Origin of the sequence: Plantactinospora endophytica (assembly GCF_016862915.1) — a bacterium.
In the GTDB taxonomy this organism is placed as follows: Bacteria; Actinomycetota; Actinomycetes; order Mycobacteriales; family Micromonosporaceae; genus Plantactinospora; species Plantactinospora endophytica.
Genome location: NZ_BONW01000041.1, coordinates 170,557 through 226,384, shown reverse-complemented (window position 1 = coordinate 226,384; position 55,828 = coordinate 170,557). Strand labels below are relative to the sequence as shown.

Here is a 55,828-nt window from a genome sequence, read left to right as displayed (position 1 = left end):
TGGTGATCCCCTCCAGCACGTCCGCCGAGCCGGACTGCAACGCCGCGTACGCCGTCTGGTCCGAGCCGATGGTCTTGAAGGTGAGCTTGTCCAGGTACGGCGCCTGGGTGTCGTAGTACTTCTCGTTGCGCTTGAGCACGAGTTCCTGGTTGGCCACGTTGCTAACCACCGCGAACGGCCCGGCGCCGACCGGCTTCTGCCCGAACGCGTCCACGCCCATCGACGCCAACGCGGCCGGCGACGGTACCCAGTTCGGCGCCTCGTTCAGGAACGACGCGATGACCAGCGGGAACGGCCGGGAGAACGTGAGTACGACCTTGCTGTCGCCGTCCGTCTCCACCGACTTCACCGGCTTGAACAACTGCACGCAGCGGCAGGCGTTCTTCGGGTCGAGCGAACGGTCGAGGTTGGCCTTCACGGCGGCGGCGTTGAACGGCGTACCGTCGGAGAAGCTGACCCCCTCGCGGAGGGTGATGGTCACCGAGAGCTGGTCCTCGGCGAAGGTGTAGCCGGTGGCCAGGGACGGTTCGATCTTGTTGTTCGGCCCCTGCGTGAAGAGCTGGCCGAAGATGGCGTTCCGGTACTCGTGGTTGGCGACACCGGAGGCGACCGGGTCCAGGGTCGGCCACCGGGCGAGACCGCCCTCCGAGACCAGCACGGTCAGCTCGCCGCCGCGCACCGCCGCTCCGGTCGCGGCGGCGCCGGGCGCACCGCCCGAGCCGCAGGCGGCCGAGGCCAGCGCCAACGCGGCGACCAGCGCGACGACGACACCTTTCCTTCGCCTATTCATGGTGGTTCCTCATTCTCTGGGTGGTACAGGCGGTGGATCTGTCGAGCCCGTCGGGGCCCCGCCGGCAGCCGCTCCGCCTCGCCTGCTGTCGAGGAAGGAGCGCACAGAGTCGCGATGTGCATCGGTGGTGTAACAGATGGCCTGCGCCTGGCTGCCGAGGCTGGCGATCTGGTCGAGCGAGGATTCGAAGCTGCGGTTGATGATCGACTTGGCCAGCATCAGGGCGGGCCGGGAACGGCCGGTGAACCGGGCCGCATAGTCGACGGCGTGCCCGAGCGCGGCGCCCGGGGCGGAGAGCTGGTCGACCAGGCCGATCTCCAGCGCCTCGGCGGCGTCCACCCTACGGCCGGAGAGCAGCAGTTCCTTGGCCCGCTGCGGGCCGACCCGGCGGGGCAGGTGGTACATGCTGCCGCCGTCCGGGATCAGGCCGCGGAGCACGAAGCTGGCCACGAACGACGCGGCCGAGTCGGCGACGATGAAGTCGCAGGCCAGCGCGAGGTCCATGCCGAGTCCGGCGGCCGGCCCGTTCACCGCTGCGATGGTCACCTGGTCCAACCGGTGCAGGCCGGCGGTCAACGCGTACGTGCCGTGCTGGCGCTGCCAGCCCCGGATCGCCACCTCGCCGGGCGGGGCGGCCAGCCGCTGCTCCATGGCCCGGATGTCGCCACCGGCGCAGAACGCCGTACCGGCGCCGGTCAGGATCACCACCCGGACCTCGGGCTCCTCGCCGACCCGGGCCAGCGCCCCGATCAGCGCGGCCCGGGTGGCGTCGTCGATCGCGTTGCGTACCGCCGGGCGGTTGAGGGTGACCGTGGCGACCGGTCCGTCCACCGCCACCAGTACCGGCTCGGGGGTCTGCGGCTCAGCCATGGACGGCTCGATCCACGCCGCCGGTCAGCGCCACGACCTCGCCGGTCATCGCCACCGACAGCGGCGAGGCGAGGAAGGCGACGAACGCGGCGATCTCCTCGGCGGTGACCAGCCGACCCAGTGCGGTACGCCCGGCCACGTGCGCCAGGTGTTCCGCCAGGGTCACCCCGCGCCGCTTGGCCACCTCCGCCATCCGGGACTCCAGCGTCTCGGTGACGGTGGTGAACGGGTGTACGGCGTTGACCGTGATGCCGTCCCGGCCGAGTTCCAGGGCGAGCGACCGGGTCAGGTGCACGATCGCCGCGTTGCGGGCGCCGGCCGAGATGGCGCCGCCCTCCCGGGCCTTGTGCCCGGCGATGTTGATGATCCGGCCGAAGCCCCGGGCCCGCATTCCCGGTACCACCGCCCGGCAGCAGCGCATCGTGCCGAGGAACTTCTCCTCGAACGAGGTGAGGATCAGTTCGTCGCTGACGTGGTCGAAGTCCTCGGCCTGGTTGCCGCTGACCACCGCGCCGTTGTTGACCAGGATGTCGACTCCGCCGAACTCCTCGGTGACCTGCCGGACCATCGACTCGACCGCGTCGGCGTCCCGCAGTTCGGCCTGTACCGGCAGGGTCCGGCCGGGACCGGACAGCTCGGCGGTGACGGCGCGGGCCCGGTCGAGACTGCGGCTGGAGACGGCGCAGTGCACGCCCTCGGCCACCAGGGCGCGGGCGATCGCCTTGCCGATGCCCGCGCTGCCGCCGGTGACGAGAGCTGTCTTGCCTGCCAGGCCCAGATCCATGAGTTCGGTCTTCTTTCCTGTTCCATCGGACCGCCGCCGCGCAGCGGGCGGGCCGGTCGGCCAAGCCTTCTAGCTGCGGAAACGTTGCGGGCGGTACCGGGTCATAGGATGGCTTCGGGGAGAGGATCTTTCCCTCTCGGTGGCTCGTACATTACGAACGGATTTCTCGTGGCGCTAGATCTGCTCGTCTAGTTCTGTATTGCAGAACGATTGCGAATGCTGCTGGTGCCTCGGGGCGGTGCTGAGTGGGTCAGTGGAAGAACGCGCCGCCGTCGACCACGACGGTCTGGCCGGTGACGAAGCTCGACATCGGCCCGGCCAGGAACCGCACGGCCCCGACCACGTCCCGGGGGCGCTGCTCGCGGGCCAGTACCCGCTTGCCCGGCGCCGCCCGGCGCAGCTCGGCCAGGTCGGCGCCGCCGTCCAGGATGCCGTCGCTCACCGTGAAACCGGGCGCCACGGCGTTGACCAGGATGTTGTCGTCGCCCAGCTCCCGGGCGGTGGCCCGGGTCATCGCGATCACCGCACCCTTGCTGGCGACGTAGTGCAGCAGGTGCGCGACACCCTTGAACGCGGTGGTGGAGGCGATGTTGACGATCCGCCCGCCGCCCCGGTCCCGCATCGGCCCGACCACGGCCCGGATGCAGAGGTACGACCCGAGCACGTTGACATCCATCACCCGCTGCCACTCGGCGACGTCGATCTCCTCCAACGGCCCCGGCCGGAGCGTGGTGAAGATCCCGGCGTTGTTGACCAGGATGTCGATCCCGCCGTACGCCCGCAGCACCTCGGCGGCCAACTCCCGGGTCGCCGCCTCGGACGAGACGTCGACCGGTAACCCGAGCGCGTCGATCCCGACCGCCCGCAGCTCGACGGCGGTCTCCGCCGCGCCGGCCCGGTCGGCGACCACCACCTTCGCCCCGGCACTGCCGAGGTCCTCGGCGATCGCCCGGCCGATCCCGATCGCCCCGCCGGTCACGATCGCCACCTGACCGGTCAGCTCGGTCGCCCCGGGCAGCAGGTTCGCCGGCCGGTCCCGGGCGGTGCTCATCGGTCCAGCCCGGCCAGGTTGACGTACTTCAGCTCCAGCCACTCGTCGAGGCCGTACTTCGAGCCCTCCCGGCCGATGCCGGACTGCTTGATCCCGCCGAACGGTGCCTGTTCACCGGAGACCCGACCGGTGTTGACCGCGATCATGCCGGTCTCGATCGCCTCCGCCGTACGCCAGATCTGCCCGAGGTTGTGTCCGTAGAGATAGGCGACCAGCCCGTACTCGGAGTCGTTGGCCAGCGCGATCGCCTCCTCCTCCGTACCGAAGCTGCGGATCGCCGCCACCGGGCCGAAGGTCTCCTCCCGCCAGGCCAGCGACTCGTCGGAGAGCCCGTCCACCACGGTCGGCTGGAAGAAGGTGCCGCCCAGTTCGTGCGGGCGCCCGCCGGTGAGCACCCGACCGCCCCGGTCCACCAGGTCGGCGACGTGCCGCTGCACCTTGTCCAGCCCCGGTCCGTCGATCAGCGGGCCCATCTCCACGCCCTCGGTGAAGCCGGTGCCGACCCGCACCGCCTCGGTACGCCGCAGCAGCGCCTCGGTGAACCGCTCCCGGATCCCCTCCTGCACCAGGATCCGGTTCGCCGCCGTGCAGATCTGCCCGGCGTTGCGGTACTTGGCGGAGAAGATCCCCTCGACCGCCAGCTCCGGGTCGGCGTCGTCGAAGACCACGAACGCGGCGTTGCCGCCGAGTTCCAGGGAGACCTTCTTGATCCCGTCCGCGCACTGCCGCATCAGCAGCCGGCCCACCTCGGTCGAGCCGGTGAAGCTGAGCTTGCGGACCACCGGGTTGCCGGTCAGCTCGCGGCCGATCTCCGGGGCATCCTGCGCGGAGCCGGTGACGATGTTCAGTACCCCCGGCGGCACTCCGGCCCGCCGGCCCAGCTCGGCCAGGGCCAGCGCGGTCAGCGGGGTCTGCTCGGCCGGTTTCAGCACCAGCGCGCAGCCGGCGGCCAGCGCCGGGGCCGCCTTCCGGGTGATCATCGCGGCCGGCAGGTTCCACGGGGTGATCCCGGCGACCACCCCGACCGACTGCTTCCAGACCAGGATCCGCTCGGTCGGCGAGTGCGACGGGATCACGTCGCCGTAGACCCGCCGTCCCTCCTCGGCGAACCAGTCCAGGAACGCGGCGCTGTAGAGCACCTCGCCGCGCGCCTCCGGGAACGGTTTGCCCTGCTCGGCGGTGAGCACCGTGGCGAGGTCGTCCACATGCGACCGGATCAGCTCGGCCCAGCGGCGCAGGATGCCGGACCGGTCGATCGCGGTACGCCGCCGCCAGCCCGGCAGGGCCCGCCGGGCCGCGTCGACCGCCCGGGCCGTCTCGGTCCGACCGAACCGGGGTACCTCGGCCAGCAGCTCGCCGGTGCCCGGGTCGTGCACCGGGAACCGGGCGCCGTTCTCCGCTCCGACCCATTCGCCGTCGACGAACGCGTCGGAGCGCAGCAGGCTCCGGTCCGAGATCCTGGAGGTGATCACATTTCCGATTGCCGTGCTCAACGTTCCTCCCGCCGGATGTGCATCGGCGTCACCGCGGACGTCGAGTCCGTGTCCCGGCCAGGTCGGCCGGGGCTGGGGCGACGGCGGCGAGCCCACGGGCCACCCCCGTCGAGCTGGTGTACCAGGCCAGGCCGAGCCCTTCGAGGATGCGTACGCAGGACTCGGCCGGGTGGGTGTAGGTGTAGACGACCAGCGGCGGCAGGTCCCGCCGGAGCAGGTCGGCCAGTGCCTCCCGGTCCTGCTCCAGCCGTCCCGAGGACGCCAGCGAGGTGGCCAGTACCACCGCGTCGACCTCGCCGGAGCCGGCCAGCGCCTCGATCGCCGGTGCGAACGAGCCGGTGGCGATGAACTGCGCGGTCAGGTCGACCGGGTTCACCGGGGAGCCGTACTCCGGCATGAAGCCGGCGAGCCGTCGTTGCAGCTCGGGCGAGAGTTCCGGTACCTCCAGCCCGGCGTCCCGGCAGGCGTCGGCCAGCCACACCCCGGCACCGCCGGAGGTGGCCAGGATGCCGACCCGGCGCCCGCCCAGCGTCGGCACCTTGTCCAACGCCTGGAGTACGTCGATCAGCTCCCGCTCGCCGCCGGCCTGCGTGATGCCCTCGGTGGCGCAGAGCGCGGTCAGCCCGTCCAGGCTGGTCGCGTCGTGCCGGGTGTGCGCCAGGCTGCCCCGGGCACCCGCGTCGGAACGCCCGAGCCGGGCCACCAGCAGCCGTTTGCCGAGCTGCCGGGCCTGCCGGGCCAGCGCGGCGAGCCGGTCCGGCTCGGCCACCCCCTCCAGCACCAGCACCGCCAGCTCGGTGTCCGTCTCGACCAGCAGTCGGTCGGCCAGTTCCAGCACGTCGAGGTCGCCCTCGTTGCCGGTGCTGATCAGGTAGTTGAAGCCGATCCCGGCCCGGGAACCCCACTGCGCCACCGCGAAGCCGAGCCCGCCGCTGTGCGACAGCACCGCCACCTTGCCGGGCAGCACCACCTGGCCGGTACGGGCCGCGTCGAGCACCGGGCTGAACGTCAGCGGTGCCGAGGCCGGCAGGCTGGCCAGGCCCTCGCAGTTCGGGCCGAGGATCCGCATCGAGGTGGTCGGCACGATCGCGGCGATCTCGTCCCGCAGTTCGGCGCCGTGTCCGGTGCCCTCGCCGAAGCCGGAGCTGAGCACGATGGCCACCCGTACCCCGGCGGCGGCGCAGTCGCGCAGCACCGCCGGGACCAGTTTGGCCTTCACCATCACCATCGCCACCTCGACCTGCTCGGGCAGCTCCCGCACCGACGGGTACGCCGGTCGGCCCTGCACGGTGGCGCGGGTGGGGTTGACCGGATAGACCCGGCCGGCGTAGCCGGCGGCGGCGAGCAGACCGAGCGGCCGGCCACCCAGACTCACCGGATTGTCCGAGGCGCCGACGATGGCCAGGCTCTCCGGATGCAGCAGTACGTCCAGCAGCGACCGTTCCCCGACCGGTGTCGTCGCCGGCTCGTCGAGTTCCGACTCGACCACGCGATCGACGCCGGTCATCGGGGCTCGCCTCCGGCGGTCACGCTGGTCCGCAGTTCGCCGAGGCCACTGATGCCGGCCACCAGTTCGTCGCCGGGCCGGATCGGGCCGACGCCCGGCGGTGCCCCGGTGAAGATCAGATCGCCGGGTCGCAGCGTCATCACCCGGGAGGCGTACGCGACGATCTCCGGCACCGGAACCAGCAGGTCGGCGGTGCTCACCCGCTGCCGCTGCTCGCCGTTCACCAGTAGCTCGATCTCGAACTCGTCCGGCGGGCCGGCCTCGTCGGCGGTGGTCAACCACGGCCCGAGCGGACTGAACGTGTCGTAGCTCTTCCGCCGCGACCGGTCCCCCGGGCTGCGTACGGTGATGTCCAGCCCGATGCTGTAGCCGACGACGTGCTCCAGCGCCCGGTCGACGGGGATGTCCCGACCACCCCGGCCGAGCACCACCACCAACTCCGACTCGTGGTGCACCTCGTGCCCGGCGGCCAGGATCTCGGCCGGCAGCACGATCGGCTCTCCGGGGCCGGCCAGCGACGAGGGCGCCTTGAGGAAGACGTCGAAGGACATCATCCACTCCTCGACCTTGCCGAGGGTCCGCTCCTGCACCGCGTGCATCTCGTGCACGTGCTCGGCGTAGTTGCTGGCCGCAGCGATGATCTTGGAGGGGTTCAGCGCCGGGGCGCGCAGTCGTACCGCGTCCAGCGGGACGACCGGGCCGGCGGCGACCGCCTCGGCCAGCCGGTCGGCCAGCTCGGCGTGGTCCCGGCAGAGCCGGCGCCAACCGCCGGCCGTCTCCGGGTCGGGGTCGTGCGGCCACGGCAGCGCGGCGGTCAGGTCGACCACACCGCCGTCCCGGACGGCGCCGATCCGGTGGTCGTCGAAGAGACAGAGCTTCATCGGTGCCGGCCTTCCGTTCGTGACTGCCTGGCTCGCAGAACCGGCCTGTTCCGCAGACTCACCGGGCCTCCCCGACGGGGACGGTGGTGGGGACGGCCTGGTCGTCGCCCGCGACGGCGCGGGCGGTGAAGGTGCCGGTGACCGGCTGCGGGTCGTCGAGCGCGCGTTCCCGGTAGATGCCGAGCGCACGCAGTACCGGCGCGTCGGTGAGCCGGAACAGGTCGGTCGGGGTGGCGGCGTGGTGCTCGACCGGTACCCAGGACGGCACCACGAACATGTCGCCGGGCGCCCAGTCGAAGCGCTGGCCGCCGATCACGCTGTGTCCCTCGCCCCGGAAGACCACCCAGATCGCGTTGCCGGTCTGCTGCCGGGGCTCGGTCGCCCGGCCGGCCGGTACGCGGTGCATGCTGCAACTCAGCGTCGGCAGCACACTCGCCCCCGACTCCGGGTTGGTGAACTCGATGCTGACCGGCGCCTGGTCGGCCTCGGCGGCCAGCCTGGTCAGCTCGGCATCGGTGTCGGTCCAGCGGTAGACCAGCAGCCGCGACGACCGGGGGTCCAGCTCGTCGGTGACCGCGCCGGTCCGGAACCGCCCGGGATGCGCGGCGTGCGCGGCCTCGGAGACGTTGCGGTCGGCCGGCTGCGGCTGGGCGAACTCCGGGTACTCCTCGAAGAACACCCCGTCGAGCGCCTCGATCATCGGCAGGTCGAGCCCGTCGAACCAGACCATCGACTCGGTACCGCCGTTGGTGTGGTCGTGCCAGTGCATGCTCGGGGTCAGGATCAGGTCGCCGGGGTGCATGTCGCAGGCGTCGCCGTCGACGGTGGTCCAGACTCCGCTGCCGGCCAGTACGAACCGGATGGCGCCGGGCGAGTGCCGGTGCGCCGGGGCGGTCTCGCGCGGGCCCAGGCACTGGATCGCGCCCCAGAGCGTGCCGACGGCGTACGGCCGGCCGCCGAGGCCCGGGTTGCCGAGGCTGAGCACCCGGCGTTCGCCGCCGCGTTCGACGGGTACCAGGTCGATCGCCCGTTCGCCGAGGGCCCGGAGCTGTGCGCCGTTCCAGAGCCACGGCACCGCCTTGGGGCGGGGCGTCTCGGTCAGCAGCTCGCCGGTGATGTTCCACAGTGGATGCAGGTCGAGCGCGGCGAGGTCGCGGTAGAGCCGCGCCAGCTCCTCGTCGGTGGCGTCCTGCACGCCAGCGGAGTTGTCAGAGATCATGGTGGATCCCTCGTCCCCTTCCCCAGGGATGTCCCGGACGGCACCGGAGTCGGTGTGGTCGGTGTACGTCATGCGGCGCCGGCCGGTTCCGAGGTGTCGGTGGGCTCCGGGGCGCGGGCGATGCCGAACCGTCGTACGCTCTCCAGCAGCGACGCCCGGCGGACCCAGCTCCGGTGCCGGTCCGGATCGGCGACGATGGCCCGCAGCTCGTCCTGGTTGGCCTGCCGGCGGGCCGGGTCGGTCTCCTTCAGCCGCTCGGTGTTGCGGTGCGTGTCCGCCTGCACGTAGTCGAGCGCGACCCGACGGCGCACCGTCGCGAACGCGGTCAGCTCGGCATCGGCGTCCGCGCCGGCCCTGATCCGGACGATCCGGCGGACCACGTCCATCGCGTCGTGGATCCCGCTGTTCAGGCCGACCCCGCCGACCGGGCTGTTGATGTGCGCGGCGTCTCCGACGATCACCACGTTGCCCAGCCGGAACGTCGAGGCGACCCGCTGGTGCACGTTGTAGATCTGCCGGTCGACGATCGGATAGCCGTCGGCCCGGGGCGCGATCTTCTGGAGCTGCGCCTGGAGGGTGGCCGGGTCGAGTGCGACCTCGCGCGGCTGGTCGACCGGCACCGGATAGACCGCCCGCCAGGATTCCCTGGTGTGCAACAGGAACAGCCACTCGCGCGGGTCGGCCACGTAGTTGACGTCGGCCAGGCCGGGGATCATCTCCCGCAGGTCGGTCGAGGTGCTGACGATGAGGAACCGCTCGGGATAGGTGTGCCCCTCGAAGCCGATGCCGAGGGTCTGCCGGACGGTGCTGTTCGCGCCGTCGGCGCCGATCAGGTGCGACCCGTGGAGTTCGGTCTCGCCGTCGTCGGTCCGGACGGTCACCGCCACTCCGTCGCCGGTCTCGCGTACGCCGAGCACCCGGGCGCCGAAGACGAGCCGGGCCAGCGGGGTCGACTCCGCCGACCGCAGCCGCTCGACCAGCATCCGGACCAGGTGCTGCTGGTTGAGCTGCAACCGGTACGGGTAGGCGGTCTCGTCCCGGAGCAGCCCGAAGTCGAACTCGGCGACCAGGCCCGCGTCCCGGTCCCGGTGCTGGAACCGGGGCACCACCAGGCCCTCGGCGATCATCCGGTCGACGATGCCGAGTTCACCGAGGAGTTCCAGGGTCGGCGGATGGAAGGTCGACGCCCGCCAGTCGGTCTTCGGCTCGGGTTCGGCCTCGACCAGCACGACCGGCACACCGTGGCGTACCAACTCCGCGGCGGCGGTCACGCCGACCGGGCCGGCCCCGACGACGAGCACCGGCGCCGTGGCGTCGGTCGGAATCGTCATGGACATGTGTGTCATCGTAGCCACGATTCTTATTACCGGAAGAGATGGAGTAGAGATTCTGCAAACCGGAACACTTGCCCAGCGCGGTCACCGAGCGACCGACCACTGTGCTCGGTCGGCCGGCCAACCGGCACCGCCCGGCCGACCCACGGTCGACCGGGAGGGGCGCAGGTGTACGGCTCAGGTGGCGGCGTACCGGTCACGCAGTCGGTAGATGTCCAGGGTCAGTTCGCCCTGCCGGATCCGGTCGAGATAGCGCCGCTCGTCGGCCTGACGCTGCCGGGCTGCGGCGAGTACCGCGTCGACCCGCTCGGCCGGCAGCACCAGTACGCCGTCGGGGTCGGCCAGCACCAGGTCGCCGTCGCGCACCGGAACCCCGCCGAGCAGGATCGGCGCGCCGACCGTACCCGGATCGTCCTTGACCGTGCCGCGCACCGCGACCGACGTGCTGAACGTCGGAAAGTCCAGGGCGGCCAGCGCGGCGGTGTCCCGGACCCCGCCGTCGATCACCAGTCCGCGGATGCCGCGCTGCTGGGCGGCGACGGTGAGCACCTCGCCCCAGTAGCCGCACGGCTCGCCCTGCGCGGCCACCACCAGCACCTGACCCGGCCGGGCCGCCTCGACGGCGATGTGCAGCGGCAGGTTGTCGGCCGGCGCCGTCCGCACCGGCAGCGCCGGACCGGCCACCCGGGCGCCGGGCCAGGCCGGCCGCAGGGTGTACGGCAGGAAGCACTCCTGCCGCGACGCCTCGTAGACCGTGGCGGTGCCGAGGTCCAGCAGCTCCGCCGCCACCGCGGCGCTCGACGGTGCGCCCGGTGCCGTCATCACTCCTCCACCCGGCGTTGTAGCTGGTGGTAGCCGTGTCGGCGGCGGGCCTCGGCCAGGCTGGTCCCGACCAGGATCTCGGCCACGATCGCCTCCTCGCTGGTGTGGATCCGTTCGGCCAGCGCGAGCACCTCGTCCTCGACGTCCGGCGGTACCGCCAGCACCCCGTCCGCGTCGCCGAGCAGCAGTTGCCCGGCCGCGACCTGCACCCCGCCGACGGTGACCGGTCGGCCCACGTCGGAGACCTCGACCCGGTCCTTGCCGGTCCGCATGAACCGACCCCGGGAGTAGAGCGGATAGCCGACGCCGAGCGCCCGGGCGACGTCCCGGCAGACCCCGTCGATGACGGTGCCGGCCACCCCCCGGTCGTGCGCCATGGCGGTGAGGATGTCGCCCCAGACGGTGCAGTCGGTACGCCCGCCGTTGTCGAGCACCACCACCTGCCCGGCCGGTACGTCGTCGAGGTAGTCGCCGACGCTGCCGGCCGGATGACCGGCGGTGACGTACCGGACCGTGAAGGCCCGCCCGCACAGCCGTACGCCGTCGGTGAGTGGCGCGATGCCGAGCAGGCTGCCGGGGCGGCCCAACCGGTCGAGCGCGTCGGAGACCGTCGCGGTCGAGTACGCCGCCAGCGGGTGGTTCATGCCCCGACCCCGCTCCGTCGCCCGGTGCCCGGTACGGCCACCCGCCCGAACCGACCCGTCGCCGACGGCACGTGTCGACCCCTCCCGAACGCCGAGATGCCCGCGACGGCCACCCGTCCGGACCGATCCGTCCCGCTCATCGTCACTCCTCCACCGAGGGGAACTTGCTGTCGTGCATCACCTGGTCGACCGGCTGGCCGGCCCGTACCGCCTCGGCCATGCCCTCCTCGCGCCGCACGATCCGCTCGGCCAGCGCGACCACCCGCTCCGCCTCGGCGGCGGGAACGAAGACCACCCCGTTGCGGTCGGCGAGGACCCAGTCCCCGCTGTGCACGGAGACGCCGGCCACCTCGATCCGCTCGTCCATGCCGAGCTGCACGATCCGGCCCCGGGCGCTGACCGGCACCACCGCCCGGCCGAAGACCGGGAAGTCGAGTTGCTCGCTCTCGGCGATGTCCCGGCACGCCCCGTCGATCACCACGCCGCCGATCCCGCGCCCGGTGGCGGCCAGCGCCAGGATGCCGCCCCAGCAGGAGACGTCGAGCCGGCCCTCGTTGGCGATCACGAGTACCTGGCCGGGGCCGGAGGAGTCGACCGCCGCCGCCGCGATGTGCGCGGCCGGCTGCCCGTCCCGGCGGGGTCCGGCGCGTACGGTCCGGACCGTACCCAGCACCGCCTCCCGGACCGGCCAGAGTGGACGGATCCCGGTCGTCGCGCCGGCCAGCCCCAGGGTGTCCAGCGCGTCGGAGAGCGCACAACTGTCCAGCCGGGCGATCCGGTCCCGCAACGCGGTGTCGTCCGGCCCGGTCATGCCGCACTCGCCGGGGTGGCGGGTTCCCAGGCCACGAAGCCCATCGCGTTGCCGGTGCCCGCCTCGGAGCGGTAGCAGGGCTGGTAGTCGACCAACCGGGGGACCAGCCCGCTGCCCCGCATCGCACCGGCCACCACGATCCAGTTGCGCAGTTCGGAGGTACCGGAGCGGAGCAGCGACGCGGACAGTCCGGCGAGGTGTTCGCCGTCGTCCCGGAGCAGCGCGTCGAGGAAGGCCCGGTCCAGCTCCTCGTCCACGACGAAGTGGCTCAGCCCACCGGAGGCGGCCAGCCCGACCCGGAGGTCACCGGGGAACGAGGCGATGGCCCGGCCCAGCGCCAGGCCGAACTGCCAGCACCGGGCCGCGCTCGGCGGGTTCGGCTCCCAGAACGTGTTGACGAAGAGCGGTACGAACGGGATGTCGCCGGAGCCGCCGAGGATGTTCTGGTAGACGAAACCCCAGCCGTGCGGGATGCCGTGGTCGCCGTACTTGCCGGCCGGCAGTTCCTTCGACGCGCTCGGGTCGAAGCCCTGCTCGCTGGTCGAGCGGATCAGGTGTACGGCCAGCTCGGGGTGGCACTGCCGGACGGTGCTCTCGGTCGGCACGTTCGCCACCTCGGCAATGGCCAGTCCGGGCGGCATCTCGGCCAGGTGCTCCGGCTTGAACGGCTCGTGCCGCATCGTGGCGCCGTAGTAGAAGGCGAACCGCGGCAACAGTTCGTCGGTGAAGGTCTCCTTGTGGTCGCTGCTCACCACCACCAGCACGTCCGGCGCGGCGGTGCGTACCACGTCGCCGAGCGCGTCGATCGCCTCCCGGCAGCGCTGATGCCGCTGCCGGCGTTCCTCCGGGGTGTTCTCGGCGGTGAAGTCCTCGCGCAGCTCGGCGAGCTGGTCGAAGGTGTAGTCCTCGCCCCGGAACGCCAGCGCCGGGTTGCGCCGGTCGGCGGCGGCCCGCTGCCCCCACTGGTCCGGCGGGGTGTTCAGCAGCGGCCCGTGCGAGGTGCCGATTCCCACCACGATCTCTGCCATGGCTGCTCCTCTCCCCCGCGCCCGTCCCGGCCACCGCCGGAACGGCTCGCGGGCGCTGGTCTCGATCCGCTACAGCCGGAACAGCTCGCGGGCGTTGGTCTCGAAGAGCTGGGTACGCTGCTTGTCGTCCAGCCACTCGATGTCGTTGATCAGCAGGTGGATGTCGTCGATCCAGCGCCCGGTCTCCGGGTCACGCATCGAGCCGGTGCCCGGCTTCTCGGTGCCGAACAGGCAGCGGTCCACCCCGACGGCCTTCAACAGCAGCTCGATCGAGTCGCGGGTGTAGAGGCAGGTGTCGTACCAGAGTTTGCGCAGGTTGTCCTCGAAGCGCTGGCCCTTGCGCAGCGCACCCGGGGCGAACCGACCCCGCTGGTACGGGATCGCCCCGCCGCCGTGCGAGACGATGATCTTCAGGTCGGGAAAGTCGGTGAAGACGCTGGACTGCAACAGGCCGATAACGGCGAGCGTCTCCTCCTGGATGAAGTGCAGCGAGTAGCTCTCCCGGGCCGGGGCGCGGCAGCCGGCCGAGTGGATCAGCGCCGGTACGTCGAGTTCGCAGAGCGCCTCCCAGACCGGGTACCAGAACCGGTCGCCGAGTCCGGGCGGCTGGCGCGTCCCCTCGTACGGGTCGGGGTTGAGCATCGCGCCGACGAAGCCGAGTTCCTGGACGCAGCGGCGCAGCTCGCGGGTCCAGGTGGCCGGGTCGGTCTCCATGCTCTGCGGCAGTCCGGCGACGCCTCGGAACAGCCCGGGTTCGAGTTGGCAGACCCGGTGGATGACGTCGTTGGTCTCGGCGGTGAACCAGTCGACCAGGAAGGCCGGCGACTCGCTGTGCATCGACTGGTACGGCCGGGGGGAGATGAGCTGGAGGTCGATGCCGGCGGCGGCCAGGTGGGCCAGGTGCGACTCGCCGCCGAAGCTCGGGTTCGGCTCGTGCAGCGCGGCCCGGAGCCGGTCGTCGCTGATTCCCGCGCCGCCCCGGCCGTGCGCGCCGCGGTGCGACAGCAGGCCGGCCTTGTACGCGTACAGCTCGCTCGGCGCGCTGACGTGGCCGTGGACGTCGATGAACATGTGCCGCTCCCGGGGCTGGTGGTGACCGCGGTGGAGGGGCGGTCGCCCCCGGCCTCGTCGACGGCGCATCCGGGCGCAGGCCCGGTCACGGCGGCGACGACGCCGGGTGCGACCACGCAGTGCCCACACGCTAGCCCCGGTGCATCGCTCTAGGGAATAGCAGGCTCAGTTATTCTGATCAGCGGAACAGCCTGCTAGGTGCCGACAGAACGTGCCTGGTCAGCGGTAGAGGCTCTCGCTCAACTCCCGGGCCGCCTCCCGGAGCGCCTCCACCGCCCGGTTCACCCCTTCCGGCCCCATCCGGGCGGTCGGGCCGGCGATGGTCAGCGAGGCGACCGGGGCACCGCTGCGATCCGGCAACGGTACGCCCACCGCGACCAGCCCCGGCTCGCTCTCCCCGTGGTTGACCGAGTACCCCTGCGCCCTGGCCTCGGCCAACTCCTCGAACAGGGTGCTCCGCTCGGTGTTGGTCGCCTCGGTCACCTGCTCCAGCTTCTCGTGCGGATAGAGCCGCTGCACCGCCTCCAACGACATGCCGGCGAGCAGCACCTTGCCGCCGGACGAGGCGTGCGCCGGCAGGCTGACCCCGGCCCGACTGGCGACCCGGACGGCGTTGGCGGACTCGACCGAGTCGACGAACCGGACGTGGCTGCCCTCCAGAATCTGCAGGCTCGCGGTCTCCCCGGTCGTCGCCACCAGGCGTTCCAGGTACGGCCGGGCCTTGCGCCGGACGTCGAGCTTGGACAGCGCGCCCATCCCGACCTCGATCAGCACCGGCCCGGGGTGGTACGCCCGGGTGGTCGGATTCTGCGCCGCGAAACCGCGGTAGACGAGCATCGCCAGCAGCCGGTGTGCGGTGGAGCGGGCGACGTTCAGTTCGTCGGCCGCCTCCGCGACCCGGATGCTCGGCTTGGTCTTCAGCAGCAGCAGGAGCCGCAGGGCGTGGTCGACCGATGCGATGTGATACGGCGGAACGGCCGGCTCATTCTTCATGGCGGAATGATAGCCAGGGTCTTGCTACTGTGCAGACTCCCGACGTAGGTTTCTGCCCGAGAGCACCGACCACCCGCGCTACCCACGACCGGGCGACGACGCGTTTCGAGCGCCAGCACCGGGGTGCTCCGCCACTGGAAGGCGCAGATCCCTGGGCATCGCGCCGCTGGTCGATGGGAGATTGTTCCATGTCACTGGCCGACCTGGTAGGACTCGCCCCGGAGGCGTTGCGCGACCCGGGTTCCGTCTACGACGAGCTACGGGCGAAAGGCGTGCATTTCGCCCCCGAGGTGAGCGCGTACGTGGTCTCCGGCCACGAGGACGTCAGCCGGGTACTCCGGGACGCCAAGCGGTTCTCCTCGACCATCACTGTCGGAAACCCGCCACCGTCGCCGAACGACGACCCGAACCGGCTCCGCCCGCTGCTGCTGCTCTCCGACGACCCGGTGCACGCCACCCGGCGCTCGATCGTCAACCGCGCCTTCACCCCGTCCCAGGTACGGAGTTGGGAGCCGGTGGTGCGGCGGATCGCCGAGCAACACGTCGACGCGCTACGCGGCATCGACCCCGTCGACCTGGTCGAACGGATCGCCGCCCCGCTCCCGGTACGCGTGATCAGCGCCCTGCTCGGGGTACCCGCCGACGACGTGGACAAGTTCCGGGCCTGGTCCGAGGAGATCACCGGATCGCTCGGCGGACACGCCGCCGACCCGGAGAAGCGGGACCGGGTGCAGCGCGAGTTCACCGGGTACATGGACGCCCTGATGAACCGACACGACGGCCGGGCCGGCGACGACGTCCTCTCCACCATCGTCGCGGCGGACCGGGCCGGCGAACTGACCCGGCGCGAGGCGGTCAGCTTCACCATCGAGCTGCTGATCGCCGGCAACATCACCACCACCCACCACCTGGCCAGCAGCATGAAGCTGCTCGCCGAGAACCCCGGGATCGCCGACCGGCTCCGGGCCGAGCCGGCGCTGATCCCCCGGTTCATCGAGGAGTCGCTGCGGCTCGAATCGCCGATCCAGGGCTTCTACCGGCTCGCGCTGGAAGACTCGGTGGTCGGCGGCACCGAGATCCCGGCCGGCTCCCGGCTGCTGGTGCTCTACCAGGCCGCCAACCGCGACCCCGCCGCCTGGGAACAGTGCCCGCACCTCAAGCTCGACCGGCCCAACGCCGCCGCACACCTGGCCTTCGGCAAGGGACCGCACGCCTGCATCGGCTCCTCGCTGGCCCGGCTGGAAGGAGTCGTGGTGGTCGAGACCCTGCTCGACCGGGTCACCGAGATCACCCCGCTCACCCCGCCGGACGAGGTGCCGTACCTGGCCAGCTTCATCAACCACGGTCCGACCTCGCTGCCGGCCCGGCTGGTGTTCCGGCCGACCGGGGAGGTGCCGGCGTGAGCCTGCGGGTGGCGGTGGACCGGGCGCACTGCGAGCTGCACGGCCAGTGCGTCGAACGGGTCCCCTCGGTGTTCCGGTTCACCGACGACGGCGACCTCGACCACCTGACCGAGGCCGACGACGACCTCGCCGACGACCTCTCCGACGCCCAGTTCCTCTGCCCGGCCCAGGCCATCGAGGTCGGCCCGGCGTGACCGACGTTGCCGGCGTGACCGGCGGGCAGGCCGTCGCCCCGGACCATCGACCGCCGGACCGGGTCGTCGTGGTCGGCGCGTCGCTGGCCGGGGTACGCACCGCGCTGGGCCTGCGCCGCAACGGGTTCGCCGGGACGATAACGCTGGTCGGTGCCGAGCCCTGGCTGCCGTACGACCGCCCGCCGCTCTCCAAGCAGGTACTCCTCGGCGAGTGGACGCCGGACCGGACCCGGCTGGCCAGCCCGGAACAGCTCGCCGAGCAGGGCATCGAGGTCCGGCTCGGCGACCCGGCCGAGGCCCTCGACCAGCCGGGCCGGGCGGTGGTACTCCGCTCCGGCGCCCGGATCGACTTCGACGCCCTGGTGGTGGCGACCGGGGCGGCACCCCGCCCGTGGCCGTTCCCGACCCCCGACACCGGCGTCTACGACCTGCGCCGGCTCGACGACGCGACGGCGATCCGGGACGCCTTCGACACCGCACCCCGGGTGGTGGTGGTCGGGGCGGGTTTCATCGGCACCGAACTCGCCTCGGCCGCCGCCCGGCGCGGCCTGCCGGTCACCGTCGTCGAGCCACGCCCCGACCCGCTCGCCGCGCAACTCGGTACGCTCGCCGGCACCGCCCTGCTCGACCTGCACCGCCGGCACGGCGTCCGGTTCCACACCGGACGGGCGGTCCGCGCCGTGCACGGCGCCGACCGGGTGACCACCGTCGAACTCGACGACGGCACGCTGCTCGACGCCGACCTGGTGGTGGTCGGGATCGGCGTACTGCCGAACACCGGCTGGCTGCGGGGCAGCTCGCTGGAGCTGACCGACGGGGTTCGCTGCGACGGCACCGGGGTCACCAGCACCGACCCGGCGGTCTGGGCCGTCGGCGACGTGGCCCGCTGGCCGGTCGCCGGGCACGTCGAGCCACGGCGGGTCGAGCACTGGACCAGCGCGGTCGAGCAGGCCGGAGTCGTCGCGTACAACCTGCTCCGGCCGCCCGCCGACCGCCGGGTCACCGCCCAGACGCCGTACGTCTGGACCGACCACTACGGGCTGAAGGTACAGCTCGTCGGGCTGGCCGGGCCCGACGACGAGAGCACCGTGCTGCACCGGTCACCGGACGGCGAACGCTTCGTCGCCGTACGCCATGCCGGTGGGCGGGTCAGCGCCGCACTCGCCTTCGGCATGCCGGAGACGCTGCCGAAGCTGCGTACCGCGGTCCGGTCCGGCGCCACCCTCGCCGAGGCGACCGCCCTGTTCGGCTGAGCCGCTCGGCGGGCCGGAGAGCGACCCGGCAGCCCGGTCGCGCCAGGAGCTGACCTGGAGCCTGACCAGCTTCGTCAGAGCGAGACGACGGCGTCCTCGGCGAGCGCACGTCCGGGCCGAATCCCCACGAACCCCGACACGACGGGTCTGACCTGCGTAATGTTGGCGCTCGACGCGGCCCGCACCACTTCCGGATCGGCCGGGCCGGTGCACCGCCGACAAGGGCTGGACCGGGGCGCGGAGTGCGGGGAAGCACGAGCGCGCGTCGCGGCACGCGCCAGGATCTGGTGGTCGGCGGTCCATGACTTCATCGCAGCAACCGGACGACCGGGACGGGCCGGTGCGACCGTACGGCGGCTGGCGTCGGCGTACGACACCCACCCCTGGTCCGGGCGTCGCCCGGCACATCGGTCCGCACCTGCCCACACAGCCGCCGGGGAGCCAGCCGACCCTCGGGCTGGCCGGGCTGACGTTCGTCGTACCGTTCTTCTTCCTCTTCGCCTTCGCGCTCGGCTCGGCGGAGAGGTCGCTGCTGGTCCTCGGCCCGCTGACCACCTTCGCCCTGCCGGTGATCGCCACCGTCGCCTTCTGGTGGCAGGACTGGCCGGGCAGCCGGCTCCGGCCAGGCTGGTCGGGGCTGACCGACACCCTGGTCATCGCCGCCAGCGCGATCGCCCTGACACTCCTCGGCCAGGCCGTCACCAGCCAGGTCGACCTGCACGGCGTGTTCAGCGCCGATCCGGGCCCCGGTCATCCGCCCACCTTTCCGGTCACCCTCGCGCTCGGCGCCGGGGCGTTCACGGTGCTGCTGCACCTGACCCTGGTCTGCGAGGGCCGGCCCATCCGCCGGCTCGGCTGGTTCTGGGGCGGTACGGCCGCGCTGCTGCTGTCGCTCGCGATCTCCGTCGCCGCCTACCTGCTGCTGGTCAACCTGGACGACGTGCCGGCCGCGCTGCGTACCGCCGAGCGACTGCGCAATCCGCAGGGGCCGCTGCCGGCCGCCGCGTACAGCGCGCTGCTGCTGATCCTCGGGGTCTGGCAGGTGATGTTCTTCGTGGCGCTGCGCGGCTGGCCGTTCACGCTGCTGCGCCACCCCGCCGTACGGCTGGCCGCCGGCAACGCCACGATCGCCGCCAGCGCCGCCGCCAGCTTCCTGCTCGTCTGGTCGCTGGCCGGAGTCGGTCCGGACCGGATCAACGCGGTCGGCGGTACGGTGATCGCCAGCGCGTTGCTGGTGTCGATGCTCTTCGACGGATGGCCGGCGAGTCGGCTGCACCCCGGTCCGGGCCGGCTGGTCACGCTGCTGCTGATCGTCCTGGTCGCCGCCGTGCTCTATGCGGCCCTGTCGAGCTATGCGACGCAGATCCACTGGCGGCGGGCGTCCGCCGACGCCTGGGTCGCGCTGTCGGCGCTGAACTTCCTCGCGCTCGGTGTCGTGCTGCACGTCGCCGTCTGGCGACGCTGGCCGGTGGTGCCGGGCGCCGACCAGGCGAACCAGCCCCGTTAGGTCGCCGGGCACCACCGGCCCCGGTGACGACCTCGCGGGCCATGGAACCGTCGATCCGACGATGCTGTGGGGTGACCGAACCCGGCACCGGACGGGCAGCTCGGGTCAGCCCAGCCGGAGTACGGTCTCCTCGATCTCGGCCTGTCGGCCGTTGGCGAACGAGGTCTCGACGCCCACCGCCTCGAAGCCGGCCTTCCGGAGTACCCGCAGCGAACCGGCGTTGTCGCTGGCCACCCGGGCGTGCAGCGGCCGGACGGTGACCAGGTCGAGCAGCAGGGCCAGCGCCGCAGTCGCAATGCCGCGCCCCCAGGCCGCGCGGTCGATCCAGTAGGTGATCTCGGTGTCGCCGTCGACGACGAAGCTGCCGACGCTGCCGACGAGCGCGCCGTTCCAGGTGACGGCCCGCAGCACGACGTCGGCGGAGCTGCGCAGCCGGGCCAGTTTGGCGTCGAACGCCGCCCGGTCGTCCGGATCCGCGACCGTGAAGGCCGCCATCCGGACCGCCACCGGATCGCGCCACTGCGCGAACAGCGCGGCGAGGTCAGCGTCCCGCACCGGCCGCAGCGCGACAATGCCCATGGCGGTACCTCCACTTCCCGGTCGGGTGGCCCCCGCCGATCCGGCGAACCGGCGAACCCGAGCCTGCTCGTCGGTGGTTCGGCGGCAACGTAACAGGGTGCACCGACACGGGAGCCGGCCCGACTTTCGCGCGGGCACGGGTTGGACGCGGGTGCGGCGCCGGCACCGGCGGGACATGGGTACGGCGCCGGCACGGGCGCGGGGCGGGCCAGAGCAGGGATCGATCGAGGTTGCGGGGACCGGCCATGATCGCAGGAACGGTGTCCGCGATCCGCGTACGGAGGCATGGATGGTCCTCACCGCCCAGCCACGGCTACGTCCCCTGCCACCCGCCGTCGTCGAGCGGTTGACCACGGTGCGCGGCGGTGTCGACGAGGAACGGCTGCGCCGGCACGTGGAGCGGCTGGCGGTGCCCCGCGGCCGGTACCACGCGGCACCGGCGATGACCAGGGCCGAGTCGTACGTGGCCGAGGAGTTGGAGCGGGCCGGCTGGCGGGTCGGCCGACGGAAGTTCACCGTGCCGGGCGACTCGGTGGCCGGGGTCAACCTGCTGGCCGACCCGCCGGGCGAGGACGGAACCCGCACCCGGCCCGGCCCGGTCGTGCTGATCGGCGCACACCTGGACACCGTGCCGGGCAGTCCCGGTGCCGACGACAACGCCTCCGGCGTGGCCTGCCTGCTGGAACTTGCCCGGGTGCTGCCGGCGTACGGGCTGGACCGGCACGTCCGGCTGGCCGTCTTCGACGAGGAGGAGACCGGGCTGCACGGCTCCCGGGCGATGGCCGGCGAGTTGGGTCCGGCAGACCGGCCGGCTGCGGTGGTGGTCTTCGAGTGCATCGGGTTCTACTCGACCCTGCCGTGCAGCCAGGTACTGCCGCCGGGCGCCGGTGTGGTCTATCCCGCGCAGCGGCGCCGGATCCGGCAGCGCGACTGGCGCGGCGACTGGACGCTGGTGGCGTACCGGCAGTCGGCGGGGCGGTTGGCCCGGCTGTTCGGCGAGTGCCTGACCCACCTCGCCGGTCCCGGTACGGCGCTACTGGCCCGGGACGCGCTCGACCTCCGGCTCGCCGGCCCGCTGCTCCGCCGGTACGTGCCGGCGACCGAGCACTTCGCCCGCAGCGACCACCAGCCGTTCTGGGACGTCGGAGTACCCGCGATCCAGATCACCGACACCGCCGACTTCCGCAACCCGCACTACCACCAGCCGAGCGACACCCCGGAGACCCTCGACTACCGGCGGATCGCCGACATCGCCGCTGCCACCGCCGTCAGCCTGGCCCACCTCGGCCTCCGTTGAACCCGGTGCCGACCGGTCAGCCCGACCGCGACCGGACGGGGCCGAGAACCGGTCAGCCCGACGGCGGCCGCTGGGCCGGGAATCCGGTGGAGCTGACCTGCCCGGCGGCGGAAATCGGTGGAGCCGTCCGGCCGGATCCTGGTACCAACAGGCGTTGCCAACTCGGAGGACCCGCGCCGCGTGAGCCGTAGCCTGCATACTGACCCGTACCCGATCCGGGCGCCCCGGCGACTCGCCGCGCCCTGGGCCCGACGCGCGGCCGAGCCGAGAGTACGTCGCCGCCGGCTCCGCCGGTCGACCGCCGCCCAGCGCTGCGAGCCCGCCTACCCGCTCGAATTCACCCCGGTCGACGGTGCACTGATCCGGTTGCCGATCCGGTCGGTCCCGGCCCGACCGGGCTTCGTCCATCCGGCGACGGTCGCCGACATCGCGCGGCTGCTCGACTTCTTCGGTCCCACCGTCCGGTACGGCCTGCGTGCCGTCGAGTTGCGGCAGTCCGTCGCCGCTGGTCACCTCGGTCCGGTCCTGGCGACGCTGCTGGTGCCGGGTGTGGTGCTGCTGCACGAGCAGCCCCGACCACCGTGGACGGTGCCCGGGCGGCTCCGGCCACGTTCCGAGTCCCGCCTGGTCCGGGCCGGTGCCCGGGTCGAGTCGGCCGCCACACTGACCCGGATCGACTGGCCCGGTACGACGCTGCGCGACTTCGTGCTCTTCGACGGTCTGCTGCACGAGATCGGCCACCACCAGGTGCAGCAGATGACCGGCAAGCGGACCGCCCGGATCCGCCGTACGGCCGACCACGAGCGGTACGCCGACGACTTCGCCGCGCGCTGCCGACTGCGCTGGACGGCAGCGGCCGAGGTGACCGGTACGGCTGCGCGGTCGACCGGTACGGCGGCCCGGTGAGCGGACCCGCCCGGCTGGTCGGCGACGGCGTGGGGAACCCGGCCAACGCGTACGCGCTGCGGGACGCGGCGGCCATGTTCGGCGTACCGTGCCTGTTCCGGGACAGCCGGGGGCTGGCCGCGCAGTGGTCCGCCGAGCGGGCCGGCGGCCAGTTGGACCTGCTCGACACCGCAGAACTGATGGACGGCGTGACCCCGATCGTCGCGGTCGAGAACGCCCCCGGCGCGACGTCCGTCTTCGATACCGCGCTGCCCGCCGGGCACCCCTCCGTCGTGGTCGGCAACGAACGTCTCGGGGTACGGCCCGACGCGCTGCGCGCCGCCGCCCGCTGCGTACAGATCCCGATGCCGGGTCGCGGGGTGAACACCCTGAACGTCGCCTCCGCCGCCGCAGTCGCCCTGCACTACCTGCTCGGCGCCACCGGTCGGCGTCCGGTGCGGGGCGGCCAACCCGGGTCGCGGCGGCCGGCCGTGCTGCTGCTCGGCCCCGACGACCATGTGGAGGCGGGCAGCACGCTGCGCTCGGCCGCCGCCTTCGGCTGGCAGACGGTGGGGCTGGACGACCGGGCGAAGGTGTGGTGGGACACCCCACGTCCGGTACGCGCCGAGGCCCGGGCAGCGGCGCGCAGCCACCGCAACCCGTTGCGGGTGGTACCCGTCCCGGCGGACGGGCCGGTGCCGTACCGCCGGGTGGTGGTCGCCGGGCTCGACGTGGACGGTCCCGCGCTGCACCGGGTGGCGCTGACCGGCGGGCCGGACACCCTGCTGGTGATCCCGGACGAGCGCTCCCCCGGGCTGGACGAGGACTTGCGGCGGCTCGGGCCACGGGTGGAGTACGCCCGGGTCGAGGTGCCGGCCGTCGGATTCGGGTACCGCTACCGGCTGGTCGCGGCGATCGTGCTGGCCGAGGTCGCCCGGCAGCTCGGTGCCGGTACCGCCGCCGGCCGCTCCGGTACGCCGGCCCGGCACGGTCTTCGCTACGACAGCGCGCTCGACCTGGTCGACGTACCGGGCACGGAACTCGTCACCCCGGCGGAGCTGGCGACGTACTGACGCCGGCCACCCGCCGCACCTGACGTCCCCGCCCCACCCGGGTACCCGCCGGCCGAGCCGCCGCCCGCATCGACCTGGACAACAGAGGCGCTACGACCCGGGCGGATTCAACTGGTCGTTGCAACGCCGGGTGTTTGTGCTGTTGGTGGGTTTGAGAGTAGTACCGCCGCCGCCACCGCCGTCAGCCTGGCCGGCCTCGGCCTCAGGTGAGCCCACGGTGCGGCGGGCCGCTCGCCGGAGACTGGCCGCCGGGTCGGGTCGGGAGGTCGGCGTGCAGCCGGGCCAGCTCGGTGACGGTACCGATCCCGACCCGGAACGACGGATGCGCGACGTACTCCCGGATCGCCGAGGCGAGGAAGTCGGGTTGCACGTTCAGGAACCCGACCGGCAGTTCGTCGGTACGCGGTCGGCGACCCGCCCCTGGATGCCGATCCCGGCGGTAGAGCGTGACGCGAGGGCTGACCGGTGCCGGTGGCGGTGGCCCGCCGGGCGCCAGCTCGTCCCAGTCGATGGTGGTGTCGCCCCTGGGCCCGTACACGGTGATCCCGATCGGTTCCAACACGATGCCCGCCCGCCGGAGGAACGGCGCGGCCAGCGCGGACCCGACGACGACGGCGAACAGGACTCCGTGGTACGTCTCGGACGGCCAGTCGTTGAAGCCGAGCACGTCCCGCTCCGGTCCACGCTCGACCACGACGAGCCCTGCGGCAGCCCAGAGAAACACGATCGTCAGTGCCCCCTGGAAGCGGGGGAACGCCCCGACATGAACCGGCGGGCCGCAGTGTCGACCTGGAAGGTGGCGGGACGCCGGCGCAGCGGCGCGACGACCCGGGTCAGGACGACGAGCGGTGCCACGACGGTGCCGGCCAGCGCCAGCAGTTGGACCAGCAGGCCCAGGTCGGAGGGTTCGACCCGATCGGTCACCGGTTCCAGCCACCAGGTCACCGCGAACCGGCTCAGGAAGGCAACGATGCCGAGCGCCAGGGCGGCGGCCCGGAGCACGCCGAGCGACATGCCAGAAGGGTAGCGAGGCTGGTCAATGCCGCCGGAACCGCGCGAGCCCCGGAGGCCGACCTGGTCAGTCCGGCGGAACTAGAGCAGTATCGAGGTCAGGAGGTGGAGTCCTGGCGGAGGCCGGCCATCGCCCACTCCAGGCTGGACCCCTCGTACGGGCCACCCGGCCGTTGCGCCTCCCGGGCGGCGCGCATCGCCTGGACCCGCAGGTCGGCCCGCCACACGGCGGCGGGCAGTTCGGCCCGCAGGGTCAACTCCTTGCGGCGCTTCACCTCGAATAGGTAGTCGTAGCGGGCCAGGCCGGAGAAGTGTCGCCACAGCTCGACACAGGTCTCGTCGTCGGGCAGTTCCCGGATCACCGGTCCGAAGACCGCCGGCCCCGCACCGCCGTCGAAGACCAGGGTCGGCACACCGAAGCCGCGTACCCGGTCGAGCCAGCTCCGATGCTCGGCGAGCACGGCGGTCCAGGTGGCCGGGTCGGCGGTCGCCGCGTCGACCAGCGCCGGATCGTGGCCGAGCGCCGCCAGTGCCGCCCGGGAACTCTCCGCGCTGGACGGTGCCGGGGCGGGGCCGTCCGGGCCGGCGGCCGGTGGTTCCTGCTCCCACATCAGCGCACCGAGCGCGGCGTAGAACCGGCCCATCTCGGCCCGGCCGTGCCGGTCGCGCAGCAGGATCGCGGTACGCAGCGCCGCGCCGTACTCCGCGTCGAGCGCGGCCGGGTCCTCGTCGGCGGCCAGGTTGACGACCTCCAGGGAGAACAGCCCCCAGTCCAGTTCGATCTCGCCGAGCGCCTCGAGCCGGCGGGCCCAACGGGACGTCTGGTAGCACCACGGGCTGCGCGGGTCGAACAGGAAGGTGATCTTCTCCATGCGGGTACCTCGTCTCTAGTCGGCCGCGCCGTCGCCGCCGTGCCGCGCCGGGGAGACCGGGGCGACCGGGGAGAGCGGGAAGTGGCAGGCCACGGTGTGGTCCGGTCGGGCGGCCCGGACCGGCGGCGCCTCGGCGGCGCAGATGTCGGCCGCCCGGGGGCAGCGGGTCCGGAAGCGGCAGCCGCTCGGCGGGTCGAGCGGGGACGGCGGCTCGCCGGCGAGCTCGTCCGGCACCCTCGGCCGGGGCCGCTCCGGGTCCGGGCTGGGAATCGAGTCGAGCAGCGCCTTCGTGTACGGGTGCAGCGGGTTCCGGTACAGTTCCTCGGCCGGACCGACCTCGCAGAGCGTACCCAGGTACATCACCGCGACCCGGTCGCTGACCTGCTTCACCAGGGCCAGGTCGTGCGCGATGAAGAGATAGGAGAGCCCGAGTTCGGTACGCAGCCGCTCGAAGAGGTTGAGCACCTGCGCCTGGCTCAGCACGTCCAGCGAGGAGACCGCCTCGTCGCAGACGATGAGTGCCGGGGCGAGGGTCAGCGCCCGGGCGATCGCCACCCGTTGACACTGGCCGCCGGAGAGTTGCCCCGGCTTCCGGTCGCCGAAGACCGACGGGTCGAGCCCGACGAGATCGAGCACCTCCTCGACCCGGGCCCGCCGCTGCCGCCGGTCCCCGGTCCGGTACGCGGCCAGCGGCTCCTCCACGATCGAGAAGACCGTCCACTTCGGATCCAGTGAGCCGTACGGGTCCTGGAAGACCGCCTGCATCTGCCGGCGGGCCGCGACCAGGTCCCGCCTTCGGCGGGCGGTGGCCAGGTCGACACCCTGGAACCACACCTCGCCCGACTTCGGCGGCGGCGCCTGGAGCACCGAACGGACCATCGTCGACTTGCCGGAACCGGTCTCCCCGACAACGCCCAGGGTCTCCCCCGCGCGTACCTCGAAGGAAACGTCGGAGACGGCGTGCACCACTCCACCGCGTACCCCGCCGTGGGCGCGTACCACGAACTCCTGGACCAGGTTGCGGACCTCCAGCAGGGGCCGGCCGGTCCCGTTTCCCGTCGTCATCTCTCGTCCTCACCGGGGATGGTGTCGTCCGCGCAGGGGAAGAAGCAGGCCCACTCGTGCCGGGGTTGGTGCTCGGCCAGCTCCGGCCGCTCCTGCCGGCAGCGCTCCCGCACGCGTGAGCAGCGCGGGGCGAAGGCGCAGCCGGGGTCGAGTGCCCGCAGGTCCGGCGGCCGGCCGGAGATCACCGGCAGCGGGGCGTGCGGCGGGCGTTCCAGCCTCGGTGTCGCGTCCAGCAGGGCCCGGGTGTACGGCATCCGGACGTGCGCGATCATCTCCCGGGTCGGGGCGCGTTCGACCACCCGGCCGGCGTACATCACGGCGACCTGGTCGGCGTACGAGGCGGCCAGCCCCATGTCGTGGCTGATCAGTACGAGCCCCATCGCGAACCGCTGTTGCAGGTCGAGCAGCAGGTCCATGATCTGCGCCTGGGTGGTGACGTCCAGCGCGGTGGTCGCCTCGTCGGCGATCAGCAGCCTCGGCTGGCAGGCCAGCGCGATGGCGATCATCACCCGTTGACGCATTCCGCCGGAGAGCTGGTGCGGGTACTCGTGGAAGCGCCGGGCCGGCGCGGGCAGCCGTACCATCGCCAGCAGTTCGACCGCGCGCTCCCGGGCCTGGCGGCGGTCCAGCGGCAGGTGCACCCGGATCGCCTCGGTGAGCTGGCTGCCGATCCGCATCGTCGGGTTCAGCGACCGGGCCGGGTCCTGGAAGATCATCCCGACCTCGCGGCCCAGGCACTTCCGCAGTTCCTTCTCGCCGAGCCCGACCATCTGGCGGTCGCCGAGCCGGATCGAGCCGCGCACGCTGGCGGTCCGGGGCAGCAGGCCCATGACGGCCCGGGAGGTGACGGTCTTGCCGGAGCCGGACTCGCCGATCACCGCGAGCGTCTGCCCGGCGTACACGGTGAGGTCGACCCCGCGTACCGCGTGCACCGGGGCGTCCCGGGTCCGGAAGGTGACCTCCAGGTTCTCGATGGTCAGCAGTGGCGCGTCCGGGTCGCCCGTCCGGGCGGCGGCGTCCGGCTGGATCTGGGTCGTCATGGCGCACCGGTCCGGGCTCGCAGGGCGTCGCCGAGGGTGTTGAGGCAGACGATGGTGAGGAAGAGGCAGGCGCTCGGGATCAGCACCAGTTCCGGATTGCTGGAGATGTACGCCTGACCGCGCGAGATCATCATCCCCCAGCTCGGCTCCGACGCCGGTACGCCGAACCCGAGGAAGCTCAGCGACGCCTCGATGGCGATCGCGGCGGCCACCCAGAGCAGGCTGTAGGTGAGCAGTTGGGGCAGCACGTTCGGGGCGATGTGCCGGAGCAGGATCGCCGAGTCCCGCGCTCCGGCGAGCCGGGCGGCGACGACGTACACCTGCTCGCGGAGCCGGAGCGTGGCGGCCCGGGCCAGCCGGGCGAAGGTCGGGATGGAGAAGAACGAGATCGCCCAGATCACGTTCAGCTTGCTCGGCGTGAGGTAGGTCGAGACGACCAGCACCAGCACCAGGGACGGGAACGCGATCAGCATGTCCAGCAGCCGCATGGTGACCGTCTCCAGCCAGCCGCCCCGGAACGCGGCGAACATCCCGAGCGAGCCGCCGAGCAGCAGGCCGATGGCGTTGGAGGTGAGTCCGACCTCCAGCGACACCCGGCCGCCGTGCAGCAGCCGGGAGACGATGTCGTTGCCGAGCGGGTCGGTGCCGAGCAGGTGTCCGGGCGAGAACGGCGGCAGGTTCGCCTGGAGCAGCGAGCCGGCGGTCGGTGACGGCAGGTCCCGGTAGACCAGCGGCCAGACGAAGCAGGCCAGCACGATCAGCCCGAGGATGGTCCCGGGAATCCAGAGCCCCTTGCCGGTACGCCGCCGCGCGCGTCGGCCGGTCCGGCCGCGTGGGCGCGGTCCGGCGTCGAGCGGGTCGGCGGCCGGGTCGGCACCGGGGCGGACGGTGGCGAGGTCAGGCGGCTGGACGGCCATGGCGGATCCTTGGGTCGAGGACGGCGTAGAGCAGGTCGGTGACGAGGTTGGCGCCGACGACGAAGCAGGCCATCACCACCACGTACGCCTGGACGACCGGGATGTCCCGGTTGTTGATCCCCTGGAGCAGCCCCTGCCCCATGCCCGGCAGCCCGAACATCTGCTCGATGATCACGGTGCTGCCGATCAGCGCGCCGAACTGGAGCCCGACGATGGTCAGCAGGCTGAACACCGAGTTGCGCAGCGCGTGCCGGACCAGCACCTGCCAGCTCCCGACCCCCTTGGCCCGGGCGGTGGTGATGTAGTCCTCCCGGAGCATCTGGTCGACGATGTCGGCCCGGAGCACCCGGGTGTACTCGCAGAACAGCGCGAACGCGATCGCGGTGGCCGGCAGGATCATCGCCCGCAGGTTCGGCCCGAGCCCCTGCCCGATCGGGACGTACCCGACGGCGGGCAGTACCCGCAGGCCGACCGCGAAGACCAGCACCAGGACCAGGGCGAAGACGAAGTTCGGCACCGAGAGTCCGAACATGCTGATCTGCATCCCGATCCGGTCGGCGAAGCCGCCGGGGCGCTTCGCCGCGACCACGGCGGTCGGTACCGCGACCAGCAGCGCCAGCGCGAAGGCCAGCACCACCAGCTCCAGCGAGACCGGCAGGGCCCGGCCGAGGATGGCGGTGACCGGCTCGTTGTTCTGCAACGAGTTGCCCAGATCGCCGGTGAGCGCGTTGCCCAGCCACTGGAGGTAGCGGACCAGGAACGGTTCGTCCAGGTTGAGCCGGGCCGAGAGCGCCGCCACCTGCTCCGGGGTGGCGTCGTCGCCGAGCAGTGCGACGGCGGCGTTGCCGGGCAGCAGGTTCATCAGGCAGAACGTGATGAAGGTGGCGCCCCAGACGACCGGGACGGCCTGGAGTACCCGCTTGATCGCGACGCGTACCGCCGGTGAGCGGTTCAGCAGGCCGGCCGCGCGGGGCGGCCGGACCGCAGGGCGGTCGGAGCGGCCCGGCGAGCGGGTCAGGGTGTCAGACATCGATCACCGCACATTCCAGGGCAGACCCGGGCATCGGCACCGATGATTCCGGTACCGAGTTTTGGAGAGCAGAAACGAGACCTATCCACGTTTCGTCCACGAGAATTCCTAACACATCCAGGCCGGGGTGTCACGGGTTGCGCCCGCAGGCGAGCAGCAGCCGGGTCAACAGGTCGGCCTCGGGCTCGGCCGCCGGCAACGGCGCCCCGAACCGGTCCGCCGGCAGACTGCCCTCGGCCGCCGCCGGGGCGAAGAACCCGTACGCCAGCCGGACCAGGCCCTCGTCCATCTCCTCGGCGGCCCCGATCGCCCGAGCCAGGTCCCAGCTGTGCACCACCAGCCCGCTGATCCGCATGATCAGGAACTGCTCGCCGCTGACCGTGCGCTTCGGCAGCCGTACCTCGGCGGTCATCGCGCCCGGCTCACGGAACGCCGAGCGGATCACCTCGATGCTGGCCGACCAGGTCCCGGTCAGGTCGTCGCCGACCGGGGTCCGGTCCACCTCCTCACCGCGCAGCAGCTGGCCGCAGTGCGCGTTGCCCTCGATCACGTGCCGGACCAGCGCCGACACGTCCCACTCGGTGCACGGGGTACCCGCCGTCCACTGGTCCGGGCCGACCGCCGCCAGCCGCTTCCCGAACGTCTCCAGAGCCTTGTCCAGCTCCACCAGCAGATCCATTCCGCAATCTCCTAACAGCTCCGCGCTCACCTGACGGCACCGCGCTCACCTGACAGCTCGGGCCGTCGCCTGACGGCACCGCGTCTGTGGACAGCTCCGCGGTCTCCTAACAGGTCAGTCGGGCGCTCTTGAACTGGGCGCCGACCGCCGCGAAGTCGACGTCGGCCAGGCACTTGTTCTGGAAGGTGTAGTTCGGCCCGCTGATGATCGGGATGTCCACCGCCAGGTCGTTCATCGAGGTCCAGACCTTGCGCCAGGTGGTCTTGCGGACCTCCGGGTCGACGGTCCGGTTCGCCGACTGGATCAGCTCGGGGACCTCGGGGTGCTCCCGGGCGAAGCCGTGCTTGCCCTGCGGGGTGTTCGGCGACTGGAACGAGGTGTAGAACTGCGGGTCGTTGATGCCGCCACTGAAGGCGTACGCCATCTGGTAGGTGCCGTCCGAGTACGCCTCGCTGAGCTGCGGGCCCTGCACCGCCTTGACCTGCGCCTTGATCCCGCACTGCTGCCACTGCTGGGCCAGCGCGTTCGAGATCACCTGCGAGTGACCGCCGATGTTGAGCAGGGTGAACTCCAGCCCACCGAGCTGGTCGACCAGCGCCTTGCCCTTGACCGGGTCGAACGGGTACGGGAACTGTGCCTTCGCGCCGGACACCCCACCGTCCGGGTAGTACAGGCTGTCCGCGCCGGCCAGCACGTACGCCGGGGTGACCCAGCCGCGCTGCACGTTGGTGGCGATCGAGTCCCGGTCGGTGCAGTAGTTGATCGCCTGTCGCGCCTCCGGCCGGTTGAACGGCGGTTTGAAGGTGTTGATCGGCAGGAAGCCGTAGAGGGTGTTCTCACCGGCGATGGTGGCGATCTGCTGGTTGGCCTTGGCGTCGTCCAGCACGTTCGGCGGGGTGGAGACCCCGCTGACCTGCACGCTGTCGATCGAGCCGGAGGCGACGTGCTGGTAGGAGACCTGCGCCTCCGGGCTGGTGTTGATGAACTTCACCTCGGCCAGGTGCACGTTGGCCCGGTCCCAGTACTTCTCGAACGGCTTGAGCACCAGCTCCTCGCCGGGCTTGTGGCTGACGATCTCGAACGGTCCGGCCCCGACCGGCTTCAGCCCGAACTGCTGCTGGCCCGCCTTCTTGTGCGCGGTCGGCGAGGCGATCAGCGTCGCCGGGGTGTAGGTCAGGAAGGCGACCATCGTCGCGGTCGGCACGGAGAAGTTCATCGTGACCTGGTGCGTACCGGTCGCCCTGACCGACTCCATCTGCCGGAAGTACTGCGCGTTCGGCGACTCCGCCTGCTTGTACCGCTCGAAGTTGTAGACCACCGCCTCGGCGTCGAACGGCGTACCGTCGGAGAAGGTCACCCCCTGGCGCAGCTCGATGGTGAGCGTCTTCAGGTCGTCGCTGTACTTGTACCCGGTGGCCAGGTCGGGGACGAAGTCGCCGTCCTTGGACTCCGGCGGGTCGAAGAGCGAGCCGTAGATGTCCAGCGAGATCGGCACCGACTTGCTGATGTACCCGGTGCCGCCCGGGTCCAGGGTCTTGTAGTTGTAGCCGCCGACCGTGATCTTCCCGTTCGCCCCGCCGGCGCCGGTGGCACCACCACCACCACCGCCGCAGGCCGCCGTGGCCAGGCCGACGCATCCGACCAGGGCCAACCGGAGGAGTACGTTCCGCCGTCTCATCTTTCCGCTCCGTTCTCTGTCGTTCCGGTCGTCGACTCCGCCGGCTGCTTCGTGGGATCGGGGTCGGGCTCGGGGGCGACCCACGGGCGCTGGCCCCACGGCCACCACGGGGTCCGGGTGCCGTCGTCGAAGAAGACCGCCGGCAGCGTCGGCGGGCCGAGCCGGCCGCGCTTCAGCTCGGAGAAGTTGTCGTAGCGGACCAGCCAGGAGACGTGCCGCCAGAGTTCGACCGCCTCGTCGTCGCTGGGCATCCGGTTCAGCACCGGGCCGAAGATCATCGGCCCGTCGCCGCCGTCCAGCGCGATGGTGGGTACCCCGATGCTGCGGGCCCGGCCGAACAGCTCCTGGTGCTCGGCGACCACCGCCGCCCAGGTCTGCGGGTCGGCCAGCGCGGTGTCGAAGAGGTCCGCCTCGAAGCCGGCCTCGACCACCGACTCCCGGACCGCCACCACCAGGTCCGGCGCGGGCGGCCGGGATTCCCAGGTACGCCGGGCCAGCGCCCGGTAGAACGGACCGATCGCCTTGGAGCCGGCCCGCTCCCGGATCGCCACCGCGCAGCGCAGTGCCGGACCGGAGACCGCCTTCAGTTCGAGCGGGTCCGCACCCTCCGGGAGATTGAGGATCTCCAGGCAGAACAGGCCCCAGTCCAGCTCGATCTCACCCAGCTCGGCCAGTCGCCAGGCCCACTTGGTGGTCAGATAGCACCACGGACACCTGGGATCGAAATAGATCTTCACGGATTCCACAGCAATCACCCTTGTTCTCCGGCAGTGGTTCGGGAGGTGGGACCGGGCCCCGGCCCGGCGGGGGCGGCCGACGGTCCGGGGTCGACCGGAAGGCCGGTGAGCGACGGTCCGGGATCGGCCGGAAGGTCGGTGGCCGACGGTCCCCGATCGGCCGGGCGATCGGCGGTCGACGGGGCGCCGACGAGCGGGAAGTGACAGGCCACCCGGTGCCCCGGGGCGATCTCGCGCAGCTCCGGCACCGACTCGGCGCAGGTCTGCCGGGCGTGGACGCAGCGGGTGCGGAACCGGCAGCCGGACGGTGGCCGCAGCGGCGAGGGCTGCTCGCCGACCACCGGGATCCGCTCCCGGACGGTCTCGGCGTCCAGGGCCGGCGGAATCGCCGAGAGCAGCGCGGCGGTGTACGGGTGCGCCGGGTTGGCGAACAGTTCGTCCGTCGGCGCCGTCTCGCAGAGCCGACCGAGATACATGATCCCGGTCCGGTCCGCGAGGGTACGCACCACGGCCAGGTCGTGCGCGATCAGCAGGCAGGTCAGCGACAGCCGGCGCTTCAGCTCGAAGAGCAGGTTCAACACCTGGGCCTGCACCGACACGTCGAGCGCGGTCACCGGCTCGTCCAGGATGACCAGATCCGGCCGGGACACCAGGGCGCGGGCGATGGCCACCCGCTGGGCCTGGCCGCCGGAGAGTTCCCGGGGCCGCCGGCCGCCGAACCGGCTGGCGCTCAGCCCGACCAGGTGCAGGATCTCGGCGACCCGGCGACGGCGTTCCGGTACCGACCGAACCCCGGCGGTGACCAGCGGCTCCGCCACGCTCCGCTCCACCGTCCAGCGTGGATCGAGCGCGGAGAACGGGTCCTGGAACACCATCTGGACGCCGCCGGTACGCCGCCCGCCCCGCTCCGCCCGACGACGCCGGCCCACCGTACGACCGCTGACGGTGATCCGGCCGCTGACCGGCCCGGGTGCGCCGATCACCGTACGGGCCAGCGTGGACTTGCCGGAGCCGGTCTCGCCGACCAGGGCGAACGTCTCGCCCCGGGCGATGCTGAAACTCACCCCGGCCACCGCCGACACGGTCGCCCGTCGGAACGGCCGGCGCCCCTTCACCCTGAACTCCTGCACCACGTCGGCGCAGTCCAGCACCGTCGGCTCCGTGGTCGTCGGGTGGGTCGGCTCGGGCGTCATCGGGTCACCTCCGGTTGCCGGGCGGCCGGCAGGTTCGCCGCCGTGGTTTCCTGCCCGGTCACCGCCACCGGGTGCCAGCAGCGGACGGAGTGACCGGTCGACACCTCGACCAGCGCCGGTCGCTCCTCGGCACAGTCGTCCCGGACGTGCTCGCACCTGGGCGCGAAGGCGCAGCCCGGCGGCGGCGTACGCGGATCCGGCGGCAGGCCCTCGATCGGCCGGGGCGGGCGGCCCGGCGTACCGACGTCCGGCACCGCCCGGATCAGCGCCTGCGTGTACGGCATCCGGGAGGTCCGGGCGATGCCCTTGGCCGGCAGGGTCTCGACGGCCTGCCCGCCGTACATCACCAGTACCTGTTCGGCCCGGGAGGCGGCGAGCGCGAGATCGTGGGTGACCACGACGGTGCCGATCGACCGGGACTCGCGCAGCCCGTCCAGCAGGTCAATGATGGCCGCCTGGGTGGTCACGTCCAGCGAGGACGTCGGCTCGTCGCAGAAGATCACCTTTGGCTGGCAGGCCAGCGCGATGGCGATCACGATGCGCTGCCGCATCCCGCCGGACAGCTCGTGCGGATAGGCGAAGTACCGCTCCTCCGGTGCGGCGATCCCGACGTCGCGCATCAGCTCGACACTGCGGCGGCGTGCCTCCGCGCGACCCACCGCCGGCTCGCCGGCCGCCTCGTCCGGACGGCCGGACCCGGCCAGCATCGCCTCGGCGATCTGTGGCCCGACCCGCATCGTCGGGTTCAGCGACCGGGTCGGGTCCTGGAACACCAGCGACGCCACGCTCGTCACCAGGCCGCGCCGTTTCGCCTTCGGCAGGGTGGCCAGGTCGACGCCGGCCAGGCGTACGGTGCCGGTGACCTCGAAGCGGCGTGGGTCGAGCAGCCCGAGCACCGCCCGGATGCCGATCGACTTGCCGGCGCCGGACTCGCCGACGATCGCCAACGAGCGGGCCGGAGCCACCTGGTAGGAGAGCCCCTCGACCAGGGTCAGCAGGGTCGAGCCGCGCCGTACCCGTACGGTCAGGTCCTCGACCTCGACCACCGGGACGGCCGCCGGGGCCCGGACGGTGCCGTTCTCCGTCATCAGCGCTCCTCGGTCAGCCGGCCGCGGAGCCCGTCCGCGACCAGGTTCAGGGACAGGACCGTGACGAACAGCGCCATGCTCGGCAGCACGACCAGCCGGGGATCGCTGCTCAGGTACGCGTCGCCGGAGGCGATCAGGTTGCCCCAGGTGGGTTCCGGCTCCGGCACGCCGAGCCCGAGGTAGCTCAGCCCGGCCTCGATCATCATCGCGGTGCCGATGGTGAAGAGGGCGAAGCCGAGCAGCGGGGGCAGTACGTTCGGCAGGATGTGCCCGAAGATCACCCGGTGCGCGGCGGCGCCGTCGCTGCGCGCGGCGGTGACGAAGTCCCGGTGCCGGACGGTGAGGGTCTGCGACCAGGCCAGCCGGCCGAACCGGGAGACTCCGAAGAGGCTGATCGCCAGCGTGGTGTTGGTCAGGCTCGGGCCGAGGTAGTCGGCGATCACCAGGGCCAGGATCAGCCCGGGAAAGGCCAGCAGGGTGTCGAAGAGCCGCATCACGAAGGTCTCGTAGAAGCCGCCGAAGAAGCCGGCGGTCACCCCGAGCAGTGCGCCCGCCGCCAGGCTGATCGCGGTGGCGCCGAGCCCGACGACGATCGACACCCGGCCGCCGTGCAGCAGCCGGGACAGCACGTCGTTGCCGAGTTCGTTGGTGCCGAGCAGGTGCCCGGGCGAGCCCATCGGGGCCATCGCGTCCGCCAGGTCGCCGGTGACCGGCGACGGCAGGCCCAGCAGCGCCGGCCCGGCGAAGCAGGCCAGCACCACCAGCAGGAAGACCGCCGCCGGGATGCCCACCGCCGGGGCCCGGAGCGCCCGGCCGAGCTGGGCCAGCCGGGCGAGCTGCCGGTCCCGGCGGGGAGCCGCGATCCACGCCTCGTCGGCGGCGGGGACCGCGACCGCCGGCCCGGGTGCGGATCGTCGTGGTACGTCGACAGTCATCGGATCGCCTCTCCCTCGCCCTCGTTCCCCGCCTGTTCCGCGCGGCCGACCCGCGCGGCGTACTCCGTCCTGCGGTCCCGCCGCCGTACGCCGGTCACCCGGCCCTGGCCCGGCGCCGCGCACCGGGCCGTACCCGGGGGTCGAGTCGCATCTGGATCAGTTCGCCGACCAGGTTCGCCACCACCACGCCGACCGCGATCAGCACGATCGCGCCCTGTAGCAGGGTGGCGTCGCGGTTGTTGATGGCGCCGAGCACCAGCCGGCCGATGCCGGGGATGGAGAAGACCTCCTCGACGATCACCACGCCGGAGAGCAGGAAGCCGGTGGTGAGCGCGATGAGTGTGATCAGTCCGCCGACCGAGTTGCGGGCCACGTGCAGGACCAGCACCCGGCGCTGGGACAGGCCCTTCATCCGGGCCAGGGTGACGTACTCCTCGCCCTCCAACTGCTCGTAGATCTCGCTGCGCAGCACCCGCATGTACTCGGGGAAGACCGACACGCCCAGCGCGACCGACGGGATGATCATCGCCTTCAGGTTGGCGCCCCAGCCGCCGGTGGCCGGGTCGACCCAGCCGATCGAGGAGACCATCCGCAGGCTGGTCGCGAAGACCACGATCAGCATCAGCGCCACCACGAACGCCGGTACCGAGTTCCCGATCAGTCCGAGTACGGTCACGAACCGGTCCGCCCAGCGGAACCGCAGCGAGAGCAGGGTGGTGAGCAGGGCCAGCGTGATGCCGACGAGCTGGGCACCGACCAGCAGTTCGACGGTCGGCGGCAGGGCCAGCCAGATCGCCTCGCTGACCCGCTGGTGGGTGATCACCGAGGTACCGAAGTCGCCCTGCACCGCGGCGGCGAGCCAGTCCAGGTAGCGGACGTAGAGCGGATCGTCCAACCGCAACTGCGCGGTGAGTTCGGCCGCCGCCTCGGGGGTGTAGAAGTCGCCGAGGATCGCGTAGACGACGTTGCCCTGGAGGATGTTGACCAGGCCGAAGCCGAGGGCGGTCACGCAGAGCACGACGACCAGCATCTGGACCAGCCGGGCACCGATCACCCGGAGCATCGCGGTGTTCCTTGTCGGGGTCGGCGCGGCCGGCTGAGCATGCTGGACTCCCTTGCCCTCTGGGGTCGTCGCGTGCCCGCCCGACCCGTCCGGGATCCGCCCCGTGACCAGGGAGGCCCGGCCTGAGGCTTAGCCGGACGCTACAATTCGATTCCGCTCGTAGCAACGACCCCCGGTCTTGGTTCTGTCTAGCAGAACGTTTCGTGGCCGTTTCGTAACAACATCAACAACGGACCGGTGGTCGCCGGTCCGTCATCCGGTGGTCACGGGCGCCGTACCCACCGGCCAGGTTCCGGCGGTAGGGCGGAAGACAAGGCCGGTAGGACTGAAGACAGCAGGCGGCCCCGCATGACAGGATGCGGGGCCGCGTGATTCGTCGGGTGCCAGCGGGACGGCGGCAGAACCCCCGGTCGGTCGGTCAGTCGGCCGGCGTGGCCGGGGCCGGGCCGTCGAGTGCCGCCTGCAACAGGGTCCGGGTCTCCTCGTCGAAGGCGACCAGCCGGATCCGCTCGACCTCGGACGGCGTGGACCGGAGCGTGTCGACCGCTGTCCGCGCCGCCCGCTCGGCGGGGAACCCGTAGACCCCGGTGGCGATGGCCGGGAACGCGACGCTGCGCGCACCCACCTCGTCGGCGACCGCCAGGCAGCACCGGTAGCAGGAGGCCAGCACCTCCGCCTCGCCGTACCCGCCGCCCTCCCAGACCGGGCCGACCGTGTGGATGACGTACCGGACCGGCGGGTCGAGGTCGAACGCCGGAGTCACCACCGCCGCACCGGGCGGACAGGGGCCGATCGCCCCGCCCGCCTCGGCCAGCCGGGGACCGGCCGCCCGGTGGATCGCACCGTCCACACCTCCGCCGCCGAGCAACGACTCGTTGGCCGCGGTGACTACGGCGTCGACACGCTCGCGGGTGATGTCGCCCCGGACGACCTCGATGGTGGCCATCTGCCGATCATGCCAGCCGTGCACCGGTCCCACCGCACAACACGACCGCCCCACCACCTGACCGGCAGGTGACGGGGCGGTCGTTACGCCGTACGTGGCTAGAGCATGGACACGTGCACGTGGTCGGTGTGGTCACTCGGACCGCTGTAGGAACTCCAGCCCCGGTCCGGGAACCAGATCTCCTTGTACCAGATCACGTACAGGATGCCGAGCCGGTCCGCGTTGCGGATCAGGAACGCCGACAGGTCGTTGCCGTACTTCATCTGGTCGTCGTTGGCGGCCCGGCTGAACCCCGAGCTACGCAGCGACCAGTCGCACGCCCGCCCCTTGGGGTGCTCGAACGGCCCCCCGGAACGGAAGCAGCCGACGAACCTCTTGAAGCCGGCCCGCCGCACCTCGTTGTACATGTGCAGGGTGCGGGCCGTGATGCAGCCGCCGGTGGTCGGGTCGTCCCGGTTGCAGGGCAGCCCGGGGAAGCCGTCCGCCATACCCGGCCCCGGCCGGGCAACCGGCGAGGTCGCCGCCACCAGGCCCTTGTCGGGACGCGAGTTGCCACCCACCAGGGCGAGCGCCTTCGCCGCGTCCGACTGCTGCTTCTTGATGACCTTCTCCTGCGCGGCCTGCTTGGCGACCTCGTCGTCGATCGCCTTCTTGGCCTGGCCCACCTGGTCACGCGCCTCGTTCAGCGCCCGGAGCTTGCTGTTGTTGAACAGGTTCAGCTCGTTGAGTGCGGAGGCCCGGTCCATGAACGAGTCGGACTCGGCGTTGCTCAGCAGCATCGAGATCGCGCTGAGCTTGCCGCTGCGGTAGGAGGCGGCGGCGATCTCGCTCGCCTCCGGGGCGAGTGCCGCCAGCTTGGACTCGGCCTGCTTCAACTGGTTGCCGAGCTGCTGCTGCCGCCGCTGCGACTTGGTGCGCTCGGCCTTCGCCTCGGCGAGCCGCTTACCCGCGCTGGCGAGCACGTCGCCGAGAACCGGCGAGTCGGCCTCCTCCTGCGGGGCCGGCTTCGGCGCAGGTGCCGCCGACGCCTCCGACGGGACCGCGACCAGTGTTGCGGCGGTGAGCAGTGCCAGGGCAGTCGCCAGCCTTCGGCGTAGGGGTGCCCTCACATGTATCCCTTCCGTCGGCCGCCGACCGGGTTAGCTGACGGGTTCGGGATGGAAGTGGTCCCTACCGCTGTCGCGGATTCACCCCAGGGGTGCGTGGGTCCCCGGCTCGCCGTGCGGCGATTAGGCGGCGATCAGCGCCGGCACCACGCGGTATCCGGCGGCTATGAACGGCAGACAGCATACCCGGTTTCACTTCCTGAATGGCAACACCCGATTCCCGGTAAAGGCGTTGCCGCGCAACGACTATCAGTAATCACGGCGTGTCGGACGCATCGAAGGGGATGCTTTGACCCGCGATTATCAACTAGCTGCTGTCGGCTATTTACCAAGCGCGTTCCCAAGCGCCCGACGTGCGGAAACGTCCAGATTGGCCGGTGCGGGTGCGGCCCTGGCTACCGTCGGTGCCGGCGCGCTGTGCGCAACAGCACACCGGCGACCGTACCGGCCGAGAGCAGCCCGGCCGCCAGCGGACCCCGGTACCGGGACAGCCACAGTAACGGACTCCGTGTGCGAGCGTGTGCGTCGAACGAGCCGTGTGCACCCGGGTCCGCCCCGGAGCCGTCGTCGACCGGGTGCCAGAGGTTGGCCGGTCGGTCGCGGTCGGCCGACTGCGCCGTCTGCTGGCCGGAGTACCCGGCCCGGGCCAGGTACCGGTCGAGCAGTCCCGGGACACAGCGGTTAGCGAGGATCGTGCCCACCGTCGAGGCGCCGACCCAGTACTCCCGCCGGCCGGGGTGGTCGGCCGCGTACACGATCGCCCGGGCGGCGATCTCGGGCTGGTAGATCGGGGGTACCGGTCGGGCCCGGTTACGCAGCCGGGACAGCACCCAGTCGAACTGAGGGGTGTTCACCGCCGGCAGGTGCACCATGGTGACCCGGACCGGGCTGCGGTCGTGCAGCAGCTCACACCGGAGCGCCTCGGTGAAGCCGACGATCGCGTGCTTCGCCCCGCAGTACGCGGACTGGAGCGGGATCGACCGGTACGCCAGCGCCGAGCCGACCTGCACGATGGTGCCGGCCCGGCGCGTCCGCATCCGGTCCAGCGCCACCCGGGTGCCGTAGACGTAGCCGAGATAGCAGACCTCGGTCACCCGCCGGAACTCCTCGGGGCCGATCTCCCCGAACGGCGCGAACACCGAGGCGAAGGCGTCGTTGATCCACAGGTCGATCGGCCCGAGTTCGCTGGTCGCCCGCTCCGCCGCCGCCTCCACCTGGGCGTACTCCGACACGTCCGTCTCGATCGGCAGCGCGACGCCGCCGCCCGCGCGTACGTCCTCGGCCGCGCCCCGCAGGCCGGCCCCGCCCCGGGCCAGCAGGGCGATCCGCATGCCCCGGCGGGCCAGCAGCCGGGCGGTGGCCCGCCCCACCCCGGCGCTCGCCCCGGTGATCACCGCCACCCGTGGCGCAGGTCGCCCGCGCATCCCGCTCCCCCGTATCCGGCCCGCGTCTCCGGCCCGCGTGTCCCGGCCCGTCCGTGTCGCCGACCCGCGTATCTCCGGCCTGCCTGTCCCGGCCCGTCCGTGTCGCCGGCGCCGGCTACCCGACCGGCGCCCCGGCAAACGTCGCCGCCACCTCGGCAGCGGCCGGCGCGAGCAGGCAGGTCCGGGCCGCCGACCGGGCCAGGGCCGCCGGGGTCCAGAGCTGACCGGCGCCGGAACCGGGAGAGAGTGCCGCGCCTCCGGGCCACCCGTCCGAGTCAGGACGAACGGCAGCCGGGCCACCCGTCCGGGTGAGGATGAACACCGGTCACGCGGGTAACCGCAGCCGCGATGGTGTGGCGGGTGGAGGAACGGGTGCGGGCACGCGCGGTACCGGCGACAACGGTCGGTGCCGCGCTGGCCGCCCAGGTCGTGCCCGCCCTGACGGTGCTGCCGGGGGTACGGCTGCGGTTCTTTCCCCGGCTCAGCGGGCGCGGCGCACCGGGGCACGTCGCGCTCACCTTCGACGACGGACCGGACCCCGTCTCCACCCCGCTCTTCGTCGAGGCCCTGGCCGCACACCGGACCCGCGCGACGTTCTTCCTGCTCGGCTCGATGCTGGCCCGGGCACCGGAACTCGGCCTGGACCTCGCCGCCGCCGGGCACGAGGTGGCGGTACACGGCTGGGCGCACCAGAACCTGCTGCTCCGTGGCCCGCACGCGACGTACCGCGACCTGGCCCGGACCCACGAACTGATCGGCGCGGTGACCGGTCGGGTACCCCGGTTCTTCCGCCCGCCGTACGGGGTGCTCAGCGCCGCTGCCCTGATGGCGGCCCGCCGGCTGGACCTGACCCCGGTGCTCTGGACCTGCTGGGGACGGGACTGGACCCGCTCGGCGACCCGCAACTCGGTACTCAGCACGCTGCGCGGCGGGCTGGCCGGCGGCGGCACCGTACTGCTGCACGACTCCGACTGCACCTCCGCGCCGGGCTCCTGGCGGGCCAGCCTCGCCGCCCTGCCGCACCTGCTCGAGGAGTGCCTGCGCCGGGGCTGGCGGGTCGGCCCGCTCAGCGAACACGGCTGAGCTGGCTGACCCGGCTGGTCCGGCCGCGTCAGCCCACCCGGTCGGTCAACTCGCCGGGTACCGCCTCGGTGCGGCTGCCGGGCACCGTGGTCGGGGCGGGGCCGGCGGGGCGCTGCGGCCCGGCCAGCGGATGCCGGACCCGGGCGACCACGCCGATGTGCGCCCGCCGGGCGACCTGGAGCGCGGTGAACAGCCCGTACGCCCCGCGACCGACCAGCCGGTGCTTGAGCCCGAGCGCGCCGCCGGGCGGCTGGTAACCGGCCGGCGGCCGGTGCGCCCGGTACCGGGTGACGATCTCGGCGAAGAACTCCCGACGCCGGTTCGGCGGCACTCGTCGGGGATGGCCGAGCACCTGCAACAGGTGCCAGATCATCCGTTGAAAGATCAGGTGGCGCAGTTCGGCCGGTACCGCCGGGTCGGCGTCCAGCCGGGTCAGCACCTCGTCCCAGTGGGCGAATACCTCGAAGTGCCGCTCGCTGACCGTGGCGGTGATCGCCCCCTCCGGGCGCTGCCGGTAGCCGTAGCAGCAGCGGTCCAGCAGGGTGATCCGCTCGGCGGCGAACATCAGCGGAAAGCTGAACGAGACGTCCTCGTACCACCCGGGGCCGAAGGTCAGGCCGAGGTCGAGGAGGAACCGGCGCCGGATCACCTTGTTACAGGTGATGTGCAGCACCGAGAGCAGCGCCGGCCGCTCCGCGAGGGTGAAGGTCTCCGGCACCGGCCGCCCCGCACCGACCTGGGCGAGCGAGAGGTGCCGGGTGCCACCGTTCGGGTAGTGCCGGGTGTACGCCGTGACCAGCAGGTCCGGGCGGTTCCGGGTGAGCCGGTCGGCGACGGCGGCGAGGCTCCCCTCGGGCAGCCAGTCGTCGCCGTCGACGAACCACACGTACTCGCCGGTGGCCCGGGACAGGCCGGTGTTGCGGGCCGCGCCGAGCCCCTGGTTGCGGTCCAGGGTGACCACCACCAGCCGGGGATCGCGGGCGGCGTACCGGGCCAGGACGGCGGCACAGCCGTCGGTGGAACCGTCGTCCACCGCCACCAGTTCGAGGTCGCGGAGGGACTGGTCGAGAATGGAGTCCAGGCACTCGGCCAGGTACGCCCGCACCTGGTAGACCGGGACGATCACGCTGAGCAGGGTCACCGCGGAATACCTCCGGTGGAGGACGGAGACCGAATCGTAGCGTCGAGTAATCAGACGCCACGCGCTCAGTAACTATCGAGTGACCAAATTGTGATTTGTCGCTTCGATCAACACCTGTCCCTGATCAGCCGGTTGGCCGGCCGGCACCCGCAGGCGGGGCAACCCGGCACGGGAAGGCGACCCGGCTCAGAGCCCCGCCACCCAGTTCCACAGGTCGACCACCCACTCCGTCTGGCGCAGGTACGCCACCCCGACGCCGGCCAGGAACAGCCCGGTCACCAGGTGCGCTCCCCGGGCGCTGCGGCGGATCCGGCCGAGCTGACGCTCCCAGACCACCCGGCCGACCAGCCGGGCCAGCGCGAACAGGCCGACCGCGACGAAGAGGGTCAGCACGAAGGTGACCACCGGACTGGTCAGGTCGCCCCGGGCCGAGATCGCCCAGATTCCCCAGCAGACGAAGGCGAACAGACCGCCCAGCATGCTCCAGTGCCGTCCGATCCGAAGCTGCCGCCAGTGGTAGCCCGGCGGAAGCTGCTCCCGCTCCGGCTCGACCGCCGGCCATCCGGTACCGGTCGGCTCGTGCGGCGCCTCCGGCCCGGTACGCTGCCGCGGCGCGCCGACCTGCGCCACGCCCCGCCGGAAGCCCTCGGGACCGGGCGGCATCCCCGGCCCGTCCGCATCGGGCGGCATCTCGACGGTCCGTTCGGCCCACGGCTGCGTCTGGTCTGCCATCAGTCCCTGTCCTCCCCATCGGCCCGGGCCTGGAACCCCGACCTACTTCCGAGGGTAGCCAGCCGGTAAAAAGGTCGCCGCGTCAGCGTCGACCGGCTAGACATGGGCGATGACCGCCACGCTGCCCGGTTCGGAGGCACCGATCGAGGTCGGGACCCCGGCCGACTGGGACGACATCGCCGAGCTGCTGTTCACCACCTTCCACTCCCCGCGCGACGAGACGGAGGCCGAGCGGGAGGCGGGCTGGGGCATCACCGAACTGGACCGTTCGCTGGTGGTCCGCGCCGGGGACACCCTCGTGGCACACGCCGCGGCGTTCACCCGGGAACTGACCGTGCCGGGTGCGGTCGTACCGGCGGCGCACGTCACCAGGGTCGCGGTCGCCGCCACCCACCGGCGGCAGGGGCTGCTCAGCCGGCTGATGCGGCAGCAACTGCGGGACGTCCGGGCCGCCGGGCGGGAGCCGATAGCGGTGCTCTGGGCCAGCGAGGGGCAGATCTATCCCCGGTTCGGCTACGGCCATGCGGCACAGCGGTGGTACCTGGACGTACGGGCCGCCGGACTGCGGCCGGTCGAATCGGACGGGACCGGCCCGGCGATCACCCTCCGCACCGGCGACCCGGCGGCCCTGCGTCCGGTCCTCGGCACCCTGTGGGACCGGCTCCGCCCCGACCGGCCGGGCTGGTCCGAGCGGACCGACCCGTGGTGGCGCTTCCTGCTCGCCGACGGCCCGAACGCGCGGGCCGGGGCGACGGCCCGGCGGGCGGTACTCGCCGAGACGGCGGACGGGCCGGTCGGCTACGCGCTCTGGCGGACCCGGGCCAGGTGGGACGAGCGTGGACCACAGGGAGTCGTACTCCTCGACGAGCTGGTGGCCGCGGATCCGGCGGCGTACGCGACGCTGTGGCGGTTCCTGCTCAACATCGACCTGACCCGGAGCCTCCACTACGACTACGCCGCCGTCGACGAGCCGGTGCAACACCTCGTCGACGAGGTACGCCAGCTCGGCGCCCGGCTCGGTCACGGGCTGTGGGTGCGGATCGTGGACCTGCCGGCGGCGCTGGCGGCCCGCCGGTACGCCACCGGGGTCGACGTCGTACTGGAGGTCACCGACCCGCTGCTGCCGGAGAACGCGGGACGGTGGCGACTGACCGCCGCCGCCGGTACGGCCCGGTGCACCCGTACCGAGGCGCCGGCCGAGCTGGTCTGCGACGTACGCGATCTCGCCGCCGCCTATCTCGGCGGCCCGTCCCTGGCCGCGCTGGCCTCGGCCGGCCGGGTCCGGGAGATCCGCCCGGACGCCCTGGCCCGGACGTCCGCCGCCTTCGGCTGGCACCGCGCCCCCGCCGGCCTGGGCAGCTTCTGACTTCCCCCGCTACCCGGGGCCGGTCAGGCGGATTCGGGTCCGGCAGCCGCGAGCGTGTCTCCGGCCCACGATCCGGTGACCGGTCCCGGGCTGGGAGTTCCTGGCAGCCGCTGACCGGGCGGCGGCGCCGTGCCGGACGGTAGGGTCGGCCCATGGCCGGGCACCCGCCACCTCCATCGGGGTACGGTGCCGGCGAGTGCGGCGAGGAGGCGTGGTGACCGATTCCGAGCGTCGACGGCGGCGACTGCGGCACGACCCGTCCGGCGGTGCCGGCGGCCAGCCCGGCGAGGGGCGGCGGGGCGGCCCGGACGCCGGCAACGGAACCGGGAACGGCGACGACCGGGACGCGGAACGCGGCCTGCGTGGACTGATCGGCTCGGGCGCCTCCCAGGTGAGTGTCGCGGCGGCGATGCGTGCCCGGGATGCGGCCCGGCCGACCGACGCCGACCTCGCCGAGGCGGCCGAGCGGCTGGTGCTGGTCCGGCGCAACTGGGTACCCCGGGACGAGCTGCCGCGCGGCGGTCGCTGAACGCCGTCGCCCGGCCGACCGGGGGCGGGCGCCGGTCCCCGCTACGGCACCGGCAGCGCCGGCAGGGCGCCGGAGCGCTCGTACTCGGCGACCTGGCCGATCCGCCGCGCGTGCCGCTCGTTGCCGGAGAACGCCGTGGTGAGGAACGCCTCCACGATCGCCGTCGCCTCGTCCAGGGTGTGTTGGCGGGCGCCGACCGCGACCACGTTCGCGTCGTTGTGCTCCCGGGCGAGCTGCGCCGTCTCGACGTTCCAGGCGAGCGCGGCGCGTACCCCGGCGACCTTGTTGGCGGCGATCTGCTCGCCGTTGCCGGAACCGCCGATCACCACGCCCAGGCTGCCCGCATCCGCCACCACCCGGGCACCGCTGTGCAGGCAGAAAACCGGATAGTCGTCGTCCGGGTCGAAGAGGTACGGCCCGACGTCCACCAGTTCGTAGCCCTGCTTGGCCAGGTGGTTGGCCAGGTGCACCTTCAGTTCGTAACCGGCATGGTCGGATCCCAGATAGACGCGCATACCGCGCAGTCTGTCAGCCCGGCGCCGGAGTCTGCGGGCAGGCGCGGCGACAGCCGGACAGATCACAACCGGACCCGGTCGGCGTCACGTCGGCGCGACCGGAGATCTCCGCTGGGTACGGCCCGTCCGGGCGCCCGGCACACCGTCCGAGCGCCCGGCCGCCGCGCGAGGTCAACCGCGCGCCGTCTCCGTGGTGTCCCGGCCCAGCTCGGCCAGGACCAGCCCGCCCCGGGCCTTCGGGGTGAACCAGGTGCTCTTCCGGGGCATCTTCTGTCGGGCCAGGTTGACCGCGACGAAGTCCCGCACGGTCACCGGGGCGATCAGGATCGCCAACTCCGCCCGACCCGCGTTCACCTCGCCGACCAGCCAACTCGCCGGATAGTCCCCGCCGACGTACGTGATCCGCTTGTCGCCCGGGTCCAGCCCGAGCGCGTCCCGCAGCAGTACCCGCTCGACCAGCGCGTGGTCCAGGTTCTCCACCCCGCCGGAGCCGGCCGGCAGCGTGACCGCGTAGCTCGTGCCGGCGGTGTAGAGCTGGATCGTGCCGCCGGTGGGCGGCACCGCCGCCGGACCGGCGACCGGCTCGACCCGGGCGCCGGCCGCGCGCAGCCGGTCGAGCAGCTCGTCCGGAGTGCTGGTCAGCTCGCTGACCAGCCGGTTGTACGGCTGGATCGCCACCGAACCGGGCGTGGTGATCACGGCGAGGAACCGGGGCAGCTCGCCGATCTGCGCGGCCAGGCTGCGGTGGTTGCCGTCCGCGACGACCAGTTCACCGGCGCCGGCCAGGGCCAGCAGCTCGTCCTGGTGGGCGCCCGGCCCGAGCAGCCAGATCGCGTGGGTACGTCCGGCCTGGTCGACGTCGGTCGCGGCCGGTGCCCCGGCCGCCTCGGTCGCCTCGGCCAGCGCCCGGTGCAGCGCCTCCCCGGCGTTCCGCTCGGCGGCACCGTCGCCGTCTCCGGTGCCGGTGTCGCCGGACGAACCGGTGTCGGCACCGGCCCGGTTGCCGGTCTGGAGCAGCAGTACCGGGGAGAGGAGGTGGCCGGTCGCCTCGGCCAGCGCGACCCGCTCCCGCACCTTGGCGATGAAGACGTCCTCGTTGCGGATCACCAGTCCGGGCTCGTCCGCGCTGGTGGAGATCTGGTCGGTGTCGACCATGGCGAACATCCCGTAGCCGGGCTCGTCGCCGGGCGCGCTGATCCGGTAGAGCACCACGACCTGCTCGGCCGGGGTGTAGCTGCCGTCGGCCCGGGCCTGCGCCAGCCGGTCGACGGCGTCGGGCAGCGCCTCGGTGAACGACCGTCCGAGGCTGTCCGGCGCCCGGTGCGGCATCTCGATCGCGAGTGCGCTGGCTGGGTTGTCCCGGATGATCGCCGTGATCTCGGCGTCGTCGGCGAACTCGTCGTAGTTCTGGGCGCCGGTGCCACCAGTGGTGACCCAGGCCCGGGTGATCGGATGCACGACCGTCATGTGCGGGAACGCTACCGGCGACGCCGGAGCCCCCGTACGGATACCCCGACCGTTTCCACCCCGTGGGCGGCCCGACCGGCGGGGTACCGGCCGGGCCGCCCACGGGGTCCGCTCAGTCGAAGATCGGCCGCTCGGTACGGGTCCGCTTCAACTCGTAGAAGCCGGGGGTGCCGGCGACCAGGAGTACGCCGTCCCAGAGCCGGCCGGCCGCCTCGCCCTTCGGTGCCGGCGTGATCACCGGGCCGAAGAAGGCGACGGTCTCCCCCGGCACCGGCCCGGGGGCGTGCACGACGGGAGTGCCGACGTCCTGGCCGACCGGCTTCATCCCGGCGTTGTGACTGGCCCGGAGCGCCTCGTCGTACTCGGTCGAGTCGGCGATCTCGGCCAGCGCCGGGTCCAGCCCGACGTCGGCCAGGGCCGCCCGGTACAGCTCCGGACCCCGGTCCTCCTTGGCGAGGTGGATCCGGTTGCCGAGCGCGGTGTAGAGCTTGGCGACGGTCTCGGCGCCGTACTGCTGCTCCACCGCGATACAGATCCGGACCGGGCCCCAGGCGGTCTTCAGCCCCTCCCGGTACTGCTCGGGCAGGTCTTCCCGGCCCTCGTTCAGGACCGCGAGACTCATCACCCGGAACCGGATGTCGACCTCGCGGACCTTCTCCACCTCCAGCAGCCAGCGGGAGGTGATCCAGGCCCACGGGCAGATCGGGTCGAAGAACATGTCAACGGACGCGCGCTCGGACACGGCGCGGCTCCCTTCGTCGTCACGGGAGGCCGAAATCGGCGACCACCGTTACAGATCTTCACCCCAGGGACCCACCGACGACAGCGGGATGAGACCGTGACCTGGAGCACCAATGACATGCCCGCAGGCATGAAACACTCGACGTCGAGCCGTGGGGATGGCTCGGCGCTGTCAACGGGGACAGCCAGCGGGAAGACCGGATGGAGATTCACGTGCCAGGAGTGCGTAACCTGACCCAGGTCGAGGCCACGGAGCGGGGACGCCTGCTCGACGTCACCGGCTACGACATCCGCCTCGACCTGTCGTCCGCCGGGCAGGGCGCGGCCAGCCGTACCTTCCGTTCGACGACCGAGGTCCGGTTCCGGTCCGCCGAGCCTGGTGCCACCACCTTCATCGAGGTGGCCGCCGATTCGGTACGCACCGCGACGCTGAACGGCGAGCCGGTGGACATCTCCGGCTGGTCGGCCGAGGCCGGACTCACCCTGACCGGTCTGGCCGCCGAGAACACCCTGGTCGTCGACGCCGACTTCTCCTACTCGTCCAGCGGGCAGGGGTTGCACCGCAGCGTCGACCCGGTGGACGGCGAGACCTACCTCTACAGCCAGTTCGAGACCGCCGACGCGCAGCGGGTCTTCGCCTGCTTCGACCAGCCCGACCTGAAGAGCGTCTTCACCTGGCACACCACCGTGCCGGCGCACTGGCGGGTGATCTCCAACATGCCGGTCGGCACCGAGGAGCCGGCCGGCGACGGGACCAAGACGATCCACTTCGTGGAGTCGGCCCGGATGAGCACCTACATCACGGCGGTCTGCGCCGGGCCGTACCACGAGGTGCGGTACACCCACGACGGCATCGACCTCGGCTACTTCTGCCGGACCAGCATGGCGCAGTACCTGGACTCGGACGACCTGAACCTGGTCACCACCCAGGGCTTCGACTTCTTCCACCAGCAGTTCGGCGTCCGCTACCCGCTGCCCAAGTACGACCAGGTGTGGGTGCCCGACTTCAACGCGGGCGCGATGGAGAACTTCGGCTGCGTCACGCACGCCGAGGCGCACTACCTGTTCCGGTCCCAGGAGACCGACTTCGAGTACGAGCAGCGGGCGAACACGATCCTGCACGAGCTGGCCCACATGTGGTTCGGCGACCTGGTGACCATGCGCTGGTGGAACGACCTGTGGTTGAACGAGTCGTTCGCCGAGTGGGCGAGCCACTGGGCCAACACCAACGCCACCCGGTTCTCCGACGCCTGGACGACGTTCCTCTCCATCCGGAAGAACTGGGGCTACCGGCAGGACCAGCTCTCCTCCACCCACCCGGTCTACTGCGAGATGCCGGACCTGGAGGCCGTCGAGGTCAACTTCGACGGCATCACGTACGCCAAGGGCGCCAGCGTGCTCAAGCAGCTCGTCGCGTACGTCGGCGAGGCACCGTTCCTCCAGGGCCTGCGCAGCTACTTCGGCAAGTACGCCTGGAGCAACGCCACCTTCGACGACCTGCTCACCGAGCTGGAGGCGGCCTCCGGCCGCGAGCTGCGCAAGTTCGCCGCCGAGTGGCTGGAGACCGCACAGGTCAACACGCTGCACCCGGAGGTGTCGATCGCCGCGGACGGGACGTACGAGTCGGTGGTGGTCCGGCAGGAGGCGCCGAGCGGGCACCCGACGCTGCGTACGCACCGGATCGGGGTGGGCCTCTACGACCTGCGGGACGGCCGGCTGGTCCGGCGGGACCGGATCGAGGTCGACGTGGCCGGCGAGCGCACCGAGCTGGCCCAGCTCGCCGGGGTGGCCGCACCGGACGTGCTGCTGCTCAACGACGACGACCTGACCTACGCCAAGCTCCGGCTGGACGAGCGGTCGATGGCGACGGTGGTGCGGCACATCGCCGCGTTCGAGTCGTCGCTGGCCCGGGGCCTGTGCTGGGCCGCCGCCTGGGACATGGTCCGGGACGCCGAACTCGCCGCCCGGGACTACGTGGCGCTGGCGCTGGCCGGGCTGCCCGCCGAGACCGACATCAACCTGGTCACCGCGACTCTGCGGCAGGTCGCCGCCACGCTCACCTCGTACGCCGCCCCGGAGTGGGCGCCGACCGGTTGGGCCGAGTTCGCCCGTACGGCGGCGACCGCGCTGCGCGCCGCCGAGCCGGGCAGCGGCCTGCAACTGGCCTGGGCCCGAACGTACGCCTCGGCGGCCCGCAGCGAGGAGGAGCTGGCGGTGCTCCGGGGCTGGCTGGACGGCGCCGAGGTGCCGGCCGGGCTGACCATCGACACCGAGCTGCGCTGGACGGTGCTCCGGGCCCTGGTCGCGGGCGGCGCGGCGGGCCACCCCGAGATCGACGCGGAGCTGGCCGCCGACCGGACGTCGAGCGGCGAGCGGGAGGCGGCACTCGCGCACGCGCTGGTGCCCACCGCCGAGAACAAGGAGACGGTGTGGCGCACCCTGACCGGTGACGAGGCGCTGCCGAACTGGCGGCACCGGGCCCTGTTGCAGGGCTTCCAGCACCCGGCGCAGGTCGAGCTGACCGCCCCGTACGCCGAGCGGTTCTTCGCCGTCGCCGGCCAGGTCTGGGCGAGCCGGGACAGCGAGCCGGCGCAGGAGTTCGTCGTACTCGCCTACCCGGCGTACCAGATCAGCGAGGAGACCATCCGGGCCACCGACGCCTGGCTGGCCGAGTCGGGGCATCCGGCGCCGCTGCGCCGGCTGGTCGCCGAGGGCCGGGACGGCGTGCTGCGGGCGCTGAAGGCCCGCGCCAAGGACGCCGCCTCCGCTGGCTGAGCCCCACCGACCACCACCGCCGCCGGGCGCCGGATCTCTTCCGACGCCCGGCGTCGTCGTTCCCACACCCGAGACCCATCGGGTACGCCCGCTGCGGCCGGATTCCGGCGTCCTGGTTGCCGGCCTGTGCAGCCGTGCGGACGCGCTGTCCGCCGCCGACCCGCCCGGGCCGCTACGCTCCCTGATGGAGGTGGATTCAGATGGCCCAACCGCGCTACGAGTGGCGCCCGCCCGAGCAGGGCTGGACCGAGGACGATCTGCGCACCCTGCCTGCGGACGGGCACCGCTACGAGATCATCGACGGGAGCCTGCACGTGACCCCTCCGGCCGACTTCCAGCATCACGAGCTGGCCGACGAGATCCGCGCCGCCCTACGTGCGGCCGTTCCCCCGAAGTGGCGGGTGATCCGCGAGATCGGTCTACGGGTACCTGGGGGCAACGCGATTCCGGACATCACCGTGTTGCGGCCGAGTGCTCCGCAGGACGCGATGTGGGCCGAGCCGGAAGACGTCGCGCTGGTGGTGGAGGTGGAGTCGCCGAGCAGCCGCCGGCACGACCGGTTCGTCAAACTGGGCCTGTACGCCGAGGCCGGCATCGAGTCGTACTGGCGGATCGAGCGGGCCGACCGGGGACCGGTCGCCCATCTCTACCTGCGTGCCCCGGCCGGCCACTACGAGCTGCTGCACAGCGTCGAGCCGACCGAGGCGGAGCTGGTCGACGTGCCGTTCCCGGTCCGGGTCGCTCCCGGCACCTGGCTCCCCTGACCGGCCGCCGGAACCCACCTGTGTGGCGGGAGCGGCGGCCGGACGGGCGCGCGAAGAGGCTAGGCGGTCCGGCCGGCCCGGGTGGCGAGCTGGTCGAGGCCGCTGACGATGCCGCCGGTCAGGTCGCCGCCGCCGAAGGCGGCCACCATGGAGAGTGCGGCCAGCTTGGCGTCCCGGTCCGGAAGCCGCTTGCGCGCCTCGGCACCGGTCACCACCTCCAGCACCCGCTGGTTCGGCGACAGCGCGATCAGTACGGCGCGGGCCGGGTCGGCCAGCTCCAGGTGGAGCCGCTGCGCGTGCTCCCGGACCGGTTCGGTCAGCGGCCCGACGTAGACGGTGAAGACCAGGCCGGTGGACTCGTCGGCGATCCGCAGCGCCTCGTCGATCCGCAGCAGTTGACGGGTGGTGAACGGCCCGTCGAGCACGTTCGGGCGGGCGGTGTCGCTCGGCCCGACCTCGGCCTCCGGCCGTTCGGCCGTCGCCACGCTCTTACCAGCGGTCACTTGCGCCCCCCGTCACGCCCGCGCGCTTCGGCGCGCTGATGGTCTCGATCTCGCCGCCGGTCAACTCCCGGGCCTCCGCACCGGCCGGCAGCGCCGTCCGGGCGGACTCGGTCAGGTGCTCGGGCGAGGAGAGGAACCAGACCGGCGTGAACTCGAAGGGCCGCCCCGGGCGGTAGCGCCGGGCGTTACGGCCGCTCTTGCCGGCCCGGGCCAGCAGGGTGATCACCAGTACCGCGGCGGCCGGGATGGCAACGAAGATCAGCAACGTGTCGGAAACAGACAACCTCAACGCCCCCAGGCGAAAACGGGATCATCGTGCCCGGCCGGACCAGGTGACGACCTTGTCCACCCGACCGACCCGGTCGTGCTTCACGGTATCGGAAACCGCTGCCCACCAGTTCTCGGGGGGCCGTTCCGGCCCGGGAAGGACCTGTGCATCGCCTTCCCGGGACCGGTCCCGGAACACCTGCCGGGTCAGCTTTCGTCGACGAGCCGGGCCAGCGCGTCGGCCGCCCGCCAGCAGTCGTGGTACGTCGAGTACAGCGGTACCGGGGCCAGCCGGATCACGTCCGGCTCACGGTCGTCGACGACCACTCCGTACTCGTGCGACAGCCGCTTGGTCAGCGCGGCGGCCCCGCCCTGCCCGATCCGTACCGAGAGCTGACAGCCGCGCCGGGCCGGCTCGCGCGGGGTGAGCACGGTGAGCGGGCGGCTCGGGGTGATCTCGTCGACCAGTCCTTCGAGATAGCCGGTCAACCGCTCGCTGCGCTCCCGCAGCGCGGGCATCCCCACCTGCGTGAAGATCTCCAGCGCGGAGCGCATCGGCGCCATCGCCAGTACCGGCGGGTTGGAGATCAGCCAGGCTTCCACGGTGGCCGGTGGCCGGGAGACCGGAGCCATCTCGAACCGGGTCGTCTCGTCGGTGCCCCACCACCCCTCGAACCGGTCGACCGCCGGGTCGCCGAGATGCCGCTCGTGCACGAACGCCCCGGCCAGCGAACCCGGCCCGGAGTTCAGGTATTTGTAGGTGCACCAGGCGGCGAAGTCCACATCCCAGTCGTGCAGCGCCAGCGGTACGTTGCCGACCGCGTGTGCGAGGTCCCAGCCGACCAGCGCGCCGGCCCGGTGCCCGGCTCGGGTGATCTCCGGGATGTCCATCAGCTCGCCGGTGAGGTAGTTCACCCCGCCGAGCAGGACCAGCGCGACCCGCTGACCCTCCCGGTCGAGGTAGTCGAGCACGTCCTCGGTGCGCAGCGTCTCCTCGCCGGGCCGGGGACGCAGCCGGACGACGGCCTCGTCCGGGTCCAGCCCGTGGTGCCGGGCCTGGCTGCGGACCGCGTAGCTGTCCGACGGAAAGGCCCCGTCCTCGATCAGGATCCGGTCGCGTCCGGGCGTGGGCCGGTAGAACGACACCATCAGCAGGTGCAGGTTGACCGTCAGCGAGTTCATCACCACGGTCTCGGCCGGCAGTGCGCCGACCAGCGACGCGCTCGGCCCGGTCAGCGACCGGTACGACGGCACCCAGGGGCGGTCGCCGTCGAAGTGTCCGGAGACCCCGAGGGTGGCCCAGGTGGACAGTTCGGCGTCGAGGTCCGCCCGGGCGGCCCGGGGTTGCAGCCCGAGCGAGTTGCCGACCAGGTACGCGGCCTCGGCGTACCGGCCGCCCTGGGCCGGCGGCACGTGGAACAGGTGCCGGTGACCGGGGTCGGCCTCGTCGCGCTGTCGGGCCGCCGCCTCCTGCTCCGGGGTGGTCATCCGCTCGTCGTCCTTCCTCGTCACTCGCTCGTACCGGGGGTGCCGGCGATTTCCGTCGTCGGGGCGGTCGGGCCGCCGGGAAGGCCGTCCGTCACATGTCGGTCCGGGCGGCCCACAGCTCGGGGAAGACCTCCCGGGCCATGCTCCGGCGCAGCCACGCCGCGCCGGCCGATCCGCCGGTGCCGACCTTGGCACCCATGGTCCGGCGTACGGCCTTGAGGTGCTGGGCACGCCAGTCGTCGAACTGCTCCACGATCTCGACCAGGGTCTCACCGAGCTGCCGCAGGTGGTTGTCCGGCCCGGTGTCGGCGTAGATCTCCACCCAGGCGGCGGTCAGCTCGGCGCTCGGCTCGGCGTCGACGGAGAAGTCCCGGTGCAGCAGCGTGTCCGGCAGCGGGAAGCCCCGGCGGGCCAGTAGGGCGGTCACCTCGTCCCAGAGGCTCGGCGCGTGCAGCGTCTCGACCAGTTCGGCGTGCACCTCGGGCTGCCGGTGGAACGGCCGGACCAGGGTCGCGGTCTTCAGCCCGAGCAGGAACTCCAACTGCCGGTACATGGCGGACTGGAAGCCGGAGCCCTCGCCGAGCAGGTTGCGGAACCGGTTGAAGTCCGCCGGGGTCATCCAGCGCAGTCCCCGCCAGGCGGCGTTCAGCCCCTCCAGGTGCAGGGCGGCCCGGTGCAGCGGGGCCAGGGCGCCCCAGAGGTCGTCGGCGCGCAGCCGCTGCCGCGCCTCGCGCAGTTCGAAGCAGGTCAGCCCGAAGTACAGCTCCATGATCTGGCTGACCATCAGGAACGACATCTCGCCGGGATCCCGGCTCAGCGGCTGTTGGAGGCGGTGCAGCGTACTGGCGTGCACGTACGCGTCGTACGGCGTCCGCCCGGCCGCCTCCAGGGTCGGCTCGCCGCCGTTGGCCGCCGCGCGGGCGGCCCGCTGTGCGGCGTTCGCCGGGCGTACCCGGGGGCGGCCCGGTCGCCGCTGCCGCTGGATGCTCTCCACGTTGCCTCCGTTCCGTGACGCACTACCGTCATGATCTCTCCGCCGCCCGGCTGGACGGAATGCCGGACCGACGGCCGTCGGAGCGCAGATCCGCCGGATGTGCGGTTCGATGTCGAACTGGCTTAACGTTTGAAAGGTCGATCCGGAGTTGGCGGTCAGGTCACGGGGAGTGAGTGAACATGGATGAGATGGACTGGGCGCTGCTCCGGGAACTCCAGGCCGACGCCCGGCTGTCGTTCAGCGAACTGTCCCGCCGGGTGCACCTCTCCCCGCCCGCCGTCGCCGAACGGGTCCGCCGGCTGGAGGAGTCCGGCGTGGTGACCGGGTACCACGCGCACGTGGACCTGGCCCGGGCCGGCCGGAACGTGGTGGCGATGATCCGGATGTCCTGTTACGGGGCCCGGTGCATCCTCCGGGACCCGGCGGTGCCGGACTGGCCGGAGATCCTGGAAATCCACCGGATCACCGGGGACGCGTGCAGCATGCTCAAGGTCGCGGCCGGGTCGATCGAGGCGTTCGAGCAGGTCATCGACCGTCTCGCCCCGTACGGGCAGCCGTCCAGCACGATGGTGCTGTCCAGCCCGCTGGACTGGCACCCGGTACTGCCGATCCCGCCGGTTCCGCCCGCCTGATCGAGGGAGTCTTCCCTCGACGGGTCACCCGGGGGCGTGTGTGCGCCGGGTCGGTGGGAACACCCGCAGCGACGACGGCCGTGCACCCGACCGCGCCCCGACGCGGGGTGTGCCCGGCCGAGGGGATGCACCGCCGGGGAGGGAAGTCATGCTCACTGCCAAGGTCGTCGGCCGGACGATCGCCGCCGGCGTCACCGTCGCCGCCGTGGTCCCCGGGCCGCTGTCGGGAGACGTGGCCGAGGTACGGGCCGGACCCAACACCTTCGTCGAGGTCACCCCGAACACCGCCCAGGCGGGCAGCCGGGTCAACATCCGGGCGAGTTGCGACGGCGCGAACAACCAGCAGGCAACCGTACAGTCGGACGCGTTCGGCCGGGTGATCGTCCGACCCGACAACGGTTTCCTCACCGGATCGGTGACCATCCCGGGCAGCAAGGCCCCGGGCGCGTACGCGGTGAACCTGGCCTGCCAGCAGAACGGCAACAACGCCACCACCACGCTGACCGTGGTGAACATGAGTCAGGGCAGCCAGGGGCCGGCCACCGGTGGCGGCGGTAC

General features: G+C 72.4%; 56 protein-coding genes and 1 riboswitch (2 of these 57 running past the window's edge). Of the genes, 14 read left to right on the top strand and 42 right to left on the bottom strand.

Features of this window, described 5'->3' with window-relative positions; all coding sequences use genetic code 11:
* The 15 genes from Pen02_RS34505 to Pen02_RS34435 all read right to left on the bottom strand — a co-directional run.
* On the bottom strand, positions 1-790 hold the 5' portion of the coding sequence (locus tag Pen02_RS34505) for an ABC transporter substrate-binding protein (RefSeq protein WP_203870358.1). 767 nt of this gene lie to the left of the window's left edge; 790 of the gene's 1,557 nt are visible here — the first part of the coding sequence; the start codon lies at positions 788-790; the stop codon falls past the left edge of the window.
* A 9-nt stretch (positions 791-799) separates the two neighbouring features.
* Complete coding sequence (locus Pen02_RS34500; RefSeq protein ID WP_203870357.1) at positions 800-1,660, bottom strand: enoyl-CoA hydratase/isomerase family protein; 861 nt, start codon at positions 1,658-1,660, stop codon at positions 800-802.
* Positions 1,653-2,444 carry an SDR family NAD(P)-dependent oxidoreductase gene (locus tag Pen02_RS34495; RefSeq protein WP_203870356.1) on the bottom strand — a complete coding sequence of 264 codons (792 nt, stop codon included), beginning with the start codon at positions 2,442-2,444 and terminating at the stop codon, positions 1,653-1,655. Before Pen02_RS34495 ends, Pen02_RS34500 begins: the two co-directional genes overlap by 8 nt.
* 250 nt (positions 2,445-2,694) lie before the next feature.
* Positions 2,695-3,495 (bottom strand): SDR family NAD(P)-dependent oxidoreductase, encoded by an 801-nt coding sequence (locus Pen02_RS34490; RefSeq protein ID WP_203870355.1) that lies wholly within the window; start codon positions 3,493-3,495, stop codon positions 2,695-2,697.
* Complete coding sequence (locus tag Pen02_RS34485; protein WP_275413639.1) at positions 3,492-4,988, bottom strand: NAD-dependent succinate-semialdehyde dehydrogenase; 1,497 nt, start codon at positions 4,986-4,988, stop codon at positions 3,492-3,494. Before Pen02_RS34485 ends, Pen02_RS34490 begins: the two co-directional genes overlap by 4 nt.
* A 28-nt stretch (positions 4,989-5,016) precedes the next feature.
* Positions 5,017-6,495 (bottom strand): CoA-binding protein, encoded by a 1,479-nt coding sequence (locus Pen02_RS34480; protein WP_203870354.1) that lies wholly within the window; start codon positions 6,493-6,495, stop codon positions 5,017-5,019.
* Positions 6,492-7,376 (bottom strand): fumarylacetoacetate hydrolase family protein, encoded by an 885-nt coding sequence (locus tag Pen02_RS34475; RefSeq protein WP_203870353.1) that lies wholly within the window; start codon positions 7,374-7,376, stop codon positions 6,492-6,494. The genes Pen02_RS34480 and Pen02_RS34475 overlap by 4 nt, the downstream gene beginning before the upstream one ends.
* A gap of 58 nt (positions 7,377-7,434) precedes the next feature.
* Positions 7,435-8,595, bottom strand: coding sequence for a cupin domain-containing protein (locus Pen02_RS34470; RefSeq protein ID WP_203870352.1), 1,161 nt, complete (start codon positions 8,593-8,595; stop codon positions 7,435-7,437).
* A 68-nt stretch (positions 8,596-8,663) separates the two neighbouring features.
* A complete protein-coding gene (locus Pen02_RS34465; RefSeq protein ID WP_203870351.1) occupies positions 8,664-9,932 on the bottom strand; it encodes an FAD-dependent oxidoreductase in 1,269 nt (422 codons plus the stop codon).
* A gap of 174 nt (positions 9,933-10,106) precedes the next feature.
* Positions 10,107-10,751 carry a 4-carboxy-4-hydroxy-2-oxoadipate aldolase/oxaloacetate decarboxylase gene (locus Pen02_RS34460; protein ID WP_203870350.1) on the bottom strand — a complete coding sequence of 215 codons (645 nt, stop codon included), beginning with the start codon at positions 10,749-10,751 and terminating at the stop codon, positions 10,107-10,109.
* Positions 10,751-11,395 carry an RraA family protein gene (locus Pen02_RS34455; protein ID WP_203870349.1) on the bottom strand — a complete coding sequence of 215 codons (645 nt, stop codon included), beginning with the start codon at positions 11,393-11,395 and terminating at the stop codon, positions 10,751-10,753. Before Pen02_RS34455 ends, Pen02_RS34460 begins: the two co-directional genes overlap by 1 nt.
* 142 nt (positions 11,396-11,537) lie before the next feature.
* Positions 11,538-12,206: an RraA family protein gene (locus Pen02_RS34450; protein ID WP_203870348.1), complete on the bottom strand. Its 669-nt coding sequence runs from the start codon at positions 12,204-12,206 to the stop codon at positions 11,538-11,540.
* A complete protein-coding gene (locus Pen02_RS34445) occupies positions 12,203-13,234 on the bottom strand; it encodes a DODA-type extradiol aromatic ring-opening family dioxygenase (RefSeq protein WP_203870347.1) in 1,032 nt (343 codons plus the stop codon). Before Pen02_RS34445 ends, Pen02_RS34450 begins: the two co-directional genes overlap by 4 nt.
* Positions 13,235-13,303: 69 nt before the next feature.
* Positions 13,304-14,305, bottom strand: coding sequence for an amidohydrolase family protein (locus Pen02_RS34440; protein ID WP_203870346.1), 1,002 nt, complete (start codon positions 14,303-14,305; stop codon positions 13,304-13,306).
* A gap of 219 nt (positions 14,306-14,524) precedes the next feature.
* Positions 14,525-15,298, bottom strand: a complete 774-nt coding sequence (locus Pen02_RS34435; protein ID WP_203870345.1) for an IclR family transcriptional regulator — start codon at positions 15,296-15,298, stop codon at positions 14,525-14,527.
* Positions 15,299-15,486: 188 nt separating this feature from the next.
* Here Pen02_RS34435 and Pen02_RS34430 point away from each other — a divergent pair, with 188 nt between their 5' ends.
* The 4 genes from Pen02_RS34430 to Pen02_RS34415 all read left to right on the top strand — a co-directional run bounded on the left by Pen02_RS34430 (position 15,487) and on the right by Pen02_RS34415 (position 19,655).
* Positions 15,487-16,701 carry a cytochrome P450 gene (locus Pen02_RS34430; protein ID WP_203870344.1) on the top strand — a complete coding sequence of 405 codons (1,215 nt, stop codon included), beginning with the start codon at positions 15,487-15,489 and terminating at the stop codon, positions 16,699-16,701.
* Positions 16,698-16,895 carry a ferredoxin gene (locus tag Pen02_RS34425; RefSeq protein ID WP_203870343.1) on the top strand — a complete coding sequence of 66 codons (198 nt, stop codon included), beginning with the start codon at positions 16,698-16,700 and terminating at the stop codon, positions 16,893-16,895. The genes Pen02_RS34430 and Pen02_RS34425 overlap by 4 nt, the downstream gene beginning before the upstream one ends.
* On the top strand, positions 16,892-18,148 hold the full coding sequence (locus tag Pen02_RS34420; protein ID WP_203870342.1) for an NAD(P)/FAD-dependent oxidoreductase: 1,257 nt from the start codon (positions 16,892-16,894) through the stop codon (positions 18,146-18,148). The genes Pen02_RS34425 and Pen02_RS34420 overlap by 4 nt, the downstream gene beginning before the upstream one ends.
* Positions 18,149-18,449: 301 nt before the next feature.
* Positions 18,450-19,655 carry a hypothetical protein gene (locus Pen02_RS34415; protein WP_203870341.1) on the top strand — a complete coding sequence of 402 codons (1,206 nt, stop codon included), beginning with the start codon at positions 18,450-18,452 and terminating at the stop codon, positions 19,653-19,655.
* Between the two features lie 105 nt (positions 19,656-19,760).
* On the opposite strand, the gene Pen02_RS34410 is transcribed toward Pen02_RS34415, so the two are convergent.
* Positions 19,761-20,234, bottom strand: a complete 474-nt coding sequence (locus Pen02_RS34410; protein ID WP_203870340.1) for a GNAT family N-acetyltransferase — start codon at positions 20,232-20,234, stop codon at positions 19,761-19,763.
* 289 nt (positions 20,235-20,523) lie between these two features.
* On the opposite strand from Pen02_RS34410, the gene Pen02_RS34405 reads away from it, so the two are divergent.
* The 3 genes from Pen02_RS34405 (at position 20,524) to Pen02_RS34395 (ending at position 23,489) form a co-directional block, all read left to right on the top strand.
* Positions 20,524-21,531 (top strand): M20/M25/M40 family metallo-hydrolase, encoded by a 1,008-nt coding sequence (locus Pen02_RS34405; protein ID WP_203870339.1) that lies wholly within the window; start codon positions 20,524-20,526, stop codon positions 21,529-21,531.
* 180 nt (positions 21,532-21,711) lie between these two features.
* Positions 21,712-22,437, top strand: a complete 726-nt coding sequence (locus tag Pen02_RS34400; RefSeq protein WP_203870338.1) for a hypothetical protein — start codon at positions 21,712-21,714, stop codon at positions 22,435-22,437.
* Complete coding sequence (locus Pen02_RS34395; RefSeq protein ID WP_203870337.1) at positions 22,434-23,489, top strand: TrmH family RNA methyltransferase; 1,056 nt, start codon at positions 22,434-22,436, stop codon at positions 23,487-23,489. Before Pen02_RS34400 ends, Pen02_RS34395 begins: the two co-directional genes overlap by 4 nt.
* 202 nt (positions 23,490-23,691) lie before the next feature.
* Here the strand turns inward: Pen02_RS34395 and Pen02_RS34390 are convergent, their stop codons facing one another.
* From Pen02_RS34390 to Pen02_RS34310, 17 genes are all read right to left on the bottom strand, one after another.
* Entirely contained in the window at positions 23,692-24,213 is a 522-nt protein-coding gene (locus tag Pen02_RS34390; RefSeq protein ID WP_203870336.1) for a hypothetical protein, read from the bottom strand.
* A gap of 5 nt (positions 24,214-24,218) precedes the next feature.
* Positions 24,219-24,503 carry a hypothetical protein gene (locus tag Pen02_RS34385; protein ID WP_203870335.1) on the bottom strand — a complete coding sequence of 95 codons (285 nt, stop codon included), beginning with the start codon at positions 24,501-24,503 and terminating at the stop codon, positions 24,219-24,221.
* Positions 24,504-24,598: 95 nt separating this feature from the next.
* Positions 24,599-25,372, bottom strand: coding sequence for a mycothiol-dependent nitroreductase Rv2466c family protein (locus Pen02_RS34380; RefSeq protein ID WP_203870334.1), 774 nt, complete (start codon positions 25,370-25,372; stop codon positions 24,599-24,601).
* A 15-nt stretch (positions 25,373-25,387) separates the two neighbouring features.
* Complete coding sequence (locus tag Pen02_RS34375; protein ID WP_203870333.1) at positions 25,388-26,437, bottom strand: ABC transporter ATP-binding protein; 1,050 nt, start codon at positions 26,435-26,437, stop codon at positions 25,388-25,390.
* Positions 26,434-27,477 carry an ABC transporter ATP-binding protein gene (locus Pen02_RS34370; RefSeq protein WP_203870332.1) on the bottom strand — a complete coding sequence of 348 codons (1,044 nt, stop codon included), beginning with the start codon at positions 27,475-27,477 and terminating at the stop codon, positions 26,434-26,436. The genes Pen02_RS34375 and Pen02_RS34370 overlap by 4 nt, the downstream gene beginning before the upstream one ends.
* Complete coding sequence (locus Pen02_RS34365) at positions 27,474-28,394, bottom strand: ABC transporter permease (protein WP_203870331.1); 921 nt, start codon at positions 28,392-28,394, stop codon at positions 27,474-27,476. The genes Pen02_RS34370 and Pen02_RS34365 overlap by 4 nt, the downstream gene beginning before the upstream one ends.
* Positions 28,375-29,424: an ABC transporter permease gene (locus Pen02_RS34360; protein ID WP_203870330.1), complete on the bottom strand. Its 1,050-nt coding sequence runs from the start codon at positions 29,422-29,424 to the stop codon at positions 28,375-28,377. Before Pen02_RS34360 ends, Pen02_RS34365 begins: the two co-directional genes overlap by 20 nt.
* 130 nt (positions 29,425-29,554) lie before the next feature.
* Positions 29,555-30,103 (bottom strand): TIGR03086 family metal-binding protein, encoded by a 549-nt coding sequence (locus Pen02_RS34355; protein ID WP_203870329.1) that lies wholly within the window; start codon positions 30,101-30,103, stop codon positions 29,555-29,557.
* 106 nt (positions 30,104-30,209) lie between these two features.
* Positions 30,210-31,781, bottom strand: a complete 1,572-nt coding sequence (locus tag Pen02_RS34350) for an ABC transporter substrate-binding protein (protein WP_203870328.1) — start codon at positions 31,779-31,781, stop codon at positions 30,210-30,212.
* The gene (locus Pen02_RS34345) at positions 31,778-32,527 is read right to left on the bottom strand and encodes a mycothiol-dependent nitroreductase Rv2466c family protein (protein WP_203870327.1); all 750 of its coding nucleotides are present in this window, start codon (positions 32,525-32,527) and stop codon (positions 31,778-31,780) included. The genes Pen02_RS34350 and Pen02_RS34345 overlap by 4 nt, the downstream gene beginning before the upstream one ends.
* A 5-nt stretch (positions 32,528-32,532) precedes the next feature.
* A complete protein-coding gene (locus tag Pen02_RS34340; protein WP_203870326.1) occupies positions 32,533-33,711 on the bottom strand; it encodes an ABC transporter ATP-binding protein in 1,179 nt (392 codons plus the stop codon).
* Positions 33,708-34,799 (bottom strand): ABC transporter ATP-binding protein, encoded by a 1,092-nt coding sequence (locus Pen02_RS34335; protein WP_203870325.1) that lies wholly within the window; start codon positions 34,797-34,799, stop codon positions 33,708-33,710. Before Pen02_RS34335 ends, Pen02_RS34340 begins: the two co-directional genes overlap by 4 nt.
* Positions 34,799-35,734 (bottom strand): ABC transporter permease, encoded by a 936-nt coding sequence (locus tag Pen02_RS34330; RefSeq protein WP_203870324.1) that lies wholly within the window; start codon positions 35,732-35,734, stop codon positions 34,799-34,801. The genes Pen02_RS34335 and Pen02_RS34330 overlap by 1 nt, the downstream gene beginning before the upstream one ends.
* A 94-nt stretch (positions 35,735-35,828) precedes the next feature.
* The gene (locus Pen02_RS34325) at positions 35,829-36,797 is read right to left on the bottom strand and encodes an ABC transporter permease (protein WP_203870323.1); all 969 of its coding nucleotides are present in this window, start codon (positions 36,795-36,797) and stop codon (positions 35,829-35,831) included.
* Positions 36,798-37,215: 418 nt separating this feature from the next.
* Positions 37,216-37,743 (bottom strand): O-acetyl-ADP-ribose deacetylase, encoded by a 528-nt coding sequence (locus tag Pen02_RS34320; protein WP_203870322.1) that lies wholly within the window; start codon positions 37,741-37,743, stop codon positions 37,216-37,218.
* 98 nt (positions 37,744-37,841) lie between these two features.
* Positions 37,842-38,852 (bottom strand): coiled-coil domain-containing protein, encoded by a 1,011-nt coding sequence (locus Pen02_RS34315; protein ID WP_203870321.1) that lies wholly within the window; start codon positions 38,850-38,852, stop codon positions 37,842-37,844.
* Between the two features lie 3 nt (positions 38,853-38,855).
* Positions 38,856-38,989: riboswitch (cyclic di-AMP (ydaO/yuaA leader) on the bottom strand.
* A 255-nt stretch (positions 38,990-39,244) separates the two neighbouring features.
* A complete protein-coding gene (locus tag Pen02_RS34310; RefSeq protein WP_203870320.1) occupies positions 39,245-40,273 on the bottom strand; it encodes an SDR family oxidoreductase in 1,029 nt (342 codons plus the stop codon).
* A gap of 360 nt (positions 40,274-40,633) precedes the next feature.
* On the opposite strand from Pen02_RS34310, the gene Pen02_RS34305 reads away from it, so the two are divergent.
* Positions 40,634-41,356, top strand: coding sequence for a polysaccharide deacetylase family protein (locus Pen02_RS34305; RefSeq protein WP_239141769.1), 723 nt, complete (start codon positions 40,634-40,636; stop codon positions 41,354-41,356).
* Positions 41,357-41,384: 28 nt separating this feature from the next.
* On the opposite strand, the gene Pen02_RS34300 is transcribed toward Pen02_RS34305, so the two are convergent.
* Positions 41,385-42,497, bottom strand: a complete 1,113-nt coding sequence (locus Pen02_RS34300) for a glycosyltransferase family 2 protein (protein WP_203870318.1) — start codon at positions 42,495-42,497, stop codon at positions 41,385-41,387.
* 186 nt (positions 42,498-42,683) lie between these two features.
* Positions 42,684-43,229 carry a hypothetical protein gene (locus tag Pen02_RS34295; RefSeq protein ID WP_203870317.1) on the bottom strand — a complete coding sequence of 182 codons (546 nt, stop codon included), beginning with the start codon at positions 43,227-43,229 and terminating at the stop codon, positions 42,684-42,686.
* A gap of 109 nt (positions 43,230-43,338) precedes the next feature.
* Here Pen02_RS34295 and Pen02_RS34290 point away from each other — a divergent pair, with 109 nt between their 5' ends.
* Together Pen02_RS34290 and Pen02_RS34285 are read left to right on the top strand one after the other, a co-directional pair.
* Positions 43,339-44,595 (top strand): GNAT family N-acetyltransferase, encoded by a 1,257-nt coding sequence (locus Pen02_RS34290; protein WP_203870316.1) that lies wholly within the window; start codon positions 43,339-43,341, stop codon positions 44,593-44,595.
* A 214-nt stretch (positions 44,596-44,809) separates the two neighbouring features.
* Positions 44,810-45,124 (top strand): hypothetical protein, encoded by a 315-nt coding sequence (locus Pen02_RS34285; RefSeq protein WP_203870315.1) that lies wholly within the window; start codon positions 44,810-44,812, stop codon positions 45,122-45,124.
* A 41-nt stretch (positions 45,125-45,165) separates the two neighbouring features.
* Here the strand turns inward: Pen02_RS34285 and Pen02_RS34280 are convergent, their stop codons facing one another.
* The 3 genes from Pen02_RS34280 to Pen02_RS34270 all read right to left on the bottom strand — a co-directional run bounded on the left by Pen02_RS34280 (position 45,166) and on the right by Pen02_RS34270 (position 47,848).
* On the bottom strand, positions 45,166-45,639 hold the full coding sequence (locus Pen02_RS34280) for a ribose-5-phosphate isomerase (RefSeq protein ID WP_203870314.1): 474 nt from the start codon (positions 45,637-45,639) through the stop codon (positions 45,166-45,168).
* Positions 45,640-45,810: 171 nt separating this feature from the next.
* Positions 45,811-47,106, bottom strand: coding sequence for a DUF1015 family protein (locus tag Pen02_RS34275; protein WP_203870313.1), 1,296 nt, complete (start codon positions 47,104-47,106; stop codon positions 45,811-45,813).
* Positions 47,107-47,218: 112 nt separating this feature from the next.
* The gene (locus tag Pen02_RS34270; RefSeq protein WP_203870312.1) at positions 47,219-47,848 is read right to left on the bottom strand and encodes a mycothiol-dependent nitroreductase Rv2466c family protein; all 630 of its coding nucleotides are present in this window, start codon (positions 47,846-47,848) and stop codon (positions 47,219-47,221) included.
* A 221-nt stretch (positions 47,849-48,069) separates the two neighbouring features.
* Here Pen02_RS34270 and pepN point away from each other — a divergent pair, with 221 nt between their 5' ends.
* The gene (gene pepN, locus Pen02_RS34265) at positions 48,070-50,622 is read left to right on the top strand and encodes an aminopeptidase N (RefSeq protein ID WP_203870477.1); all 2,553 of its coding nucleotides are present in this window, start codon (positions 48,070-48,072) and stop codon (positions 50,620-50,622) included.
* Between the two features lie 200 nt (positions 50,623-50,822).
* A complete protein-coding gene (locus tag Pen02_RS34260) occupies positions 50,823-51,386 on the top strand; it encodes a Uma2 family endonuclease (RefSeq protein WP_203870311.1) in 564 nt (187 codons plus the stop codon).
* Between the two features lie 59 nt (positions 51,387-51,445).
* Here the strand turns inward: Pen02_RS34260 and Pen02_RS34255 are convergent, their stop codons facing one another.
* From Pen02_RS34255 to Pen02_RS34240, 4 genes are all read right to left on the bottom strand, one after another.
* On the bottom strand, positions 51,446-51,871 hold the full coding sequence (locus Pen02_RS34255) for a DUF5130 family protein (protein ID WP_372445728.1): 426 nt from the start codon (positions 51,869-51,871) through the stop codon (positions 51,446-51,448).
* Between the two features lie 4 nt (positions 51,872-51,875).
* Positions 51,876-52,172, bottom strand: coding sequence for an aa3-type cytochrome oxidase subunit CtaJ (ctaJ, locus tag Pen02_RS34250; protein ID WP_443678490.1), 297 nt, complete (start codon positions 52,170-52,172; stop codon positions 51,876-51,878).
* A 191-nt stretch (positions 52,173-52,363) separates the two neighbouring features.
* Positions 52,364-53,644, bottom strand: a complete 1,281-nt coding sequence (gene kynU / locus Pen02_RS34245; RefSeq protein ID WP_203870475.1) for a kynureninase — start codon at positions 53,642-53,644, stop codon at positions 52,364-52,366.
* A 91-nt stretch (positions 53,645-53,735) separates the two neighbouring features.
* Positions 53,736-54,629, bottom strand: a complete 894-nt coding sequence (locus Pen02_RS34240; protein ID WP_203870474.1) for a tryptophan 2,3-dioxygenase — start codon at positions 54,627-54,629, stop codon at positions 53,736-53,738.
* Positions 54,630-54,817: 188 nt separating this feature from the next.
* On the opposite strand from Pen02_RS34240, the gene Pen02_RS34235 reads away from it, so the two are divergent.
* The gene (locus Pen02_RS34235; protein WP_203870309.1) at positions 54,818-55,270 is read left to right on the top strand and encodes an Lrp/AsnC family transcriptional regulator; all 453 of its coding nucleotides are present in this window, start codon (positions 54,818-54,820) and stop codon (positions 55,268-55,270) included.
* Positions 55,271-55,418: 148 nt separating this feature from the next.
* A protein-coding gene (locus Pen02_RS34230; protein ID WP_239141768.1) for a hypothetical protein crosses the window boundary here: on the top strand, positions 55,419-55,828 show its 5' portion. 115 nt of this gene lie beyond the right edge of the window; 410 of the gene's 525 nt are visible here — the first part of the coding sequence; its start codon is at positions 55,419-55,421; its stop codon lies off the right edge, out of view.

Bases quoted from the DNA above. Each gene is read 5' to 3' on its own strand.
- Pen02_RS34405 (WP_203870339.1), top strand. From the start codon at position 20,524: ATGGTCCTCACCGCCCAGCCACGGCTACGTCCCCTGCCACCCGCCGTC.
- Pen02_RS34355 (WP_203870329.1), bottom strand. From the start codon at position 30,103: ATGGATCTGCTGGTGGAGCTGGACAAGGCTCTGGAGACGTTCGGGAAG.
- Pen02_RS34500 (WP_203870357.1), bottom strand. From the start codon at position 1,660: ATGGCTGAGCCGCAGACCCCCGAGCCGGTACTGGTGGCGGTGGACGGA.
- Pen02_RS34335 (WP_203870325.1), bottom strand. From the start codon at position 34,799: ATGACGGAGAACGGCACCGTCCGGGCCCCGGCGGCCGTCCCGGTGGTC.
- Pen02_RS34350 (WP_203870328.1), bottom strand. From the start codon at position 31,781: ATGAGACGGCGGAACGTACTCCTCCGGTTGGCCCTGGTCGGATGCGTC.
- Pen02_RS34275 (WP_203870313.1), bottom strand. From the start codon at position 47,106: ATGACGGTCGTGCATCCGATCACCCGGGCCTGGGTCACCACTGGTGGC.
- kynU (WP_203870475.1), bottom strand. From the start codon at position 53,644: ATGACCACCCCGGAGCAGGAGGCGGCGGCCCGACAGCGCGACGAGGCC.
- Pen02_RS34320 (WP_203870322.1), bottom strand. From the start codon at position 37,743: ATGGCCACCATCGAGGTCGTCCGGGGCGACATCACCCGCGAGCGTGTC.
- Pen02_RS34325 (WP_203870323.1), bottom strand. From the start codon at position 36,797: ATGCTCCGGGTGATCGGTGCCCGGCTGGTCCAGATGCTGGTCGTCGTG.
- Pen02_RS34365 (WP_203870331.1), bottom strand. From the start codon at position 28,394: ATGGCCGTCCAGCCGCCTGACCTCGCCACCGTCCGCCCCGGTGCCGAC.
- Pen02_RS34455 (WP_203870349.1), bottom strand. From the start codon at position 11,395: ATGAACCACCCGCTGGCGGCGTACTCGACCGCGACGGTCTCCGACGCG.
- Pen02_RS34380 (WP_203870334.1), bottom strand. From the start codon at position 25,372: ATGGAGAAGATCACCTTCCTGTTCGACCCGCGCAGCCCGTGGTGCTAC.
- Pen02_RS34330 (WP_203870324.1), bottom strand. From the start codon at position 35,734: ATGACTGTCGACGTACCACGACGATCCGCACCCGGGCCGGCGGTCGCG.
- Pen02_RS34415 (WP_203870341.1), top strand. From the start codon at position 18,450: ATGACTTCATCGCAGCAACCGGACGACCGGGACGGGCCGGTGCGACCG.
- Pen02_RS34410 (WP_203870340.1), bottom strand. From the start codon at position 20,234: ATGGGCATTGTCGCGCTGCGGCCGGTGCGGGACGCTGACCTCGCCGCG.
- Pen02_RS34445 (WP_203870347.1), bottom strand. From the start codon at position 13,234: ATGGCAGAGATCGTGGTGGGAATCGGCACCTCGCACGGGCCGCTGCTG.
- Pen02_RS34235 (WP_203870309.1), top strand. From the start codon at position 54,818: ATGGATGAGATGGACTGGGCGCTGCTCCGGGAACTCCAGGCCGACGCC.
- Pen02_RS34310 (WP_203870320.1), bottom strand. From the start codon at position 40,273: ATGCGCGGGCGACCTGCGCCACGGGTGGCGGTGATCACCGGGGCGAGC.
- Pen02_RS34475 (WP_203870353.1), bottom strand. From the start codon at position 7,376: ATGAAGCTCTGTCTCTTCGACGACCACCGGATCGGCGCCGTCCGGGAC.
- Pen02_RS34360 (WP_203870330.1), bottom strand. From the start codon at position 29,424: ATGTCTGACACCCTGACCCGCTCGCCGGGCCGCTCCGACCGCCCTGCG.
- Pen02_RS34460 (WP_203870350.1), bottom strand. From the start codon at position 10,751: ATGACGGCACCGGGCGCACCGTCGAGCGCCGCGGTGGCGGCGGAGCTG.
- Pen02_RS34480 (WP_203870354.1), bottom strand. From the start codon at position 6,495: ATGACCGGCGTCGATCGCGTGGTCGAGTCGGAACTCGACGAGCCGGCG.
- Pen02_RS34280 (WP_203870314.1), bottom strand. From the start codon at position 45,639: ATGCGCGTCTATCTGGGATCCGACCATGCCGGTTACGAACTGAAGGTG.
- Pen02_RS34385 (WP_203870335.1), bottom strand. From the start codon at position 24,503: ATGTCGCTCGGCGTGCTCCGGGCCGCCGCCCTGGCGCTCGGCATCGTT.
- Pen02_RS34440 (WP_203870346.1), bottom strand. From the start codon at position 14,305: ATGTTCATCGACGTCCACGGCCACGTCAGCGCGCCGAGCGAGCTGTAC.
- Pen02_RS34370 (WP_203870332.1), bottom strand. From the start codon at position 27,477: ATGACGACCCAGATCCAGCCGGACGCCGCCGCCCGGACGGGCGACCCG.
- Pen02_RS34465 (WP_203870351.1), bottom strand. From the start codon at position 9,932: ATGTCCATGACGATTCCGACCGACGCCACGGCGCCGGTGCTCGTCGTC.
- Pen02_RS34470 (WP_203870352.1), bottom strand. From the start codon at position 8,595: ATGATCTCTGACAACTCCGCTGGCGTGCAGGACGCCACCGACGAGGAG.
- Pen02_RS34340 (WP_203870326.1), bottom strand. From the start codon at position 33,711: ATGACGCCCGAGCCGACCCACCCGACGACCACGGAGCCGACGGTGCTG.
- Pen02_RS34375 (WP_203870333.1), bottom strand. From the start codon at position 26,437: ATGACGACGGGAAACGGGACCGGCCGGCCCCTGCTGGAGGTCCGCAAC.
- Pen02_RS34295 (WP_203870317.1), bottom strand. From the start codon at position 43,229: ATGGCAGACCAGACGCAGCCGTGGGCCGAACGGACCGTCGAGATGCCG.
- Pen02_RS34490 (WP_203870355.1), bottom strand. From the start codon at position 3,495: ATGAGCACCGCCCGGGACCGGCCGGCGAACCTGCTGCCCGGGGCGACC.
- Pen02_RS34495 (WP_203870356.1), bottom strand. From the start codon at position 2,444: ATGGATCTGGGCCTGGCAGGCAAGACAGCTCTCGTCACCGGCGGCAGC.
- Pen02_RS34435 (WP_203870345.1), bottom strand. From the start codon at position 15,298: ATGAAGAATGAGCCGGCCGTTCCGCCGTATCACATCGCATCGGTCGAC.
- Pen02_RS34450 (WP_203870348.1), bottom strand. From the start codon at position 12,206: ATGACCGGGCCGGACGACACCGCGTTGCGGGACCGGATCGCCCGGCTG.
- Pen02_RS34260 (WP_203870311.1), top strand. From the start codon at position 50,823: ATGGCCCAACCGCGCTACGAGTGGCGCCCGCCCGAGCAGGGCTGGACC.
- Pen02_RS34430 (WP_203870344.1), top strand. From the start codon at position 15,487: ATGTCACTGGCCGACCTGGTAGGACTCGCCCCGGAGGCGTTGCGCGAC.
- Pen02_RS34290 (WP_203870316.1), top strand. From the start codon at position 43,339: ATGACCGCCACGCTGCCCGGTTCGGAGGCACCGATCGAGGTCGGGACC.